The 57671-nt window shown below is 40.5% G+C and carries 47 protein-coding genes, 1 tRNA gene, 1 rRNA gene and 5 pseudogenes (1 of these 54 running past the window's edge); 27 read left to right on the top strand and 27 right to left on the bottom strand.

Going from position 1 to position 57671, the window contains the following annotated elements:
* The 3 genes from recF to dnaA all read right to left on the bottom strand — a co-directional run.
* Positions 1 to 836, bottom strand: the 5' portion of a protein-coding gene (gene recF, locus F907_RS17530; RefSeq protein WP_016650992.1) for a DNA replication/repair protein RecF. Its footprint begins 247 nt before the window's first position; the window shows 836 of its 1083 coding nt (coding positions 1–836); the start codon lies at positions 834 to 836; the stop codon falls past the left edge of the window.
* 28 nt (positions 837 to 864) lie between these two features.
* Positions 865 to 2013: a DNA polymerase III subunit beta gene (gene dnaN, locus F907_RS17535; RefSeq protein ID WP_005244797.1), complete on the bottom strand. Its 1149-nt coding sequence runs from the start codon at positions 2011 to 2013 to the stop codon at positions 865 to 867.
* 90 nt (positions 2014 to 2103) lie between these two features.
* A complete protein-coding gene (dnaA, locus tag F907_RS17540; protein WP_016650991.1) occupies positions 2104 to 3498 on the bottom strand; it encodes a chromosomal replication initiator protein DnaA in 1395 nt (464 codons plus the stop codon).
* A gap of 669 nt (positions 3499 to 4167) precedes the next feature.
* Here dnaA and rpmH point away from each other — a divergent pair.
* The 6 genes from rpmH (at position 4168) to F907_RS17570 (ending at position 9412) form a co-directional block, all read left to right on the top strand.
* Positions 4168 to 4302 (top strand): 50S ribosomal protein L34, encoded by a 135-nt coding sequence (gene rpmH / locus F907_RS17545; protein WP_000831329.1) that lies wholly within the window; start codon positions 4168 to 4170, stop codon positions 4300 to 4302.
* 27 nt (positions 4303 to 4329) lie between these two features.
* Entirely contained in the window at positions 4330 to 4725 is a 396-nt protein-coding gene (gene rnpA / locus F907_RS17550; RefSeq protein WP_005277660.1) for a ribonuclease P protein component, read from the top strand.
* Between the two features lie 9 nt (positions 4726 to 4734).
* Positions 4735 to 5055, top strand: coding sequence for a membrane protein insertion efficiency factor YidD (gene yidD / locus F907_RS17555; protein ID WP_004660550.1), 321 nt, complete (start codon positions 4735 to 4737; stop codon positions 5053 to 5055).
* 5 nt (positions 5056 to 5060) lie between these two features.
* On the top strand, positions 5061 to 6818 hold the full coding sequence (gene yidC / locus F907_RS17560) for a membrane protein insertase YidC (protein ID WP_016650990.1): 1758 nt from the start codon (positions 5061 to 5063) through the stop codon (positions 6816 to 6818).
* A 114-nt stretch (positions 6819 to 6932) separates the two neighbouring features.
* Positions 6933 to 8288, top strand: a complete 1356-nt coding sequence (mnmE, locus tag F907_RS17565; RefSeq protein WP_032861611.1) for a tRNA uridine-5-carboxymethylaminomethyl(34) synthesis GTPase MnmE — start codon at positions 6933 to 6935, stop codon at positions 8286 to 8288.
* A gap of 455 nt (positions 8289 to 8743) precedes the next feature.
* Positions 8744 to 9412, top strand: coding sequence for an isochorismatase family protein (locus F907_RS17570; RefSeq protein ID WP_016650988.1), 669 nt, complete (start codon positions 8744 to 8746; stop codon positions 9410 to 9412).
* Positions 9413 to 9566: 154 nt separating this feature from the next.
* Here F907_RS17570 and F907_RS17575 read toward each other — a convergent pair whose 3' ends face one another.
* Positions 9567 to 10748: a PilT/PilU family type 4a pilus ATPase gene (locus tag F907_RS17575; protein ID WP_016650987.1), complete on the bottom strand. Its 1182-nt coding sequence runs from the start codon at positions 10746 to 10748 to the stop codon at positions 9567 to 9569.
* Between the two features lie 436 nt (positions 10749 to 11184).
* Between F907_RS17575 and F907_RS17580 the strand changes: the two genes are divergently transcribed.
* A complete protein-coding gene (locus F907_RS17580; protein WP_032861600.1) occupies positions 11185 to 11883 on the top strand; it encodes a DsbC family protein in 699 nt (232 codons plus the stop codon).
* 57 nt (positions 11884 to 11940) lie between these two features.
* Here the strand turns inward: F907_RS17580 and F907_RS17585 are convergent, their stop codons facing one another.
* From F907_RS17585 to guaD, 3 genes are all read right to left on the bottom strand, one after another.
* Complete coding sequence (locus F907_RS17585; RefSeq protein ID WP_005244788.1) at positions 11941 to 12192, bottom strand: GlsB/YeaQ/YmgE family stress response membrane protein; 252 nt, start codon at positions 12190 to 12192, stop codon at positions 11941 to 11943.
* A gap of 252 nt (positions 12193 to 12444) precedes the next feature.
* Positions 12445 to 12972 (bottom strand): hypoxanthine phosphoribosyltransferase, encoded by a 528-nt coding sequence (gene hpt / locus F907_RS17590; protein WP_005244785.1) that lies wholly within the window; start codon positions 12970 to 12972, stop codon positions 12445 to 12447.
* Positions 12973 to 13196: 224 nt separating this feature from the next.
* Positions 13197 to 14513, bottom strand: coding sequence for a guanine deaminase (gene guaD / locus F907_RS17595; protein ID WP_016650985.1), 1317 nt, complete (start codon positions 14511 to 14513; stop codon positions 13197 to 13199).
* 172 nt (positions 14514 to 14685) lie between these two features.
* Here guaD and F907_RS18240 point away from each other — a divergent pair.
* Positions 14686 to 14856 (top strand): annotated as a pseudogene (locus tag F907_RS18240) (nucleotidyltransferase family protein); the annotation flags it as partial.
* 60 nt (positions 14857 to 14916) lie between these two features.
* On the opposite strand, the gene F907_RS17600 reads toward F907_RS18240, so the two are convergent.
* Complete coding sequence (locus F907_RS17600) at positions 14917 to 15873, bottom strand: TerC family protein (RefSeq protein ID WP_016650984.1); 957 nt, start codon at positions 15871 to 15873, stop codon at positions 14917 to 14919.
* Positions 15874 to 16265: 392 nt separating this feature from the next.
* Between F907_RS17600 and F907_RS17605 the strand changes: the two genes are divergently transcribed.
* Positions 16266 to 17465: a low temperature requirement protein A gene (locus F907_RS17605; protein WP_016650983.1), complete on the top strand. Its 1200-nt coding sequence runs from the start codon at positions 16266 to 16268 to the stop codon at positions 17463 to 17465.
* 58 nt (positions 17466 to 17523) lie between these two features.
* Here F907_RS17605 and F907_RS17610 read toward each other — a convergent pair whose 3' ends face one another.
* Positions 17524 to 18441: a LysR family transcriptional regulator gene (locus F907_RS17610; RefSeq protein WP_016650982.1), complete on the bottom strand. Its 918-nt coding sequence runs from the start codon at positions 18439 to 18441 to the stop codon at positions 17524 to 17526.
* Between the two features lie 105 nt (positions 18442 to 18546).
* Between F907_RS17610 and F907_RS17615 the strand changes: the two genes are divergently transcribed.
* The 4 genes from F907_RS17615 to F907_RS17630 are packed head-to-tail and all read left to right on the top strand — an operon-like array spanning position 18547 to position 22369.
* Positions 18547 to 19776, top strand: coding sequence for an acyl-CoA dehydrogenase family protein (locus F907_RS17615; RefSeq protein ID WP_162616956.1), 1230 nt, complete (start codon positions 18547 to 18549; stop codon positions 19774 to 19776).
* A 16-nt stretch (positions 19777 to 19792) separates the two neighbouring features.
* The gene (locus F907_RS17620; protein WP_016650980.1) at positions 19793 to 20914 is read left to right on the top strand and encodes a phosphotransferase family protein; all 1122 of its coding nucleotides are present in this window, start codon (positions 19793 to 19795) and stop codon (positions 20912 to 20914) included.
* Positions 20911 to 21609 (top strand): histidine phosphatase family protein, encoded by a 699-nt coding sequence (locus tag F907_RS17625; protein WP_016650979.1) that lies wholly within the window; start codon positions 20911 to 20913, stop codon positions 21607 to 21609. Before F907_RS17620 ends, F907_RS17625 begins: the two co-directional genes overlap by 4 nt.
* 16 nt (positions 21610 to 21625) lie before the next feature.
* Positions 21626 to 22369 (top strand): SDR family oxidoreductase, encoded by a 744-nt coding sequence (locus F907_RS17630; protein ID WP_016650978.1) that lies wholly within the window; start codon positions 21626 to 21628, stop codon positions 22367 to 22369.
* A gap of 322 nt (positions 22370 to 22691) precedes the next feature.
* Here the strand turns inward: F907_RS17630 and mpl are convergent, their stop codons facing one another.
* The gene (mpl, locus tag F907_RS17635; RefSeq protein WP_016650977.1) at positions 22692 to 24053 is read right to left on the bottom strand and encodes a UDP-N-acetylmuramate:L-alanyl-gamma-D-glutamyl-meso-diaminopimelate ligase; all 1362 of its coding nucleotides are present in this window, start codon (positions 24051 to 24053) and stop codon (positions 22692 to 22694) included.
* A 209-nt stretch (positions 24054 to 24262) separates the two neighbouring features.
* Here mpl and F907_RS17640 point away from each other — a divergent pair, with 209 nt between their 5' ends.
* Positions 24263 to 24625, top strand: a complete 363-nt coding sequence (locus F907_RS17640; protein ID WP_162616957.1) for a DMT family protein — start codon at positions 24263 to 24265, stop codon at positions 24623 to 24625.
* A 64-nt stretch (positions 24626 to 24689) separates the two neighbouring features.
* On the opposite strand, the gene F907_RS17645 is transcribed toward F907_RS17640, so the two are convergent.
* The gene (locus F907_RS17645; protein WP_016650975.1) at positions 24690 to 25148 is read right to left on the bottom strand and encodes a hypothetical protein; all 459 of its coding nucleotides are present in this window, start codon (positions 25146 to 25148) and stop codon (positions 24690 to 24692) included.
* Positions 25149 to 25377: 229 nt separating this feature from the next.
* Between F907_RS17645 and purE the strand changes: the two genes are divergently transcribed.
* The 3 genes from purE to F907_RS17660 all read left to right on the top strand — a co-directional run bounded on the left by purE (position 25378) and on the right by F907_RS17660 (position 28912).
* Entirely contained in the window at positions 25378 to 25893 is a 516-nt protein-coding gene (gene purE, locus F907_RS17650; protein ID WP_016650974.1) for a 5-(carboxyamino)imidazole ribonucleotide mutase, read from the top strand.
* 11 nt (positions 25894 to 25904) lie between these two features.
* The gene (locus F907_RS17655) at positions 25905 to 27026 is read left to right on the top strand and encodes a 5-(carboxyamino)imidazole ribonucleotide synthase (protein ID WP_016650973.1); all 1122 of its coding nucleotides are present in this window, start codon (positions 25905 to 25907) and stop codon (positions 27024 to 27026) included.
* Between the two features lie 590 nt (positions 27027 to 27616).
* A complete protein-coding gene (locus F907_RS17660) occupies positions 27617 to 28912 on the top strand; it encodes a lytic murein transglycosylase (RefSeq protein WP_016650972.1) in 1296 nt (431 codons plus the stop codon).
* 63 nt (positions 28913 to 28975) lie between these two features.
* Here the strand turns inward: F907_RS17660 and F907_RS17665 are convergent, their stop codons facing one another.
* The 5 genes from F907_RS17665 to F907_RS17685 form a co-directional block, all read right to left on the bottom strand.
* Positions 28976 to 29359 carry a hypothetical protein gene (locus tag F907_RS17665; RefSeq protein WP_162616955.1) on the bottom strand — a complete coding sequence of 128 codons (384 nt, stop codon included), beginning with the start codon at positions 29357 to 29359 and terminating at the stop codon, positions 28976 to 28978.
* A 118-nt stretch (positions 29360 to 29477) separates the two neighbouring features.
* Positions 29478 to 30386: a matrixin family metalloprotease gene (locus tag F907_RS17670; RefSeq protein WP_016650971.1), complete on the bottom strand. Its 909-nt coding sequence runs from the start codon at positions 30384 to 30386 to the stop codon at positions 29478 to 29480.
* A gap of 384 nt (positions 30387 to 30770) precedes the next feature.
* A complete protein-coding gene (locus F907_RS17675; protein WP_016650970.1) occupies positions 30771 to 31682 on the bottom strand; it encodes a matrixin family metalloprotease in 912 nt (303 codons plus the stop codon).
* A 381-nt stretch (positions 31683 to 32063) separates the two neighbouring features.
* On the bottom strand, positions 32064 to 32972 hold the full coding sequence (locus F907_RS17680) for a matrixin family metalloprotease (RefSeq protein ID WP_016650969.1): 909 nt from the start codon (positions 32970 to 32972) through the stop codon (positions 32064 to 32066).
* Positions 32969 to 33385, bottom strand: a complete 417-nt coding sequence (locus F907_RS17685) for a hypothetical protein (protein ID WP_016650968.1) — start codon at positions 33383 to 33385, stop codon at positions 32969 to 32971. The genes F907_RS17680 and F907_RS17685 overlap by 4 nt, the downstream gene beginning before the upstream one ends.
* Before the next feature lie 201 nt (positions 33386 to 33586).
* On the opposite strand from F907_RS17685, the gene F907_RS17690 reads away from it, so the two are divergent.
* Positions 33587 to 34462, top strand: coding sequence for an MBL fold metallo-hydrolase (locus tag F907_RS17690; protein WP_016650967.1), 876 nt, complete (start codon positions 33587 to 33589; stop codon positions 34460 to 34462).
* Between the two features lie 55 nt (positions 34463 to 34517).
* Here F907_RS17690 and dnaK read toward each other — a convergent pair whose 3' ends face one another.
* From dnaK to F907_RS17705, 3 genes and pseudogenes are all read right to left on the bottom strand, one after another.
* Positions 34518 to 36461, bottom strand: a complete 1944-nt coding sequence (gene dnaK / locus F907_RS17695) for a molecular chaperone DnaK (RefSeq protein ID WP_016650966.1) — start codon at positions 36459 to 36461, stop codon at positions 34518 to 34520.
* A 151-nt stretch (positions 36462 to 36612) separates the two neighbouring features.
* On the bottom strand, positions 36613 to 37158 hold the full coding sequence (gene grpE / locus F907_RS17700; protein WP_005277721.1) for a nucleotide exchange factor GrpE: 546 nt from the start codon (positions 37156 to 37158) through the stop codon (positions 36613 to 36615).
* Between the two features lie 146 nt (positions 37159 to 37304).
* Positions 37305 to 38212 (bottom strand): annotated as a pseudogene (locus F907_RS17705) (LysR family transcriptional regulator).
* Between the two features lie 107 nt (positions 38213 to 38319).
* Here F907_RS17705 and F907_RS17710 point away from each other — a divergent pair.
* Positions 38320 to 38568, top strand: a pseudogene (locus F907_RS17710) (MBL fold metallo-hydrolase); the annotation flags it as partial.
* 123 nt (positions 38569 to 38691) lie between these two features.
* Here the strand turns inward: F907_RS17710 and istB are convergent.
* The 3 genes from istB to F907_RS17725 all read right to left on the bottom strand — a co-directional run bounded on the left by istB (position 38692) and on the right by F907_RS17725 (position 41320).
* The gene (gene istB, locus F907_RS17715) at positions 38692 to 39429 is read right to left on the bottom strand and encodes an IS21-like element helper ATPase IstB (protein ID WP_016650964.1); all 738 of its coding nucleotides are present in this window, start codon (positions 39427 to 39429) and stop codon (positions 38692 to 38694) included.
* Positions 39422 to 40987, bottom strand: a complete 1566-nt coding sequence (gene istA, locus F907_RS17720) for an IS21 family transposase (RefSeq protein ID WP_016650963.1) — start codon at positions 40985 to 40987, stop codon at positions 39422 to 39424. Before istA ends, istB begins: the two co-directional genes overlap by 8 nt.
* Before the next feature lie 141 nt (positions 40988 to 41128).
* Entirely contained in the window at positions 41129 to 41320 is a 192-nt protein-coding gene (locus F907_RS17725) for an Arc family DNA-binding protein (protein WP_016650962.1), read from the bottom strand.
* An 80-nt stretch (positions 41321 to 41400) separates the two neighbouring features.
* On the opposite strand from F907_RS17725, the gene F907_RS17730 reads away from it, so the two are divergent.
* Positions 41401 to 42333, top strand: a complete 933-nt coding sequence (locus tag F907_RS17730) for an Arc family DNA-binding protein (RefSeq protein ID WP_016650961.1) — start codon at positions 41401 to 41403, stop codon at positions 42331 to 42333.
* A gap of 184 nt (positions 42334 to 42517) precedes the next feature.
* Here the strand turns inward: F907_RS17730 and F907_RS17735 are convergent, their stop codons facing one another.
* From F907_RS17735 to F907_RS17750, 4 genes are read right to left on the bottom strand one after another with little or no spacing between them, the layout of a single operon-like run.
* Positions 42518 to 44971, bottom strand: coding sequence for an AAA family ATPase (locus tag F907_RS17735; RefSeq protein ID WP_016650960.1), 2454 nt, complete (start codon positions 44969 to 44971; stop codon positions 42518 to 42520).
* Between the two features lie 38 nt (positions 44972 to 45009).
* Positions 45010 to 48450 (bottom strand): DEAD/DEAH box helicase family protein, encoded by a 3441-nt coding sequence (locus F907_RS17740; RefSeq protein ID WP_016650959.1) that lies wholly within the window; start codon positions 48448 to 48450, stop codon positions 45010 to 45012.
* Between the two features lie 29 nt (positions 48451 to 48479).
* The gene (locus F907_RS17745; protein ID WP_016650958.1) at positions 48480 to 49538 is read right to left on the bottom strand and encodes a restriction endonuclease subunit S; all 1059 of its coding nucleotides are present in this window, start codon (positions 49536 to 49538) and stop codon (positions 48480 to 48482) included.
* Entirely contained in the window at positions 49538 to 51019 is a 1482-nt protein-coding gene (locus tag F907_RS17750) for a type I restriction-modification system subunit M (RefSeq protein WP_016650957.1), read from the bottom strand. Before F907_RS17750 ends, F907_RS17745 begins: the two co-directional genes overlap by 1 nt.
* Positions 51020 to 51182: 163 nt before the next feature.
* Between F907_RS17750 and F907_RS17755 the strand changes: the two genes are divergently transcribed.
* Entirely contained in the window at positions 51183 to 51725 is a 543-nt protein-coding gene (locus F907_RS17755; protein WP_016650956.1) for a hypothetical protein, read from the top strand.
* A gap of 3 nt (positions 51726 to 51728) precedes the next feature.
* On the opposite strand, the pseudogene F907_RS19145 reads toward F907_RS17755, so the two are convergent.
* A pseudogene (locus F907_RS19145) lies at positions 51729 to 51886 on the bottom strand (helix-turn-helix domain-containing protein).
* A gap of 295 nt (positions 51887 to 52181) precedes the next feature.
* Here F907_RS19145 and F907_RS17760 point away from each other — a divergent pair.
* The 6 genes and pseudogenes from F907_RS17760 to F907_RS17785 form a co-directional block, all read left to right on the top strand.
* Positions 52182 to 52808: pseudogene (locus F907_RS17760) on the top strand (MBL fold metallo-hydrolase); the annotation flags it as partial.
* Positions 52809 to 53188: 380 nt separating this feature from the next.
* A complete protein-coding gene (locus F907_RS17765) occupies positions 53189 to 53428 on the top strand; it encodes a hypothetical protein (RefSeq protein WP_005277727.1) in 240 nt (79 codons plus the stop codon).
* A gap of 361 nt (positions 53429 to 53789) precedes the next feature.
* Positions 53790 to 54860: an alpha/beta hydrolase gene (locus F907_RS17770; RefSeq protein ID WP_181950784.1), complete on the top strand. Its 1071-nt coding sequence runs from the start codon at positions 53790 to 53792 to the stop codon at positions 54858 to 54860.
* Positions 54861 to 55006: 146 nt separating this feature from the next.
* Entirely contained in the window at positions 55007 to 55564 is a 558-nt protein-coding gene (locus F907_RS17775) for a peptidylprolyl isomerase (RefSeq protein ID WP_016650953.1), read from the top strand.
* Positions 55565 to 55986: 422 nt separating this feature from the next.
* Positions 55987 to 57524: ribosomal RNA gene (locus F907_RS17780) — 16S ribosomal RNA — on the top strand.
* A 59-nt stretch (positions 57525 to 57583) separates the two neighbouring features.
* A tRNA-Ile gene (locus F907_RS17785) sits at positions 57584 to 57660 on the top strand.
* Positions 57661 to 57671 lie beyond the last annotated feature (11 nt).

Raw genomic sequence — 57671 nt, 5'->3', positions numbered from 1 at the left:
AATGCCATGATTAACAACTTTTTTTGGCCCCGAGAAAGTACATCATCAGCATTGCCAAACGGTGTTTTTAGACGTAAATCTGCCCGATGCGGACCATACTCCGTATAACGTCGATCACAGTCTTTTTGATGCTGCTGAACCAAGTCCTGCAGCAACCCCTGTTCAGTATGAAAGCCGGCGTTGTATTCCAGCTCGATCTCAATATTGGGCAGGAGTTGTTGTAAATCCTCTTTAAAGAACTGATTCCACTGTTCGACGATGGCCACCCGTTGCGAGTGCAAAATTTCGCCATAATCACTGAGCATTTTGTTCCACGGCTCTAAATCAGCCAGACTTGGATAACGCCGTGTTTTTAGCAAACTATTGCGCTGCTTTAAGGCACGTGAATAATACTGCCAAGCAAAATAAAACTCAGGTTCCACGTGGAACATCAGCCAATCCAGTAATTGCCGTCTAGGTTTCGCCCCATGATCGATAATATCGGTACTTTGCGGGTCAATATGCTGTAAGGGCAATAATTTTGCCAACTGCCCCTGGGTAGCAATAGTATCGCCATTGACCTTGATCAGTTGCTCACCCGAAGCCAGCTTTTGCATGCCAATACGCTCACTGGCCGATTGTGCAAACACAATCGCATCCCCTGCCTCATACTGGATGTAATGTTTAGGAATATGCGTACGAAATGAACGTCCTGTGGCCAATAAATGGATGGATTCTAGAATTGAGGTTTTTCCAGAGCCATTGGCCCCGTAAAAAATATTAAACGGTTGCAACTCATGGAGTGCAACCGCCTTTAAATTACGTACACGTTCGATATTTAAACGCGTGATTTGCATACTTAAAAACTCAAATCATCAATCCCAATTAAACACGCATCGGCATCACGACATAAGTTTGATCTGGATGTGCTGGATCTTGCACCAATACCGATTGATTGGCTTCAGTCATGCTCATTTTTACATCATCACCATCCAGTACACTCAATACATCGAGAATATATTGTGCATTGAATGACATTTCTAGTGGTGCATCTTGATATTGGATTGCCAAATCTTCAACCGCCTCATCTTGTTCAGGGTTGTTGGCACGCAATTGCAATGAATCCTGATTAAAATTCAAGAACACACCACGTAATTTTTCATTACTCAAGATCGCAACACGTTGTAGTGACTGTTTAAACACGTCATGCGCAATAAAGACATGTTTATCTCCCCCTTTCGGGATCACACGGCGATAATCCGGGAATTTACCATCAATCAATTTAGTCGTGAAACGAACCGTAATCTCGCCTTGCTCTTTATCACGGCTTGGGGTGTTAATGGTCACATTTAATAATTCACGGCCAATCAGCAAGGTCAGTTGTTCATCTTCAATACTCAGTAAGCGCTGCAATTCACCCACGGCTTTACGTGGCACAATCGCTTGAATCGGTGCCGATGCATTTGATGAAGCCAACACTTCACATAAAGCGAGACGGTGCCCATCCGTTGTTACGGTACGCAATTGATTTTGATCAATTTCTAGCAAGGTGCCTGTCAGGTAAAAACGGACATCCTGTACCGCCATCGCAAAGGCTGTTTTCTCAAATAACCGCTTTAATTCACGTTGTGTCACCTGTACTTGCGTACCTTGGCTATTTTCAGTGGTAAGTAATGGATAATCTTCTGCTGGCAGCGTCCCCAGTACAAAGCGGCTGTTCCCCGATTTTAAAATACAACGCTGATCTTCTGTAATTTGTAAGTCAATCAAGGCTGCTGTCGGAAGAGATTTACAAATTTCGACCAGTTTACGTGCAGGAACCGTGGTTTCCCCCGCTTCCAAACAAGCACCTTCAGCTAACGTGGTACTTGCAACCAATTCGACTTCTAAATCAGAACCTGTAATGGTTAAGGCCTGTTGCGTGGTTTGAATTTTGACATTTGAAAGAATATTCAAGGTATGACGGCGCTCGACAGCCCCCACCACATGGGATAAAACATTGACTAAACTTTCTTTAGCGATTTTCAAACGCACGATTTTATTCCTCTTACAACAGAAGCCGATATGAATGTTAGCAGTGTACTATGCTGCACTTAAAAGCAGTTTGCAACTCTGAAAAATAGATTAACTTTGTAACAGACGAAGTAAGTTTTTATAGTCTTCATTAAAAATAGGGTCTTCTTCCCGCAAACTGACTACTTTTTCACAAGCATGCATCACGGTACTATGGTCTCGACCACCAAACGCCATCCCAATTTCAGGAAAGCTATCCCCTGTTAATTCACGCGCCAGCCCCATGGCGAGCTGACGTGGACGCGCATAAATACGGGTACGTTTTGGTCCAATCAATTCTTTTAGTGGAATACGAAAATATTCACTCACCACCCGTTGGATATTTTCTACACTGATGGTACGTGCACGAATCGCCAGAACGTCTTTCAAAGACTCCCGCACCACATCCAAATCAATGACTGTGCCTTTGAAACGTGAAATCGCTACAACTTTATTCAACGCCCCTTCAAGTTCGCGTACGTTTGCAACGACTTGTTGAGCAATAAATAAAGCACAGTTTCGCGGTAAATCTACACCACTATTTTCTGCTTTTTTCAGCAAAATTTCGATACGGGTTTCAATATCAGGTGGTTCAACGCCGACCGATAAGCCCCATGAAAAACGAGAGACTAAACGTGGATCGAGTTCGGTGAGTTCTTTTGGATAACGATCCGACGTTAAGATAATTTGCTTAGATTCATCCAGTAAAGCATTGAAAGTATAGAAAAATTCAACAAGACTCGCTTCTTTTCCCGCCAGCAAGTGAATATCATCGACCAAGAGCAAATCTAAAGAACGACAATTTTTCTTAAATTCTTCAACCTTACCTTTCTGTAAAGAACTGACAAAGTCCTGCACAAAACTTTCAGAGGTCATATACATCACACGCGCATTCGGTTTGGCTTGCAACAAAGCATTGCCCACCGCTTGCATTAAGTGTGTTTTACCCAAACCTGTTGGACCATATAGAAATAAAGGATTGTGCTGAGATGCCCCCAATTGGGTTAAGACTTTACGACACGTTTCAGCGGCCATTTGGTTGGAACGGCCTTCAACAAATAAAGAGAAGGTAAATAGCGGATTGAGTTGTCTTTTCTTTGGTATTTTTGTGACATTTTGACTGGGTTGTACCAAATCGGATTCTTTTTTCACCTTTACTGGCGCAGCAACAGGCGTGCTCAGCGCAGCTGTTGTGGTCGCTGGTTGCTCATTAGAAGACAAAATTGTCCCCGGGCGTGAATCCACCAGAATTTCAACCTGACGAACTCGGCCTTCAGAGAGTTGTTCAGCAAGAATAGCAATCAGTTCTAAATGGTTATCTTGAATATAGCGTGTCCAATAAGGGTTTGGTGCGTATAAACGCATCACACCATCAACCTCTTCGGCAACTAAAGGACGAATCCACATCGCAAAGACGTTATCAGAGAGCTCTTGTCGCAAGCGAGTTAAGCAGTCTGTCCAGAGCATGTGCATCCCCTATTCCATCCATTTTTAAATTCAAAAAATAAAAATCACCACACCCATCTTTCGAAGGGGTCGCCATTCTAACCAAGTTATCCACATCTGTCAGGCAAATTTATGAGACTTTTGCTGAAAAAGAAAGCATTCGTTTATAAATTCAAATTTAAAACCACTTGTGTATAACTTTTTGCACAAGCTGTGGATAGTTTCAACCCTAAAGTTATCCACAATTTATAAAATTGATAAAAACATGGTTATCCACACCATAACTATATGTTTATTTATAAAAAAACATCACTTTCCACAGAATAAATCCACACTAATAAGAATAAATTTAAATTTTAAAATTTGAATTTACTTATAGGGTTTAAGCAAATTGTGGATAACTGAGCATATCGAAATTTAAATTCAAAATCCAAGAATTAAATTTAAATTAGAAGTTGGATTGTTGATAAGCTTGTCTGTAAGCTGTGAATATAGCTGAATGTTGATATAATATAAATAGATAGCTTGTGTATATTTTTTGTTTTCGATTAAACAGAATATTTAAGTGCAGTTTTATTGCTTCAAAACAGAACAAACAAAATGTATATTTTTTGATTTTCCATTGACAGCGTAAACATTGCACAATAAAATCGCGGACCTTTATAGAAAGATCATTTTGGGAGTTTCGATATGAAACGTACTTTCCAACCATCTGAATTAAAGCGTAAACGCGTTCATGGTTTCCGCGCTCGTATGGCTACTAAAGCAGGTCGTCAAGTTTTAGCTCGTCGTCGTGCAAAAGGTCGTCATAGCTTAACTGTTTAATACTGTTAAGCTGACCAGATTTGGGTGATGACACTTTACAGTTTCGGCACAGAATCTCGTATTCGTTGTGCCGCTGATTATAAAAGTGTATTTGATGGTGCGCTTTTTAAAGTGCATCAGCCCCATTTCCTTTTTTTAGCAAAATTAACCGAACAGCCTCAAAGCCGTTTGGGTATTGTCGTTGCTAAAAAGAAAGTACGCCGTGCGCATGAACGAAATCGAATCAAGCGTCTTGCTCGGGAGAGTTTCCGTTTACATCAAGCGCAATTTAATGCTGATATCGATATTGTGGTGATGCCTAAAGTAGGTATAGAAGCAATCGCAAATCAAGAATTACATCAACAATTAGATTTTGCTTGGCAAAAATTACAACGTTTAGCAAAGAAGCATTCCAAAGTCGTTGTGACATCCCTCCAGAATTAGAGATCTCCAATGGTACGTTTACTGCATTGGTTGATAAGATGTTACCAAATCGCAATTAGTCCATTATTGGGGCCTCGTTGTCGCTATATTCCTACCTGCTCACAATATGCAATTGAAGCATTGCAAACGCATGGTGCGGTCAAGGGAGTATGGTTATCGACTAAGCGAATTTGCCGTTGTCATCCTTGGGGCGGTTCAGGCTATGATCCAGTTCCTCGCAAAGCACTTCGTTTTATTTCGTTTCATCAAATAGATTCTCAAATGCATCACGTTGCTGTACCCTTTCGTGATCGTTTATTCAAGCAAAATCTCTCTAACCATTTGGGATAATAGATATGCAACAATGGGCCAGATTTGCAATTCTTGGAGCCATGTTTGTTACCGCATATTTGCTTATTTTGGCTTGGCAAAAAGACTATGGTCATGCTGCACCAGCACCGCAACAACAAGCGGCGGTTGTCACTGCACATGATGTATCTGCAGATTTGCCAAATGCTCAAAATGCAACAGCGGCTTCAGACGTGCCACAAGCAAATGTGACTGCATCACAAGCTACAGAAACGCCTTCTGTAAGTCAGCAACTGATTTCAGTGCAAACTGATCTCTATCATCTTTGGATTAATCCCAAAGGTGGTGATATCGTTCGTATTGAATTGTTAAGCCATGATGAAAGCAAAGACAGCGATAAACCGTTTGTTATGCTGGAAAGTGATGCGAAACGTACTTACGTCGCTCAATCTGGTTTAATTGGTTTAAATGGACCTGATAGTAGCCGTGGCGGACGCCCAATGTATGATGTTGAAAAAACAGCCTATACATTGGCAGATGCAAAAAGCATCGCATCAAAAGATGGCAAGACACAGCAAGTGTTGACTGTGCCATTGGTATTTAAAACACCTGAAGGTGTGGAAGTGATCAAATCGTTCACCTTCACGCAAGGTGATTACCCAATTACAGTAAAACACCAAGTCATTAACCGTAGTCAGCAAAACTGGCAAGGTCAAATGTTTGGTCAGTTAAAACGTGATAATTCGGATGATCCTGGTAAATCTTCTCAAGGTATTTTTACACTTGGAACTTACCTGGGAGGCGCTTGGGGTACACCAGATGCGCACTATAACAAGTTAAAATTCAGCAATTTTAATGACGAAAAATTAAATGTTGATGCCAAAGGCGGCTGGGTTGCCATGGTTCAGCACTATTTCGTTAGTGCATGGATTCCGGGTAATTTAAAACTTACTCAAGCGGACGGTCAGCCTTATACGGCTAAATTAGAATCGCGTCAGTCTGCGGACCACATGAATATCATGGGTTTTACCTCTCCAGTGATCAATGTACCGGCGGGTACGTCAATGGAAGTGGATGCAAAACTGTATTCTGGTCCTAAAATTCAATCTGAACTCAAAGACTTAGCAGCTGGATTAAACCAAACTGTAGATTACGGTTGGTTATGGCCAATTGCGAAGTTATTGTTCTTAGGTTTGCAATTCTTCCATAATCTAGTGGGGAACTGGGGTTGGTCAATTATTTTATTGACGATCTTGGTAAAAGCCATTTTATGGCCACTTTCTTCAAAAAGTTATCGCTCAATGGCGAAAATGCGTGTGATTGCACCCGAAATGCAACGCATGAAAGAAGAGTTTGGCGAAGACCGTATGCGTTTCTCGCAAGAAATGATGGCGTTGTACAAGCGTGAACAAGTCAATCCATTGTCTGGTTGCTTGCCATTGCTGTTGCAAATGCCGATTTTCTTAGCCTTGTATTGGGTATTGATGGAATCGGTTGAACTCCGTCATGCACCTTGGTTAGGCTGGATTCAAGATTTATCTGCGATGGATCCATGGTTTATCTTGCCGTTGATCATGGGTGTCACCATGTTCGTTCAGCAAATGTTGAACCCACAACCGACTGATCCAATGCAGGCCAAAGTGTTCCGTATCATGCCAATCATGTTTACGGTATTCATGTTGTTCTTCCCTGCCGGTTTGGTGCTTTACTGGATCGTCAACAACAGTATTACCATTTTACAACAATGGTTTATTAACAAAGGTGTCGAAAAAGACCGTCTCAACAAGGTTGAGCCGAGCGCTTAAGTTCGAACTTTTACTGAATAAATCCGCTTAAGATGGTAATCTTAGGCGGATTTTTCTTTGTCTGTATTGAGTGGTTGGATCCAACAACCCTTGCGTTTTTTAGGTGAATTTAACATGCAACATCAAACCACAATTGCTGCGATTGCTACCCCTTTAGGTCGTGGTGGTGTGGGGGTGATTCGACTCTCTGGACCGAAAGCCTATGCCATTGCAGAGCAACTGACCCAGAAACAGCTGCCTGCTGCACGTATGGCGGGCTTCCGCCAGTTTTGTGATGCCGATGGTTCCGTGATGGATGAAGGCATTGTGTTATGTTTCCCGAATCCGCATTCCTTTACCGGCGAAGATGTGGTGGAACTGCAAGGCCATGGTGGCCCAGTCATTCAGAATGCGCTGTTAGCACGTTTACTTGATTTGGGCGCAACTGCGGCAAAGGCCGGTGAGTTTTCCATGCGTGCCTTTGAAAATGGCAAGATGGACTTGGTACAAGCCGAAGCGATTGCGGATTTGATTGATGCGACTTCACAAGCTGCAGCACGTTCCGCGGTCCGCTCTTTGCAAGGTGCATTTTCAACCAAAATTAATACCGTTTTAGAAAAACTGATTCACTTACGCTTACATGTTGAAGCCGCAATTGATTTTCCAGAAGAAGAAATCGATTTTCTAGCTGATGGCAAGATTTTAGCTTTACTCGATGATGTACAAGACTCGGTTCAAGCGGTACAGCAGTCTGCGCGCCAAGGACAGTTATTACGTGAAGGTTTACAGGTGGTGATTGCGGGTAAGCCAAATGCAGGAAAATCCAGTCTGTTAAACGCATTGGCGGGGCATGAACGTGCCATTGTGACTGATATTGCAGGCACCACCCGTGATGTGCTACATGAAAAGATCAGTCTAAATGGCTTACCGATTACCTTAACCGATACCGCTGGACTACGTGAAACAGGCGATATCGTTGAACAGGAAGGGATTCGTCGTGCCATCAAGGAAATTGAACAGGCCGATTTGTTACTGTTGGTGTATGACTTGAATCAAGGCGATGAACCTTTACAGCTTGCACATGAATATTTTGCCGATCATTTAGAGCCAAAGCGCTTGTTATTGATTGGCAATAAATGTGATTTAACGGGTCAGGCTGCGACCTTGAGTGATTATCAAGGTTTCCGTCATATCAGTGTCTCAGCCAAACAAGAGATGGGGGTTCAGGCGCTCATAGATGCGATTACAGCGCATGCAGGCTTCCAACCCGAGGAAGACACCTTTATCGCCAGAACACGTCATTTAGACGCAATGAAGCGTACTCAGCGCTATTTATCCGAAGCACGTGAGCAACTTGTGGTCTTTAATGCAGGTGAACTGGTGGCTGAGTCATTGCGTTTAGCGCAGAATGCACTGGGTGAAATCACTGGTGATTTCAGTGCCGATGACTTGCTGGGTAAGATTTTTGGTTCGTTTTGTATTGGTAAATAATTGATTTTATTTTTTAATAATTTAAAAAATTGAAAAGATGAGAGAAAGCACATGGTCGGGGAACAGAGTGCTTTTTTATCTCCATTCCGCTTTTAATCAACGTACATTGCGCAAGCTGATTTTAAATTGCTTGATCGTAAGGCTGTGTCAGATCGAACAGATCCCTTTATTTTGCTCATTACTCTCAGTTTTATTGAATTTTCTACCTATTATTTGCCCTGTTTTTGATGCTATTGAGCCAAAAGAGCGGAAAGAAAAAGGCGTTACAAGATAAAACATTGTTAAACTTTATTAAATTAATTGTTTTTATTAACTTATAAATAAGGCGAGTAAAATGCTCTTAAAATAAGCGATAATGTATTGATGGAATAAAAAAGCATATCGTGGTCTCGCCTCAAAACTTCCATTTTTTTGCTGGAAGATAATTAATATTAATAAGTTCAGAGGTGTTATTCATGGCAGCAACGAATGGAATGCTCGACCCAAATGATTCAGTGATTTTACTGATTGATCATCAAAGCGGATTATTTAATACGGTACGCGATATACCCGTGCCAGATCTACGTCACTATGCAACAGCAATTGCAAAAACTGCAACGCTGTTAAACATTCCTGTGATCACCACTGCCTCGGTACCTGATGGTCCAAATGGCCCATTAATACCTGAAATACATCAGTGTGCTCCCCATGCAATCTATGTCCCTCGAACAGGACAAATTAATGCTTGGGATAACCCACGATTTGTCGAGGAAGTGAAAAAAACAGGCAGAAATACATTGATCATTGCTGGTACGCTTACCAGTGTCTGTATGGCATTTCCTGCTGTGAGTGCGCGTGTAGAAGGCTATAATGTGTATTGTGTAGTAGATGCATCTGGGAACTGGAGTAAAATGGCCACAGAAACAACTCTCGCGCGTATTACCCAAGCTGGTGCAATTCCAACCGATACTTTTGCGATTGTAGCGGAGTTAATGCGAACATGGAATCGTCCAGAAGGTTCCCGTTTTGCTGAAATTATTTCAGAGCATATCTGCCCTGAATATAAGTGTTTGATAGAAAGTTATGCTAAGGCTCAGGCTGTTGTGAAAGATGGCCCTGAGACCTTGTTAGACCAATATCAATAATTCATTTTTTTATGAAGCCCATCTGAAGGTTGGGCTTGAAATTGAAGTTGCCGATTGGTAGAGCATTTTGAGCTCAGCTTGTATTCCTTATTTTTAAGGAAGATCGTAAAGATGAAACCGCTTCGGTCGATCGTGACCCAAGCGGTTTTTTTAATCAGCTTTGTTGTTCTTCTTCGTCGGGCTTTTGTTCTTGTACCACATTTAACGCTGTCATCATTGCAGCAGGTGCACCTTCTTGGCGTGAAGCTTTTAGCTTGATCTGTAAACGTAGTTCATTGACTGAATCGGCATTGCGTAAGGCTTCATCGTAGCTGATTGCGCCTTCGTTATACAGCTCAAATAAGGCCTGATCGAAGGTCTGCATGCCCAGCTCACGCGATTTGCTCATAAGCTCTTTCAGTGCGTGAAATTGACCTTTGAGAATGTTGTCAGCAATCAATGGGGTGTTTAGCAAAATTTCAATTGCAGCACGACGGCCCTTACCATCTTGGGTACGGACTAAACGTTGCGAAATAATCCCTTTCATGTTGGATGAAAGATCCATCAGCAACTGATTGCGACGTTCTTCTGGAAAGAAGTTAATAATTCGATCCAAGGCTTGGTTGGCATTGTTGGCGTGCAAGGTACCTAAGCAGAGATGCCCTGTTTCAGCAAAGGCAATCGCGTGTTCCATGGTCTCGGTGTCACGAATTTCGCCAATCAGAATGACATCGGGTGCCTGCCGCAAGGTATTTTTCAAGGCATGATGCCAGGAATGGCAATCGACCCCGACTTCACGATGGGTAATCATGGATTTTTTATGCTTATGCACATATTCCACTGGATCTTCAACGGTAATGATATGGCCTGCTGAATTTTCATTGCGGTGGTCAATCATGGCAGCCAGAGAGGTTGATTTTCCAGAACCTGTTCCACCCACAACCAAGACCAGACCACGTTTTTCCATAATCACATGTTTCAATGATTCTGGTAGTTTAAGTTTCTGAAAGTTTGGGATTTCTGAGGTAATGGTCCGGATCACCATACCGATTTGTAGCTGCTGTTTAAACACATTGACGCGGAAACGTGAAACATTTGGGACATTGATTGCAAAGTTGCATTCCCATTCGGTTTCAAATTCTTGGCGTTGTTTTTCATTCATCAAACTATAGGCAAATAGCTTGGTCTTATCTGCTGTGAGTGCTTGTTGTCCTAAGGGACGCATTAAGCCTTGCAGTTTAATGCTGGGCGGAAAATCGGCAGTGATAAATAAGTCTGACCCCTCATACTCTACAACTTTGCTGAGCATGTGAAACATAAAGGTTTTGGCTTCTTCTAATAGTTCCGCGTTATACATTGATCTACCTAAATTTAAAATGAAACGAGGTCCATTTCTGTAATACGTTGATATTTTCCCGGTAAGGGAAACATATTTTTGTTTCTTGAAAATGAATGCTGATAGGGAGGTGAATTTTACTCAATTTAAATAAAGTTTGTCCCTTCATTCTCACCGTATTGGGATGCAGTGTAAATTATTTCAAAAAGCTTGGCTGAGATCTAGCTAATTTTTAAAATTATTTAATAATTATCAATGTGATGAGTTTGATTTTTGGGTTTTTATTAAAAGGAGGAACTGCGTGATGCGTGCTCACCCATTGGGAGAATCCAGGCGAATGTTCCACGTGAAACATCGCGAGAATTGGTTGGGTTTTGGTTGTTGCTCAGTAAGCTGCTCTGTCGGTGTCAGCCAGACTGATTACAATAGCCGTTGATTTTTGAGTTGAGTGTTCATGATGTTAAAAAAAATTGGGATGTTTTCGTTGCTGAGTTGTATTTCTGCCATCAGTTTAGCCAATGTCGATAGCTTAAAAAGCAATTTAAATAAGCAGTATCCCAATATTCAGGTAACCAATATTCAGCCTACTGAAATGACGGGTTTATACAGCGCCAGTTTGGATAATCAGATCATTTACCTGGATGAAAGCGCGCAGCATATGTTTGTCGGTTCAATGGTTCGTTTAAAGGATCAAAAGAACCTCACCAAGGATTTAGTCATCCAGCAAAACTCGGTGGACTGGAAACAACTGCCTTTAAAGGATGCGATTAAAACGGTTAAAGGCAATGGTAAGCGTGAATTGGCGGTGTTTTCCGACCCCAACTGTTTTTATTGCAAAAAATTAGAAGCAGAACTGGATAAACTGACCGATGTGACGATTTATACCTTTATTTATGCATTAAAACCACAATCCATCGCAGTTTCAAAATCGGTATGGTGTGATGCTAATCAGGCCTATGCATGGAAAAACTTGTTGCAAAAGAATGTGCAACCCAAGGAAAAAAACTGTGCCAATCCGATTGAACGTAACCTCGAACTGGGACGTAAACTGGGCGTAGATGGAACACCAACGTTGATCTTTGGTAATGGTCTGAAAATGGTCGGTGGACGTAGTGCTGAAGAAATCCAGATGATCTGGAAAGAGCTAGGACTATAACCCATAAAAAAGCCCAATTCCTGCTAATCAGTGAATTGGGCTTTTTTTGTCTGTAACTTAGCTTTTTTTGGTGACCAGATTATAGATAAATAGAATAATGATGGCACCGACAACGGAAGCAATGAAACCTGCCGCCGAGTTTTCAGCATATAAGCCAAGTAAACGACCGCCGTAGGTGGCAAGTAATGAACCTGCAATACCTAATAGGGTTGTTACAATAAAGCCTGCTTTGTCATCTCCAGGATGGATCGCACGAGCAATTAAACCAGCAAAAAAACCAACTACAATTGCCACAATTAGAGACCACATTGTCTTTTCTCCTTGTTTTAACAACGGTATTTCTTATTATCCTGCTTGATTGGGAGGTGCTTTGTCTGTAGTGGATTACTGAGTTATGTCGTATTTTTGTGCACGGTTTATCAGTTTTTAGTGATTGAAGATCAATAAAAAAGCTGCTGATTTGCACCTGCGTTCAAAGCTTACGCTGCGTTGTTCACAGCGTAAGCTGAAGCTTATCATTGAGGCCATTTCTGTGTGTGAAATGCCAATACACGCGATGGCTTAAAGGCCGATTTCACCGATGAATGGTAAATGGCGATATTTCTGATCAAAGTCGAGTCCATAACCGACGATAAAGCGGTCTTCGACTTCAAAACCGAGGAATTTAACATCCAAAGGAATTTCACGGCGTGAGGGTTTACTGACCAAAGTACAGAGTTCAATTGAATTGGGATTACGGGTTTTAAGCATTTCAACTACTTTGCTTAAGGTATTTCCAGAGTCAATAATATCTTCAACCACGAGTACATCTTTACCGTGAATTTCACCATCCAAGTCTTTTAGGATTTTGACATCACGTGATGAAACAGTACCACCAGCATAACTAGAGACTGTCATAAAATCGAGTTCGTGTGGTTTTTCAATTGAGCGGCATAGGTCTGCCATGAAAATGACTGAACCACGTAATAGGCCGATCAGTACCAGTTCTTTATCACTTTGAGCATAGTGTGCATTGATCTTTTCACCTAGTTCTTTGACTTTGGCTTGAATCTCTTCACTTGAAATCATAATGCGCATTGCAATGGTCATCGGTAGATTCCTAAAACTTAAAAACGGGAAAATAAAAAAGGTGTTGACCTGCAACACCTCGAAATCTTGAGCTAATCTGCCAATTTTAAAACAAAATCACCGTTCATGCACCTTTTGATGATGAAGAATATGTTTCATTTTGAGCAGATGCACGGTCACGTTTTAATAGAACCGCACATCCAATGGCCAATATGACCCACCCAAGTCTTTGTTTATTTGAACGTTTAGCTTTGGCTATAGGCTTTTTGTCCATAGATATAGGTTGCCTCAATATTTCGGTCATCGCCCATGGTGAATAAGGCAAATAAACTGTCATCAACCGATTTTGAACGTGATTGACGTAATTGTTGTAACGCGGTTGCTTTGAGATTGAGCACCACGAAATCGGCCTCTTTACCGATATTGAAGTTACCGAGTTTGTCGTCCAAATCGAGGGCTTTTGCACCGCCTAAAGTTGCATGATACAGCGATTCAAAGGCAGACAGTTTATCGCCTTGCAGCTGCTGTACCTTGTAGGCTTCATTGACAGTTTGCAATAAGCTAAATGAGGTCCCTGCCCCAACGTCGGTACCAAGCCCCACTTTCACTTGTTGTTCCCAGGTCTTGTTCAATGGAAATAAACCGCTGCCCAAGAACAGGTTTGAGGTTGGACAGAAGGCAATTGCAGAGTCAGTTTCGTGCATACATTTCCACTCGGCATCTTCTAAATGCACACAGTGCGCGAATACCGAGCGTTGACCGGTTAGACCATAATGATGATAGACATCGAGATAGCCTTTTTGCTCAGGGAACAAATCTTTCACCCATGCGATTTCATCTTTGTTTTCGCTTAAATGGGTATGCACATAGACGTCAGGGAATTGAGCTTTGAGCTGGCCTGCTTTTTCGAGTTGTTCATGCGTCGAGGTCGGCGCAAAGCGTGGTGTAATCGCATACAGTGCGCGACCCTGACCATGCCACTTTTCGATTAATGCCTTAGAATCGTTATAGGCGCTGTCTGCGGTATCACACAGTGCTTCTGGTGCATGACGATCCATCATGACTTTGCCCGCGATTAAACGCATCTGGTGCTGTTGTGCGGCCTCAAACAAGGCATCGACCGATTCAGGATGTACCGTACAAAACACCAAGGCTGTCGTGGTGCCATTTTTAAGCAGTTCATTGACAAAAAACTTGGCAATGTCTTGTGCGTAAGCTTTGTCTTTAAACTGGATTTCGGTTGGGAAGGTATAAGTATTTAACCAACTGAGTAATTGTTCACCGTAGGCACCGACCATTTCAGTTTGTGGGAAATGGATATGGGTATCGATCATGCCCGGAATGATCAATTGTTCTGGATAATGTTGAATCTCAACGTTTGCAGGAAGTTGGTCTTGAGCGTCATTCCACGTACCAAACCAGCGAATTTTGCCTTGTTCAGTGATTATTACACCATCTTCGATATAACGGACTTGATCGGCAATTTCAGCTGCTTGGGAAACGGTTTTTTGAATATCTAAGAAGCGACCACGAATTACCGTGATTGGAGTAGCCAAAGTCATAACAACCTACAATTTTACTTTTTTCGGTTGATTGTACCTGATTTTGCCAAAGTTACTGGATTATTCGTCTAATTCGTAGGCTTAAAAGGTATATAAATGTGACTCATGATTTGAATCGATTGAGCTCGGGAACAGAGAAAGGTTTGCCTTATCCGCAGCAGAGATAGAACAAGCAATTGCAGTCCGCTTAAATCGCTCAGGAGAACTGGAACTGATTGCACCCTTTGGTCTGGATTTATTTGCACTCAACTTGCGTTGGAATCCTGCATTGGTCAGCGATGACACCTTTAAACAACGGATTGAATCCAAACAGTGGTTACAGCAATGGCCTCAATTACAATGAGTTGATGATGCTCAAATAAAAAAGGGCCTTCATTGAAGACCCTTTGGAGATGCTTTGTGTTTATTGTTTTTGGCGTTGGTTATGACGTAACGAGAGATACGCGGTGATGCTCAAGACCAGTACGATAAAGCCGAGTGAAATCCAGATTGGCATGTGGAATACATCGAGCAATAACATTTTTGCACCAATGAATAATAAGATGATGCCTAAACCATACGGTAAGTAATGCATTTTGCTTGCAGCACCTGCCAATAAGAAGAACATCGCACGTAAGCCCAAAATCGCCATTAAGTTTGCGGTTAACACAATGAACGGGTCACTGGTCACGGCGAAAATCGCAGGAATAGAATCCACCGCAAAAATCACATCAGATGCTTCTACCAAGATTAACACCAAGAATAAAGGCGTTGCCCATAACACACCGTTCTGGCGAACGAAGAACTTATTGCCCTCTAACTGTGGGGTAATCCGCATGTGTTTGCGTAACCACTTCAGGATTTTGATATCTTCTATATTGGTTTCTTCTTCGTCCTGCCCTTTTAGGAACTTAAAGCCTGTGTAGACCAGGAACGCACCGAAGATATACAGCACCCAAGAGAACTCTTGTACAAACCAAGCACCAATAAAGATAAAGATGGTTCTTAAAATGATTGCACCAAGTACGCCGTAAAGCAGGATTTTACGCTGGAATGCAGGAGGAATCGCAAACGCTGCGAAAATCATCAGCCAGACAAAGACGTTGTCAATTGCCAGCGACTTTTCCAGTAAATAACCTGCAAAGTATTCCATGGTTTTTTGGTTGGCGATGGTTGCACCTACGGTTTGTTGTAAGTACAGCCACAAACCACCACCAAAAATCATGGCAACGGTGACCCAGGCAATACTCCAGTAAGCCGCTTGCCTGATGGGAACATCTTGGTTCTGTTTTTGTTTAAAGCCTAAAAAGTCGACCAGTAGCATAATGGTCACGATTGCGAAGAAAGCAACGTATAGCCATAAATTACCGATAGTTTCCATCACAACTCCCTATCTGGCAAATGGACATAAAAAAACCTTGACCAGTTGCCAGATGAATTAAATAAAACATCTGTTTCAACATGATCAAGGTCTTGCCTACATCACGATAACTTGTGATGCTCAGAGTCCGACTTTTTGCAAAGTGTAATGACGATACTCTGACACCTAAATCGTTAAAAGCCACGATCTAGGCTTGGAGGAGGCTACTCCCCTTGTCAAATTCTGTTATGGATGATGACATCCAAAGTTAGGTATAGAATTACATAAATAATCGATTTAAGCAAACCTTCAATGCATAAAATTTAAGCATTTTTATACGCTAGCCGATAGGTAAATTAATACAGATGAATTAAGTTAGAACTAAAGGCTGAATATTGTTCTGAGAAGAAGAGATGAGTACCGAAAAAAATCAAAACAAAACACGAAAATTATTTACTCCCCGCGACCCTGATGAAGCCCATCGTGCAGCGACGCCATTAGAACTTTTATTTGATCTGATTTTTGTGGTTGCGATTGCAACCGCAGGACAACAGCTCCATCACGCGATCATTGAAGGTCATTTATGGCACGCGTTACCGACCTATTGTATGGTGTTTTTTGCCTTGTGGTGGGCATGGATGAATTTCACTTGGTTTGCCTCTGCCTATGACAATGATGACACGCTGTACCGTTGTTTGACCTTTGTACAGATTGTTGGATCCTTGGTGATGGCGGCAGGTATTCCCGCGGTTTTTCAACAGCACAATTTTGATGTGATTATCATTGGCTACGTGATTATGCGTTTGGCCTTGGTGACACAATGGATCCGTGTGGCAAAACATGATCCTGAACGAAGGGTAACCGCCTATCGCTATGCCATTGGCATTGTCTTGGTGCAGTTGGGATGGTTAATTGGCAATTTCAGTGCCATTCATATGACGCCTGTGTTATTCCTGATTTTGGTATTGGCTGAATTAGCTGTACCGCTGTATGCAGAAAAGTATGCGGTAACGCCTTGGCACCCACATCATATTGTTGAGCGTTATGCATTACTCACCATCATTGTGTTGGGAGAGTCGATTATTGGGAGTTTTGCTGCTACTCAGGAAGCCTTTGCCAATCATGACGTGAACTTCAAAGAAATCTTTTTAGTGATTGGTGGCTTATTGATGATGTTTGCCATGTGGTGGGTCTACTTTGATCGCAGTCATCATCACCATCAACGTCATGGGGTGCAGCCTTTTTTATGGGGGTACGGCCATTTTTTTATCTTTATCAGTATTGCGGTCTTAGGTGCAGCTTTAGCCGCCGCGGTCGATATTTCAACACATCATGCTCACATTTCTAGTCAAATGATGGGATGGATGATTGCGATCTGCTTGGTGGTTTATAACACCTATATTTGGCTATTTTATGAGACCTCCTATTTGTCGGGATGGGGACGGTGGCTCTATCCAATGACGATTTTGATCCTTTTCTCGATTCCCTTTTTCTTTGCCGATATTGGCTATATGATTTTTGCGATGGCGGTGGTTTATATCCTCCGTCTCATGCTTTCCAAAGCGTACTTGATCAATTGCCATGATCAGCAACAGCTGGCATCAAACAAATAATCAAAGCTCTCAATATGGAGATGAGCAGACAGGCGAATGCGCAATGCATTCACCTGTTCTAATTAAAAATTTTCAAAATTTCTGTGCGTAAAAATTGGTGGCGTGGGTTATGTGTGACGTGTTCATGCCAATACATGCCCATGTTGATTTTAGGCAATTCAATCGGCAGTGCGTGGATCTTTAAATGCTTCGCATAATGCAGATTTTTCAGAATACTTTGTGGAATCGTTAACACCGCATTGGGGTATTGGGCCAAAACTTGAAGTGCGGTTGAATAATGTTGGCAACGCAGGAAAATTTGCCGAGACAGTTGTTGCCGATTCAGATAAATATCTTCCAGCAATAAGCCCGTGCGTCGTGATGACACACCAATATGCGGTGAGGATAGATACTGAGACAAATTCATCTCAGGTTGTTGGGTACACACCACAAAATGGTCATCAATCAGATTTTCAAACTGCAGATGTGCCTGCTGGGGTTGTACCAGATCAATGACAAAATCGATTTGTTGTGCTGAGAGATCGGCCAGCATATTTTTACGATCCAGCTTGGAACTCAAGAACTGAATGTCCAGATTCAATTGGGCAAAATGATGCACCAATTGTGGAAAAATAATCGGTTCGATTTCATCATGAATGGCAATTTTTAGGCTGTGCAGCATACTCGGCACAAAATCATGCTGCGGTACGGCAATCTGTTGAATGCTCAGCAATGCGCTCTGAATCGGCTGATAAATTTGCTCGGCATAAGGCGTGGGCAGCATTTTTTGCCCGCTGCGTACAAATAACTCGTCTCCAAGTTGTGTGCGCAAACGCTGCAAGGCATGACTGACCGCAGATTGGCTGATACATAACAATTGCGCAGCTTTGGAAATGCTCTTTTGTTCAAAAATTGCAATAAACAGCGGATATAAATTGATATCAATACGATGAAAGTGAGCCACTTCCAGTGGGCTAGTATTATGAATCTGATTCATAGTTTTGCATAAAATAAAATCATTTCATTCATAATAAATTTTCGCTTATGGTGATGTAAAGCAGCGAATCAATATTCGCCATATTTTAGATTGAGGGAAATGATGATGTTTGCATTATCTGAACGCGCACAGGATTTTATTGCACGAACGCAAGCCTTTATTCAACAAGAAATAGAACCGATTGAAAAAGCCTTCTGGGATGACGTCCATCATCTGAATGTCGATGGCGACTGGACCCAATGGCAATGGCCTGCCCAACTGGAACAATTAAAAACTAAGGCCAAAGCAGCGGGCTTATGGAACATGTTTTTGCCTGATGCAGAGCTGGGTGCAGGTCTGTCGGTACAGGAATATGCGCATATTGCGGAACTGACAGGACGCAGTCTGCTCGCCCCAACGGTTTTTAACTGTAATGCGCCTGATAGTGGCAATATGGAAGTGTTATGGCGCTATGGCAGTGAGCAGCAAAAACAACAATGGTTGCAACCCTTACTCGCGGGCGAAATCCGTTCAGTGTTCTGCATGACTGAACCCGCAGTCGCTTCCAGTGATGCCACCAATATGCAAGCCACGGCGGTGATTGAGGGCGATGAGATCGTCTTGAATGGACGCAAATGGTGGTCATCGGGCTTGGGCGATCCCAATGCCAAAGTGATTATTTTCATGGCCTATACCCCCGATCCAAGCAAAGACCGTCATCATCAGCATTCGATGGTATTGGTGCCAATCGACAGCCAAGGGGTAACGATTGAACGGATGTTGCCAGTCTTTGGTGATTACGATGCCCCGCATGGACATGGGCAAGTCAATTTCGACCAGGTTCGTGTACCCATCAGTAACTTTATTGGCGGTGCAGGACAAGGATTTGAAATTGCGCAAGGGCGTTTAGGGCCTGGGCGGATTCACCATTGTATGCGTTGTATTGGCGCAGCTGAAAAAGCATTGGAGCTGATGATTGATCGAGGCATGTCACGCAAAGCTTTTGGTAAAGAAATCCTGAAATTAGGTGGCAATTTAGAACGCGTCGCAGATGCGCGGGTGCAGATCGATCAAGCGCGATTATTAACGCTGTATGCCGCTTATAAGATGGATACACAGGGCAATATGGCGGCATTGACGGAAATCTCTGCGATTAAAGTGGTGGCGCCAAGCGTATTGCAACATGTGGTCGATATGGCAATCCAGATTCACGGTGGTGAAGGTGTTTCACGCGATACCCCACTGACTGCATTTTTTAATCAAGCGCGTAGTTTACGTTTGGCCGATGGACCTGATGAAGTCCATAAAGGCATGATTGCCAAACTCGAACTGAAAAAACGTGGCTATGCTCGTTGAGAGGGAAAATACAACAATGACAATGATTGATATCGGTGGACAGGTTCGCCATGGTGAAGAACTGGATATTGCAGCGGTTGAAAACTGGTTAAAAATCCAAGGTGTGGATCTGCAAGGACAGGCACAAGTGACCCAATATTCAGGGGGGGCATCGAATTGGACTTATCGGTTGCAGTATGACAATGCCGACTTGATCTTGCGTCGCCCACCGAAAGGCACCAAAGCCAAATCAGCGCATGATATGGCGCGTGAATACAATGTGCAGAAGCATCTTGCACCGTTTTACCCTGTGCTGCCTGAAATGATTGCATTGTGTCAGGATGACAGCGTCATCGGTTGTGATTTTTATGTGATGAAGCGGATTGAGGGCATTATTCCGCGTGCCAATTTACCCAAAGAATTACAGCTGGATGAGTCACAGATACAGCAACTTTGCCTGAATGTCTTAGATAAGTTGATTGAGCTGCACCAAGTGCCTTATCAAGGCACTGAACTGGAAAAACTGGGTAAAGGCGAAGGCTATTGCCGCCGTCAGGTTGAGGGATGGGATGCACGTTATAGCAAAGCCCTGACACCGAATGTGCCTGATTTTGCCTTTGTGCGTGAATGGCTGCAACAACATATCCCTGCCGATACAAAAACCTGCGTGATTCATAATGACTGGCGTTTTGATAATGTCATTTTAGATCCACAACAACCAACTCAAGTGATTGGCGTACTGGACTGGGAAATGGCGACACTCGGCGATCCTTTGATGGATCTGGGTAGTGCCCTCGCCTACTGGATTCAAGAGGATGATGATGCCCTGATGAAATCCAGCCGTCGTCAACCGACCAATTTAAAAGGTATGCTGACACGGCAACAGGTGGTGGATTACTATCTGGAAAAGACCGGTTTACAGCCTGCCAATTGGGCTTTTTATGAAGTGTTTGGCTTGTTCCGTTTGGCGGTGATTGCTCAACAGATTTATTATCGTTATTACCATCAGCAAACCGATAATCCAGCCTTTAAAGATTTCTGGATCATGATTCATGCCTTACATATTCGGGCTTTAAAACTGATTGCACAAAACAATCCGCAAGCACGAGCATTAATTGCTGAATATGGTGCAAAACTACAGGATATTTTAAAACGATGACCACAATTTATTTGGTACGACATGGGCAGGCATCTTTTGGTGCAGCAAGTTATGACCAGCTTTCAGCCAAAGGTAAACAGCAGGCACAGGTCGTTGGTGATTTTTTTAAACAGACCCTGAAGCAAACACCATTGGTTGTGGCAGGTTCGATGCAACGTCATCAGCAAACAGCGCAATTGGCTTTATCACAAAGTTTTCAGGATGCACCGATACAAACAGAATCGGCTTGGAATGAGTTTGATCATCAGCATGTGTTTGCCCAATACGAACCACGTTTTAATCAACCTGAATTGCTGAAACAGGATGTCGATTTGGTGGATAATCCTCGGGCTTATCTGGCCAAAATTTTCGATGGAGCCATCGACCGCTGGATTGGCGAGCAATATGACCATGAATATCATGAGACCTGGTTAGGCTTTCAAGCGCGTGTAGAAGGTGCTTTGCACGGATTGTGTCAGCAGATTGATGCCACGCAACCCCGTCAGGCCGTGGTATTTAGTTCTGGCGGTGTGATTTCTGTAGCGGTCGGTCAGGTATTGGGGCTAAATGCCAAACAGATTTTTGCACTGAATTGGTCGATTGCCAATGCCAGTATCACCACACTGCGCTGGTCAGATGATCGTTTGCAATTACTCAGTTTTAATGAGCATCATTATTTAAAAGCGCGTGATGCTGAACTTTTAACATGGATTTAAAAAATAGGTGGCAGGCATGGCAAAAACGATTTTAATTACAGGGGCAAGTTCGGGCTTAGGCGCAGGTATGGCGCGTGAGTTTGCGGCTAAAGGCTACAATCTGGCACTTTGCGCACGACGTTTAGAGCGTTTAGAAGCCTTACAACAACAGCTGCAAAAGCAGTTTTCAATACAGGTCAAGATTAAAACCCTAGATGTAACTCATTACGATGATGTATTCACGGTTTTTCATGCTTTTCAGCAGGAGTTTGGCAGCATTGACCGAATTATCGTGAATGCTGGTGTTGGCGATGGTCGCCGTATTGGTAAGGGCCATTTTGATGTGAATCGCGCTACGGCAGAAACCAATTTTATTTCGGCACTGGCACAATGTGAAGCAGCGGTTGAAATCTTTAGAGCGCAAAATAAGGGCCATTTGGTGGTGATTTCGTCCATGAGTGCGATGCGTGGTTTACCGAAGCATTTATCGACCTATGCCGCCAGTAAAGCCGCTGTGGCGCATTTGGCGGAAGGGATTCGTGCCGAGTTGTTGGATACACCAATTAAAGTTTCAACGATTTTCCCAGGTTATATTCGCACTGAGCTGAATGAAGGTGCGAAAAAACTACCTTTTGAAGTCGATGAGAAGACTGGAAGCAAGGCTTTGGTCAAAGCGATTGAGAAGGAACCTGTGAAAGCCTATGTACCGCAGTGGCCGTGGTTGCCAATGGGGATTGCAATGAAGATTTTGCCGTTAAAATTGGTGAATAAATTGAGTTGATTGCAATTTAAAATGGATTGGACAAATATGTTTATTCGGCATGGATGCTGCCTGTCGCGATCTGAATTAATATAACTTCGAGGAAATGTGATACTCGGAAACGTCATCTGCAACCTGCGTAGTTTAAGTAAGAGACTGTTTCTGCGATATATGTTGATCAATGCAAGAAGAGGACAGGTTTTGCAGATGACAATGGTTTTGCCTACTTTTCCCGAAAGAAAAGTAGGGCGAGCCGCAGGCTGATCCAGAAATTAGATAAGAACTTGCAAGACTCCGTTGAGACAATAGTTTTTCAATAAGTTAGAGAAAGTGTTGAGGTTAATTACGACAACGCCCTAATTAACTTTTGGTGTAAACCACCAAAACCACCATTGGACATGATCACCACTGCATCACCCTCACCTGCTTCATTGACCACACGAGCAATGATCTCATCTAAAGAGCGGCTGACTTCAGCCTTGTTTGCTGATGCTGCAATCACAGGTTGGAGATCCCAATCCAAACCTTCTGGCTGATACCAAATCACTTCATCGGCCAAACGTGCGGAATGTGCTAAACCATCTTTATGGCTACCCATACGCATGGTGTTAGAACGGGGTTCAATGATCGCCCACAACTTACGTTCACCTAAGCGTTTACGTGCGCCGTCGAGTGTGGTTTCAATCGCAGTTGGATGATGGGCAAAGTCATCATAGACTTCGATGCCACGCACCGTACCTAATAGCTCCATACGACGTTTAACCCCGCCGAAGTTAGATAAGGCTTCACAGGCTTGCGCAAGGCTGACACCGACGTGCTGTGCCGCTGCAATCGTTGCCAAAGCATTGGCCACACTATGCTGCCCTGTCATATTCCATTTCACTTCACCGACCACTTTGCCGTGCTCAAGTACTTTAAAGTGACTGCCATCGACACTGATCAATTCAGCAGATAAAGCGGCTTGATCATTTGGCTCAAGGCTGGTGCGAAGCACAGGTGTCCAGCAGCCCTGCTCTAATACTTCATCAATATTGGTTTCAGTAATCGGTGCAATAATACGACCTTCACTTGGAATGGTACGTACTAAATGATGGAACTGTTTCTGAATCGCAGCCAAGTCATCAAAAATATCGGCGTGGTCAAATTCAAGGTTATTAAGAATCGCGGTTTTTGGGTGGTAGTGTACAAATTTAGAACGTTTGTCGAAGAAAGCAGAATCATATTCATCCGCTTCTACACAGAAATATTGACCGCCACCTAGACGTGCACTTTCACTAAAACCAAGTGGTACGCCACCGATCAAAAAGCCTGGATTTAAGCCCGCTTGGTCTAATACCCACGCCAACATGGTGGTGGTGGTGGTTTTACCGTGTGTACCCGCAACACCAAGTACATGTTTGCCTTGTAATACATGGTCTGCCAAGAATTGTGGACCAGAAATATAAGGTAGACCTTCATTCAGCATATATTCGATCGCATCAATGCCACGTTTCATGGCATTGCCGACGATAACAAGATCTGGATGAGGTTGTAAATGGCTGCGGTCATAGCCCTGCATGAGCTCGATTCCCGCATTTTCCAGTTGAGTCGACATCGGTGGATAAACATTGGCATCTGAACCTGTGACTTTATGTCCTAAATCTCGTGCGAGTAGAGCCAAAGACCCCATAAATGTGCCACAAATACCCAAAATATGCAGATGCATAACGCGCCTTCTCCACTCTTTTCATACAGCACTGATATCGTATGTATGATTGTCATTATCAATAAAAATCAAACGCAACGATAACAAGGCTTGCATGGAAAAGATAGTCAAAATTCGTTGTTGTTGTTTACTTATAATGATGCGGATGGATGCTCATATTTTAATGTTTTGAGCTCCGTACCATTCCCTCTTGTTTAACCCAGATTTGGATAAAAAGAACGATGTTGAGCCCTACTCTTTTAGCGTTATGTTTGTTGATCATTTCCAACTGTTTTATGACCTTGGCATGGTATGGGCATCTGAAAATTCTGCACGATGCACCAATCTGGCAAGCGATCTTGTTTAGCTGGTGTATTGCCTTGCTGGAATACAGTTTTATGATCCCTGCCACCAAACTACTTAACCAGCATGGCTGGAGTTTGGGAGAAATGAAAATCACTCAGGAGGTAGTCACTTTATTGGTGTTTGTCCCCTTTATGATTTTTGTTTTTAAACAGCCATTTAAGCTAGATTATATCTGGGCGATGCTGTGTTTGATGGGCTGTGTTTATTTTGTTTTTAGAAGTCAGTAAATCACAATGGCTCGGATCAAACATGGTCTGAAGCCCTTCACCATTGTGAGATGCGCATTCAGCTCTATTTGGCTGGGTGCTTACAGGCATTTTTTAAAATTTTGCTAAACTTTTGATCTCTTGCCGAAGGATTTTCATATTCAAAGCCATAGTCACTGTCCATTGTTGTTGTGGATAATGCACCATTGGGTTCAAAATTAGACAAGGCATAGCTATAGGTCTCATCGTCACAGTACACACGATACTGTGTAATTGAATAAAGCGTACCGACCTCAGTCGGGTTCATATAATACCCTGTCATCAATACGGGTTCTCTTTCATCGGTATGTGATGAACCCGTGACAATGAATTTCTCATAGGCTTTACCCGTGAGTGCGTCACTGTTAATTTCGCCATTATAGCCCTGTGCTTTATTTAACGATTTAAAGGTTTTTTGAAACTCATCGAGATTTAAATTCACTAAAGCGGCATTGCTGTGTACCGTGAAAAGTGTGATTGCCAATAGGCCTAGCCGTTTTTTCATTATTAATGCTCTTGTTGATTTTTAAGCTCCCCTATTATTATTGAAATATAACGCTATGTCATTGTTAGCACACTTTATTTCATTTTTTCCTAAAAAATATAGTTGCAGTCGTTCAGTTAAATTTTCGTGAGATGAAAAATCAGTCTATAATAATGGCGTTCTGAATCCTCTAAAGCTTGGCTCTCGTCGAGATTTATCTTCTTTAATTTTTGTCTCTGGAACATTAGCAATGAATGCGGCCGCAGCACAAGACGCTCAACCACTTGTTGGAATTATCATGGGTTCTCAATCAGATTGGGCAACTCTCGAACATACTGCCAATATGCTTAAACAGCTTGGTGTCCCATTTGAAGCGGAAGTTGTTTCTGCACACCGTACCCCAGACCGTTTATTTGAATATGCTGAAACTGCACGTGATCGTGGTCTTCAAGTGATTATTGCAGGTGCTGGTGGTGCAGCACATTTACCAGGAATGTGTGCAGCGAAAACTGATTTACCTGTGCTTGGTGTACCGGTGAAATCTTCAATTTTAAATGGTGTTGATTCATTGCTTTCGATTGTACAAATGCCAGCAGGTATTGCGGTGGGTACATTGGCGATTGGTCAAGCAGGTGCAATTAATGCGGCGATTATGGCGGCGCAAATCCTTGGCTTAACCCGTGCAGACATTGCAAAAAATGTAGCGGACTTCCGTACCGCACAAACCGAAAAAGTGTCGAATAATAATATCCCTGGTAAAGTGTAACGGGGCTGAACATGAATAAAACCATCGGTATTTTTGGTGGCGGACAGCTTGGACGCATGATGGCGCAAGCGGCTTTGCCACTGAATATTCAATGTACTTTTTTTGAAGCGGAAACGGATTGTCCTGCTGCGATTCTAGGTCCAGTATTTTCCAGCCAGAACCCGCAAGGCTTGCAAGATTTTATTGCCAGTGCGGATGTATTTAGCCTTGAATTTGAAAATACGCCTGTCGCAGATGTGGATGTTTTGACGCAAAGCAAAACCTTGTACCCGCCTCGTCTTGCTTTGGCGACGGCACAAAATCGCTTGGCAGAAAAGAGCTTGTTTGATGAACTCGGTATTCCAGTTGCACCGTATCGTGCTGTGGATAGCCTTGGCAGTTTAAAACAGGCCGTAACAGATCTGGGTTTACCCATCGTCTTGAAAACTGTAACAGGTGGTTATGATGGTAAAGGCCAATTCGTATTACGTACAGAAGATCAAATCGAAACGGCTTGGGCTGAATTGGGTCCTGCGAAAAGCTTGATCGCAGAAAGTTTTGTCAAATTCAGCCGAGAAGTCTCGATCATTGCGGTGCGTGGTCAAAATGGTGATGTGAAAACTTGGGCATTGGCCGAAAATCATCACCATAACGGTATTCTGTCGCATTCGATTGTGCCTGCGCCAAATAGCGTTGATTTGCAGCCTGTGGCACAAGACTATATTACCCGTTTGTTGAACCACTTAAATTATGTGGGTGTGCTGACGCTTGAATTGTTTGTGACAGAACAAGGTTTATATGCCAATGAAATGGCATGTCGAGTGCATAATTCAGGTCATTGGTCGATTGAAGGCGCGATTTGTTCGCAATTTGAAAACCATATTCGTGCAGTTGCAGGTTTGCCATTGGGTTCAACTGAAGTAATTCGCCCGACAGTGATGATCAATATTATTGGTCAACATCCAAAATCTGAACAGGTTTTGGCACTGAATGGTGCACATTTACACCTTTATAATAAGTCTGAACGTGCAGGTCGTAAGTTGGGTCATATTACCTTGATGCCGAATAATGCGGATGATTTAACTGGATTATGTCGTCAATTGGCGGAAATTCTACCTATTCCATTGGCATTAACCGCAGATATGATGTTCTAAACTTATCCACAATGCTTAAAAAGCGGTCTTTGGACCGCTTTTTTATTGGCAACGTATTTTGAATTTAAACTTTTAAATTTAAAAAATGGATTTTACTATTGTGGATAACTTTGGTGTTGATGTTTTGAATTTAAAAAAGCAGGGTTGGGTTTGAATTTAAATGATGTGGTGTTGGTTTTGTTTTAAATTTAAAAATAATCACATGGTTTAAATTTAAAATTGTGCATGTTTTTGCTGTTTTAAATTTAAATATACAGCCTGTGGGGATCTATTTTTTCTGTTTAAGTGCTTAAAAATCGCATGATTAGTCGGTATTTTTGATGTTGGCTCTGGTTTTCTTTAGTTTTAAATTTAAAAGTGGATAACTTTTTTGAATTTAAAATTAGGGTTGAGGGTGTTGGTGGTTTTGAATTTAAATTGCACTTGTTGATAACTTTTAAATTTAAAATGCGCTGCAATTATGAATTTAAAAACTGTGTTTTAAATTTAAAACCATAAAATGAATTCAAAGTTACGTTTCCAAACTATACATCTTTATATAGCGTGTTAAGGTGAAGAGGAAATTTAAATTCAAAATTTTTGGTTCAGTCATGAAACGTCATTTTTCTTTTTTTCTAGGCACTGCCTTATTTACTTTTTTCAATCAGGCGCATGCCGAGTTGGTGATTAATGGTGCAGCAGTTTCAGCACCAACCACAACAGCACCTGTAAGCAGTAATTATACGCCAAATACCAACTTTCAAGGCTGTATTGCAAATTTACGCTCTCAAGCGATTGCATCAGGGGTGTCTGGTGCTAGTTATGATCGTTATACCCAAAATTTAACCCCAGATTATTCGGTGATTGATAAATTAAATTATCAGCCTGAATTTTCGACACCAATCTGGGATTATTTGTCTGGCCTTGTGGATAACGAACGCGTGCAGGCAGGGCAGCAAAAACTGACTCAACACCGTGCGGTATTGAACCGGGTCGAACAGGCCTATGGTGTCCCTGCGGAAACAGTAGTGGCAGTATGGGGTGTGGAAAGTAATTATGGTGATATTTCAGGTAAATATCCTTTATTACAGGCACTCGGTACGTTAAGTTGTGAAGGGCGCCGTCAAAGTTATTTTCGTGGAGAGTTCTTTGCCACCATGCGGATTTTGCAACGTGGCGATTTAACCCAAGATCAATTGTATGGTTCATGGGCAGGTGCTTTTGGTCATACTCAATTTATGCCATCAACTTATGAGCGTCTGGCCGTTGATTTTGATGGTGATGGCCGCCGTGATCTGGTCTCAAGTACGACGGATGCACTGGCTTCGACAGCTAATTTCTTGAAACGTGCCGGCTGGCAAACAGGTATGCCATGGGGCTTTGAGGTGAAAATTCCACAAGGCATGTCAATCTCAGGTGAAAGTCGCCGTAATAAAAAGCCACTGAATAGCTGGGTTGCGCAAGGTGTAACCCGTGCGGACGGAACGGCTTTAATTCAGGGCAATTTATCAGGCAGTACTCCAGCGGGATTGATTTCGCCAGCAGGTGCCAATGGCCCACTATTCTTGGTGTTTAAAAACTTTGATGCAATTTATAGTTATAACGCAGCTGAAAGTTATGGTTTAGCCATTGCCCATTTATCTGACCGCTTACGCGGCGGCACACCATTTTTAATGGCTTGGCCAACCGATGACCCTGGCACATCACGTGCTGAACGTCGTGAAATTCAACAGTTCTTAGTTCAGCGTGGTTATGATATTGGTGCTGTTGATGGCTTGATCGGTGATAAGAGCCGTCAGGCCATTCGCCAAGAACAAAGCCGACTCGGCTTAAGTCAGACAGGACGAGCAGGGCAGCAGATTCTACGTGCATTCCGTCAGGAACAGGCAAAACAAATGATGCAGTAAAGCGTTGTAATACATATAAAATAAAAAGGTCTGCTCAATGCAGACCTTTTTTATCTCTCTGTTTTACGGTGCAGCGTCTAATTTAACCGCTTCTAAAATATCAAAAATCACTGCAGTTACATCTTGGCTTAAATCTCGATCATTAAAGATTTCATAGGCGGTGATAGTGACATCGGTATCACTTGGGAGCTGCTTTTGTTCTTCTTCAATCAAGTGTTCAATCGGTAATAAGGTCTGTTTCACTGCTAAATGCAGAATCTCGTCATACGCCACGTTTTCATCTTCAAGTTCGACTTCTTGCTCATTGAAATAGGGAATCAAAATAGAGTGCAGATATGGGCTAATATCTTGAATATCTAAGAGTTCGATATCACGAGTCTGCTCAATCGTACTGATGTGGTCGTTCACTTCAATTAAGATATGATAATAACTCATGCTGATCTCCATTAAGGCTAAGATGATGTTTTAACACCACAATAACATGAATAAATCAAAACAATCGACCCATTCTTGTTATTGCTTAGCACATCATCTTAACGCAACCTATTATGGCGATTGATCTGTTCTAGTTGGCTAAGCCAAGTAGCTTTAGATCGGTATCCGTCAGCTGAAAATCTTTGGCATCCTGATCTTTAATACGTGGATACATTAAAGACTTCGGATCGCGGGTATGTTTGAGACCCAAGGCATGGCCAAACTCATGGGCTAAAGTTAAACGTAGGTCGTCGATTGAAGAAAACTCATAAATAAAAATCTGTTTTCCATCAAATTGACCTTTATGCAGGACCTCAGGCTTGAAGGTTTCATTAAACTCAGCAACAGATGCAGCCAACTCTTGATAGACCTGTTGAGATTTTTCTGCTTTCAACTGATTTTGCTGAACTTTATGGTTGTATTCTGCAATCTTGGCTTGCAGTTTTACCGCTTGTTGTTGCAAATCACGTTGCTGCTTTTGCAGACTTGCAAATAAGGTTTTATTTGAACTATCTGCTTTATATTGTGCTAAACCCAATTGATATTGCTGCGCCTGATTTTCATAAGCTTGCTTTTGCTGCTCCAATTGAGCACTGCTTTCTGCCAAATCAGCATTCACTTTCTGCAATTTCTCATTGTGATTGAGCCAGTTTTGCTGTTCCTGTTCGAGTTGACCGAGGCTTTCAGCACGTTTCATGCTGCGAAGCTGACGTTGGTCAAACACCAGATTAATTACAAACTCGGCTTCAGGATCATACACAAAATATTTTTGACCTGTATTATTTTCCCAAATCGCTGCTGCTTGTTTGCTGAGTTCGACCATCTGTTGTTGATCGATGTTTAAGCGCGGGTCAAGCTTGGCAATTCGATAACGTAGCGGTTGTTCAGTGCTGTAGCGAACCTGAGACGACGCTGAAGCCGACGAGGGAATTTTAGCCAAAGCCGAGACTGGGGCCAATACAGTAAAGCATGTGGCCAAAAGGAGAGATAAAAGACGCATAATAGGAGATAAAACTTGAAAGAGGTCACATTTTAGCCAAAAAAATCAGTAGTCAAATTGATGAAAGTAGATGCGATGTATGAGTTTTAACGATATTTCTAGAAAATGAATAAAAATACATTTGTAGACATATAACGCTAAAATCGCGATAAAAAAACGATATTTGTTTATTAAATGATCAAAAATAAAGTGAGAACAATTATTTATTTTTTATTTCCAAGCGCACTAAATTTTTAAAACTTTAACTAGGTTCTTAAAAAAGGGATTTTTTTATCAGCAGTAAATACTTTTTATTTCACGTAATTTATTTATCTGTTTGTACAAAAACTATACTTAAAGTCTAGTTGATGTTAATTCGTGTAACGTATTTATGCTTTTAGGGTGCTAATAAATGGCTTTAACCAGATCTTTATCTGAATCTGTCAGTGCGAACTGTTGAAGATTTTGCTTTTGGATCACTGGGTACATCAGTGAGGTTGGGTCATTGGTATGTTCCAGCCCAAGTGCGTGACCAAATTCATGGGCGAGGGTAAAACGCAGGTCATTGATCGAGGAAAACTCATAAATGAAGATTTGCTTGCCGTTAAAATGGCCTTTATGAAACAGATGAGGTTGGAAAACCTGATTAAACTGATTTGCTGATGCGACCAGTTGTTGATTATTTTGATTGAGACTTTGAATCCGTTGATTTAGCTGTTGAGTGCGTTGATTGTGTTCCTGAACTTCATGTTGTAGCGCTAAAGATTGTTGCTGTAAAGCTTGTTGTCTTTGTGAAAATTGCTGTGCCAAGTCTTTTGAACTCGAACGGCTTTGGTTAAAACGCTGTACTTCTGCATTATATTGCTGGAATTGGGCTGCGAGTTGTGCCTGTTTACTGGCAATTAAAGCAGTACTTTTTTGGATTTCATCTTTTACTTGTTTTAATTGCTGATTCTGAGTTTCCCATTGTTGCTGTTGTTGTTTGAGTTGATCTAGACCCTGTAAGCGGTCAGTACTGCGCTGTTGACGCTCATCAAAGACCAAGTTGATGCTGAACTCGGCTTGCGGATCGTAAATAAAATTTTGTTGTCCTGTTTCCTGTTCCCAGAGTCTGGCGGCTTGCTGGGTTAAGTCGAGGACTTGTTGCTGGTTTAAATTAAAACGTGGGTCGATATCTGCGATGCGATAACGCACGACTTTTTTGATCGGTTGGTGTTGATGGACATCAATCGAATTGAGATTCGTCTGTGCATTACTCAGTTGAGGTGCAATCATGCTGATACAAGCAATGAAAAATGCGAGATAATGAGCTTGCATTGTGAAATCCCCAAAATAAAAACTTATTTTTGATCATTATTTTGTGGTCGTCAAAATGCTATCTGCTTAATAAATAGAGTGAAAAAGTGTGATTTTTTTCTAATAAATAAAAAAATGAATCGAATGATTTACACAATAAAAAAAAGTGATTTTTGTTGTTTTTTTGAGCATAACTCAAAAAATATCAATGGCCTAAATTAGTTAGAGTCAGAATTTTCTCAAAAAGCAGCAAGAAAACCGCCTATTGTTAACTTTTGTAAGTTTTTTCTAAAACAGTCGCGTTTTTAACCTTTAAGTGCAAAATTGCTGCTTTGTGACATTTATTGTCTAGCAAATTTTGAGTCACTTTTTAGAGCTCTTCGATTTTGGCATGAGCGAAAACTATCTGGTCAGCAACAGCGCACGATCGGCTTGAGTCAGGCGAAAGTGAGTGGCATTTTGTTCTTTCATGACGGGATACATCAGTGCTTGTGGATCATCAGTGTGCTGTAGTCCCAAGGCATGGCCGAATTCATGTGCGAGGGTAAGGCGTAAATCATCTTCAGATTCGAATTCATAAATCAAGATCTGTTTACCGTTAAATAAGCCTTTATGAAATAAATGGGGTTTAAAGCGTTGTTTAAATTGGCTGACAGAGCTGGTTAACTGCTGATCCAAAGCATTCAATTCATCTACTTGCTGATTGAGTTGAGCGATTCTTTGATTATATTGATCAATTTCTTGCTGTAGTAACTTCACATTTTGCTCTAAATCCCGCTGCCGTTGTTGAAAATAGTCAGGGTTGGCATAAGAGGCAGGATGTTGCCGTGCATTGTGTTGCTCTTGATTATAGTATTGAATTTGTTGATTCAACTGTTGTTGCTTTAAATCTAAAAGTTGTTTGCTACTCAGAATTTCCTGCTCAATCAGATCCAATTGCTGTTTTTTATCTTGCCAATGTTGTTGATTGGACTGTAGTTGGCTGAGATGTTCTCGACGTTGTTCACTTTCGATTTGACGTTCATCATAAATCAGGTGGATGGCGAGTTGGGCATTGGGATCATAGACAAAATAATCTTGCCCCGTGCCATCTTTCCAGATTTGAGTCGCTTGTTGGCTGATGCTTTTGACTTGCTCAATGCTGAGTTTAAAACGTGGGTCAACTTCGGCAATCCGATAGCGTAAACGAGTATCTAAGGGACTACTGATACGATCTGCCAAAGAATTAAATTTAAGTTGAGGATGTTGGTGAGTTTGATAAGCAGACCAGATCAGAAACAGCACCAAGCTCATGATGAAGGTCAATTTCATTCGTTATTTTTGGAAAACAGAGGTTGATATAGGCTGGGCACCACTAAAACTCCCCAGATCAGCGTAGAGAGAATATTGCCTAGCTCATAAAAAATGGCGCCAAAACCAGAGATGAATGTCGAAGAATAGCTGGGTAATAGATAAATAAGTAACAGGGGGAAAAAACTATAGACGTAAAGCTTTCTTGCCCATTGTTTAAATAAGAATAAACCAACTAATATCACCACAAAAACAATCGCCAGAGAGCCTGTAATAAGGAGTTCCCAGTTCTGTGGTTCTGTTACTAATAATTTATTAATTGCGATGGTTGTTTCATTGTAAGCATCGAATATCGAGCTGATAAAAATACAGATTAGTGAAAAAATAAAGATTAATCTAAATTGGGTTTTGCTGATAACGGGATCGGTTTTCATCTTCTCTCTAAGTATCATTCTTTTAGTGCTTTGGATTATACCGAAATATAATTTCATGTATATCAAACTAATCCTGCAGTATTAGGCATGATACTGCCAATCTCAGTTTTGGGATTCAGCTTGAGATTGACGCATATAACTGCCATATTGAAGACAAAATGATCGATTCTGATAATTACAATAAAATGCAAAGGAACATGCATGCTGAAATATCTACTCAAAGTGCCTGAAGCCACATGGGCGGCAGTTTCACCTGCACCCGCAAAGGCAGAAAATCTAAAAATTAAATATTTGGGCACAGCAGGCTTTATTTTGTCTGATGCCAGTCGAACTTTAGTGCTTGATCCTTTTGTGAGTCGTCCCAGTCTTTGGCAGACCTTTACTCAACCTTTATTGAGCGATCCAGCTGTGGTTAAACGCTATATCCCTGATGCTGATGAGGTACTGATAGGGCATGCGCACTATGACCATATTCTGGATGCACCAGAGCTCTGCAAACAAACAGGGGCTCGTCTCATTGGTTCGGAAGCCAGTTTGATGTACGGGCGTTCTGCAGGCTTGCCTGAGCAACAGATGCAGGCGACACAGGGTAGGGAAGTGATTGAGTGCGGGAAATGGCAAATCATTGGCTTGCCTTCAATCCATGGTAAAGCTTTGTTTGGTCGTGTTCCATTACCGGGAGATATGATTGAACCACCACCGTATCCACCGAAATTTCATCAGTTACGGCATGGTTTGGTCTTAAACTGGTGGATTGACACAGGTCAACTGCGCATTGTTCACATCGATTCGGCCGATTTTATTGAACAGGAATTGCAGGGCAAACAGGCTGATATCGTGTGCCTGTGTGCGATTGGACGTAAATATCGCCCGGACTATGTCAAAGATGTAGTCCGACTACTCAAGCCGAAATATATTATTCCATGTCATTGGGATAGCATGGTGACGCCGATTGATGCACCACCGCAGTTATTACCTGGGGTGAATATTGCTGAGTTTCTGGATGAAATTAAAGCGTGTGGCGTGATACCTTTGTTTATGCCAATTTTGGGCGAACTTTATTTTGAACAAAAATGATTCATCTTAAAATATAAAAAACCGCGCTTTCGCGCGGTCTTTTTAAAGAGACAAATTATTTTTTGTCATCTTTTACTTCTGTGAACTCAGCATCTACAACGCCATCATCCGCTTTCTGTTGTTGACCTGCATCACCACCTTGGAATGCATTTGGATCAAAACCTTCTGCGCCGCCAGCACCTTGTGCTTGTTCATAAGCACGTTGAGTGATTGGCATCAAGATGTTTTGTAAAGCTTCAGTTTTCGCTTTGATGTCTTCAACTTCATTTTCTTTGGTTGCTGCTTCAAGCTCAGAAACCGCAGTGCTGATTGCAGTTTTTTCATCTTCAGTGACTTTGTCACCCAGATCTTTCACTGCTTTGTTTGAGCTAGAGATTAACGCATCAGCTTCGTTACGCGCTTTGGCTAACTCTTCAAACTTACGGTCTTCTTCAGCATTCGCTTCAGCATCTTTAATCATTGCTTCGATTTCAGCATCAGACAAACCTGAGTTTGCTTTAATCTGGATCGATTGCTCTTTACCAGTGCTCTTATCTTTCGCAGATACTTTCAAGATACCATCCGCGTTGATGTCGAACGATACTTCAATTTGCGGTACACCACGTGGAGCAGGTGGGATATCGCCTAACTGGAAGTTACCCAACAATTTGTTTTGCTGAGCCATTTTACGTTCGCCTTGGAACACTGAAATGTCTACAGCAGGTTGGTTATCAGCAGCAGTAGAGAATACTTGAGATTTCTTCGCAGGAATCGTCGTGTTTTTCTCAATAATCGCTGTTAATACGCCACCCATGGTTTCGATACCAAGTGTTAACGGTGTTACGTCTAATAAAAGTACGTCAGTTTTGTCACCAGACAATACTGCACCTTGAATCGCAGCACCAATCGCAACCGCTTCGTCCGGGTTCACGTCTTTACGTGGCTCTTTACCGAAGAATTCTTGTACTTTTTGTTGTACAAGTGGCATACGAGACTGACCACCCACTAAAATTACGTCAGAGATGTCAGAAGTCGAAAGACCTGCATCTTTAAGTGCAATACGGCAAGGCTCAATGGTACGAGCAAGTAAGTCAGCAACCAAACCTTCAAGTTTTGCACGTGTTACGTTGATCACTAAGTGTTTAGGACCAGTCGCATCAGCCGTGATGTATGGAAGGTTGATTTCAGTCGCGTTCGATGAAGAAAGCTCGATTTTTGCTTTTTCAGCAGCTTCTTTCAAACGTTGTAACGCAAGTGGATCATTTTTCAAGTTCACACTTTGTTCTTTCTTGAATTCTTCAACCAAGAATTCAATTAATGCGTTATCAAAGTCTTCACCACCAAGGAAAGTATCACCGTTTGTTGATAACACTTCGATTTGCTGGTCGCCATCAAGGTCAGCGATTTCAATGATTGATACGTCGAATGTACCACCACCTAAGTCGTAAACCGCGATTTTACGATCGCCTTCTTTTTTGTCCATACCGAACGCAAGTGCAGCAGCAGTTGGTTCGTTGATGATACGTTTAACATCAAGACCTGCAATTTTACCTGCATCTTTAGTCGCTTGACGTTGTGCATCGTTAAAGTAAGCAGGAACAGTGATGACTGCTTCAGTAACGGTTTCACCCAAGTAGTCTTCTGCAGTTTTCTTCATCTTTTTCAAGATTTCAGCAGAGATTTGTTGTGGTGCTAATTTCTTATCGTTTACTTCAACCCAAGCATCGCCATTGTCTGCTTTGATGATTTTGTAAGGGACAAGACCGATATCTTTTTGTACTGCTTGATCTTCATAACGACGACCGATTAAACGCTTGATTGCGAATAATGTGTTTTTTGGGTTGGTTACCGCTTGGCGTTTCGCGCTTTGACCAACAAGGATCTCGCCATCTTTATATGCAATGATCGATGGAGTTGTACGTGCGCCTTCAGCGTTTTCGATTACTTTTACTTTATCGCCTTCAAGTACAGCAACACATGAGTTGGTAGTACCTAAGTCAATACCAATAATTTTTGCCATTGATTGTGTTCCTCTAAAATTTTGTTGCAATGTTTTGCTTGTTATTCGATATGAGAGTTAATCGGTATTTTTCAAGCATTTTTATGAAAAAAAATCAAAAAACTCTCATTTTTTTGCATTTTTGAGCAAATAAGTGCTTTGCTCGTGCGGATTATTGACCCACCATTACCATTGCTGGGCGAAGTAGGCGACCATTTAAGGTATAACCCTTCTGTAAAACAGTCCCGATTTCATTGGCTTTGGCATTTGGATCGATACCAACCGCTTGGTGTAAGTCCGCATTGAAGCCATTTTGAGTATCTGCTTCCACTACGCCAAATTTTTCCAGCGTGCTAAGAAGTGATTTCAAAGTCAGCTTAACACCCTCAAGCACAGGGGTTTGTTCTTCACCCGCAGCTTGAATCGCACGTTCAAGGTTGTCGACCGAATCCAGTAATTCTTTGGCGAATTTTTCCAGCACGGTATCTTTGTGCTTTTCAGATTCACGTTGGATACGCTCAACACTTTTCTGCGCTTCATAAACAGCATTGGCAGTACGTGCTTTTTCTAGTTTCAAGCTTTCTTCAAGTTTGGTGATTTGCGCTTGTAAATCTTCAACGCTAAGCTCGTTTGCTTGCTCTACACCTTCAGCTTGAGTTTGTTCAGTCTGTTGCTCATTTTGAATGTCTTGAGCTTGCTCATTGTGCTCATTAGCCATTGATGATCTCCGTTGAAAAAGGTTCTTAAACATGTACAGTCCTTTTTGGCGTGAATGCTCATAGGGTTAAACCCGAACTGCCACATCTTGGTCATTCATAGATAGGGATGAAGTATGGGCAAGGCGACAAAATTCAAGCGTTCAGGTCAATTTAAATCTTTTAATTTTGCTGATTTAAGTAAAAATTTAAGTTTTCGATGACAAAAGCAATAAATTCTTGGGTAATTTTCGGTAAGTGTTGCCTAGAAGCATAGACTAAGGACAAAGTCAGGTCGGGTGCAGAAAAATCTGTAAACACCTGTTGCAAATGCTGCTGTGCAATGTCTTTACGTACCAGTAAAGTGGGCAACATGGCAATGCCTTGCGCCTTGAGGCACATTTGATAAAGCGCAATCACATCATTGCTTTTAAACGTAACATTTAAAGGATAGTTTTGCGGTTGCTGATCTGTATCAAACAAGGTCCAATATTGATTATGAGTATGATGTGCAATGCATTCATGTTGAATCAGTTGACTGGGATGTAACAGGGGTGTGTGGTCTTGTAAGTAATGGGGATGTGCACAAAAGATAGATTCAATTTGACAGACAGGCCGCGCAATCAAACCATCTGCAACTTTTTGGGTAATACGTAGCGCCAGATCGACATGAGCATCCATCAGGTCGACGGTATTTTCAGTGAGATAGACATCAAATTGAATATGGGGGTAACGTTTTTTAAACTGTTTAATACATTCATTTACGCCGAGCTGAAACAGAAACAGGCCACAGGTAAAACGAATCGTGCCACTGTGCTGTTCAGGCGCGGCTAAACCTTCAAGCAACTGTTGCTGCTGTAAAATATTCTCACAATAGACCAAGGCTTTTTCACCCGCAGGGGTCAATGAAACTTTTCGGGTATTGCGTTGAAACAGACGAGTTGAAAAAGTTTGTTCGAGATGTTCTAAATAACGTGACACCATGGCTTTAGAATAGTCAAGGTGTTCGGCCGCTTTGCTGAGATTGCCTTGCTGCGCGATACAGACAAAGACTTGGATGGCTTTTAAGGTATCCATGTTTATTATCATTGTTGCAAGATATGCAATATTTTATCTTAATTTAGGGTGTTTATTCAGCAATAATTGCAATTTAAAGTATTCCTTATCAGATTGGAGACGATAAGATGAATACCAAACCTTATATCATTGCTTTATCTACTTTAGCGGCGACATCAACTGCTTTTGCACAAGACTTAAAAATCCAAAACTTTCTGGCTCAACCTGAGCACTTCGGTGTGACTTCAACATTAATTGAAGGCGATAAAGAAGTGTTATTGGTGAATGCCCAATTTTCTAAATCAGAAGCATTACGTATTGCAGCAGATATCTTAGACAGTGGTAAAACCTTAAAAACCATTTTGCAAAATACTGGATAAAACGACCACCCATTCCTGTTCGTACCATACCAGTCATTCCTATTCGTGCTATACCACAGCAATCAAAATAATAGGGAGAATAGTGTAGACCATTACTCCCTTAACTGAATAAAGTTGCCCTTATTGGGCGTAGATTTTCTCCCGATAGGAACGACCAGAAATTTCTAATTCGTATGAACGGTGTAAAATGCGATCCATCACTGCATCTGCAATCGTTGGATCTTGGAATTGTTCAAACCACAATCTTTTGGGTACTTGACTAGTAATGAGCAAGCCACCATTTTGTGATTGCTTATCAATGATTTCCAAAAACGATGGAGCTAAAGACTGATTAAAACCACCTAGCCCAAAATCGTCAATAATAAGTAATTTCGCAGAACATACCTTTTTCTTAAAATCTTTGATTTCACCTAATGTGATTGCGCTGCTAATTTCATCGAATAGACTTATTGCATTAAAATACATGACACTATAGCTATGATGACAAGCTTCGACCCCCAAAGCACAGGCTAACCATGATTTCCCTACACCTGTCGCACCAGAGATGATCAGTCCTCTACATTCACTGATCCACTCACAATTTGCATAACGGGCAATATCTGCCTTTTTGATCTTCCGTTCAGATGCATAGTCAATATGCTCTAATCTTGCACTTGGGTAACGAAATTTTGCAATTGAAAAAAGTCTTTCAATACGTCGGTTTGTGCGATCATTTAATTCTGCTTCAAGGCAAAAATCTAGAAACTCCTCAAAACTTTTACCTTGAGCAAGCATTTGATCTAAAAAAATCTCTGCTGTACGTAAGAAGCCTTTGAGTTTAAGCTGCTCTAATTTGTCTTTCACGGATTGTTTAAGCATGAGCAGCTCCAGAATTGCGGAAATAGTAATCTGCACCGCGAAGGTTATGGTGTGGTGTGGGTATATGACTTAATGCATCGGATAAAGGTTGTTGCTGTATTTGATAAGCACTGTTTGCAATAATGCGTTGCAGCCGATCCAAGGCATAAATTTGTCGTTGTGTTGCAAAATCACAAGCATCTTCAAGACAATGGGATTTTTGATTATCCACAACCCATTTCCTCAGTTTGTTCAGTGATTTAATATTTCTAGCGAGATCGCCTTTTTGATTTAAAATATGGCATACATACTGTGAAGTATTTGGACCAGCCCGATTTGCCCAATAAATAATTTCATCTTTTGATAAACCTTTTTGAGTGAGGTGTGCCGGTGACATATGTTCATCAAGACAAATATCTTGACGAATACCGTGACTAATTGCATGCTCCGCAATTTTTTCACGTTCATAAAAAACATGTATTGCTGATTGGGTAACTTTGAGATCGACATGCAAATGTATATAGGTATAAGGAACTGAATATTGATTACCTTCATACTCAACTCGATAAAATTCACTCACTCTTACATGCCTTTTCCATGAACAAAGTTCATAAGGATAAATTGGTAATGGTGATATATCTTTGCTATCCAACGCCAAAAATTGCTCATAACGACTAATGGTAAAACGTCGAGTTGTTTTTCGATTAATAACATCCATCTTTTCCTGAATGGCTTGGTTTAATTCTTCAATCGAAAAGAATTTTTGATTTCGTAAGGAAGCAAGTACTGCACGTTGTACAATCTGAACACTAACTTCAGCTAGACCTTTATCTTTTGGATGACGAGGACGAGTTGGAATAATTGCAAAATCATAATGTGCAGCAAAGTCTTCAAAATCCTTTTGAAAAACTAAACCAGTCTTATTGTTCTTAATGACTGCTGATTTGAGATTGTCTGTGATCACAGTTGCAGGAACACCACCGATATGATCAAAAGTTTTGATAAAACATTCGAGCCAATGTTCCACCCTTTGACTTGGCACAGCATAAGCAAATGTATACGCAGAAGCCCCTAGAACCCCCACAAATACTTGAGCATAGCTTTTTGATCCATCTATTGGAGATGTAATTTCCATTGTTCTACCACAGAAATCAACAAGCAATGCTTCACCACTTTTAAATGTTTGGCGCATTGAGGCATGTTTTTTATTCCGAAAATGATTAAATACATGGCAAAAACGAGAATATGAAAGACCGTTTTTATATTGAGCAATATATTCTTGCCAAAGTAGTTCCAATGTCATATCCCGCTTTTTAAGCTCTTGATTGATATATTCAAAATCAGGATAGATTTTTCGTGTTGGATAAGTTGGAGTACGTGAAATCTCAAAATAATCCAACAACTCCAGATTAGTAAATAAATTAAGCTCACTATTATCAATCGGGAAAAGTGTTAATTTATCAAAAATGGTTTTTACAGAACTGCGGTTAGCCCGAGCCTGTATCGCTATTGACCTTTGGCTATACCCAAGATTAAGTAGTCGAACAATTTGTCTAATTTTATCTGTTTCAATACGCATAGGAATGGACCTCTTTGGTTTAAAAGAGGCAGAAAGCACCGTGTGAACATTGATAAATCAATCGATGTTCAATACAATGAAGTTGTCTTGACGGCAAAATTAAGACAACTTTAGAGACTCATGTACCCGCATGAGTCTCTATTATTTCTGCCGTATTTGGTTATCTTTCATCTGTTGTACATTGCTAGGAATTTGCAAAAATTGCTTTAAAATAAAGTTAATTTGAGCATTCATTGATCTTTGTTGTGCAATGGATTCCTGTTGTAATTGTTTCCGTAGTGATGCTGGGATACGAATCTTAAGTTGAGCGGTTTCATTAATATTTGAGTTCACATCGACCTCACTGAACCAATATGGTTCATTGATGTTACATCATTGTGGTTTAGTGTCAATGCGTGGAGTTTAACTTTTTTATGAGTCTATTACCTGATTCACAGATAAAATTGAGATTACCTACTGAATTAAAACAAAAAATTGAAAATGAAGCTCAAAATACAAAACGCTCCATGAATGCTGAAATTTTGGCACGCCTTGAAAATAGTTTTAATTTTAAAAAAATTGATTTAGATGGCGATACCGTACTTAATCCTTATCAACTCCTTGACCGGAAGAGGGAACTATCAGCTCGCTTAATTAAAGCAATAGAATGGCTAAATTCATCACAAATTGAAGAAATTAAATATTCTTTAATTGCCGAACGACTTGGATATGAAACAGCCGAAATATTTTTAGATTGGATTCAAGGAAAACAAGAGCCAACTTTTACTGAACTTAGAAAAATTGCAGATTTCTTAGGTGTTAATCAAGACTGGTTAGTACATGGGTATGGGCATCCAACACCGCATTCTTTTTTTGAAGCAATAGGGAATCCAGAAATCGATATACCTAAATTATTTTTAACTACAGGGAAAACAGATCAAGAAATTTTCTTATCAGGAATAAAAAAAATTCATTTTGTACGTAGTCTTTCAGATGAAGGTGAATTATTAATTATTCGTGAACAAAAAAATGGATTTGTAGAAGTATTAGAAACACGAGCTCATATTTCAACTTCTATTGGTGAAGGTGGTCGAATCACATTACAAAGTTTTGCTCGATTATGGAAAGCACTTTACGATAGCTCACACCGTAGTTTGATCGATAGTTATTTAATAAACTCTTCTAAATTCAATCAAATTAGAGAATTTGATATTCATCCATTATCCATTATTCGTAAAACACAAACTTCTTTTTGGTGGGAGGAAATTTGGAAAAAGACTACGAATAAAAATATACGAGAAATGTATATTGAACTTTGGGCTGACTGGGATTCTACATCAGCTTTGGCAAGTGAAGGTATTAAATAAAACAGGGAGCGATTAAAATCTGGATCTGTTAGATCAGGTTTGAACTAGTACAGCTTATACATTGTTTCACATTTTACAGATACTTCAAATTTAGCAAACCATGATAGAATCTAATTATTATTGATGGCCTACCAGTTATTCTTTCTCCTAGTAGACCATACAACTGAATTCCTAATTAGTATACTTAATTTTCTTCACGGATATCTTTAGTACTTTGCACCAAAGCATTATATTGAGTTAAGTCGTTTACTTTTAATCTTTCCAGTATAAACTTTGCAGCACTAATCATTTCTTGAGAAGAAATTGGTTTCATTGTTCTATCAAATATTTCTTCTGCATGGGAGTATTCATTTGCAATCCTATCAATAAGTTTAAAATGATTAAGATTATTTTCTGAATCGAAGAAATTTTCCCTAAATTCTGATTTATTTTGATCAGAGGGATACTTGAAATAACTATAGACTTCAAAAAATTTTCTCATATTATTACTAAAATTGTAAATTTGGTCTGGAGTTAATTCAGTTGTTACTTGTGCACAGTTCCATATTTGTGAAAATAAATAGTTAAACTCAGTATTATATTTTCTTAAATAATTTGGGAGAACATCTAATTTGCTGATATTATTTTCTTTATTAATAAGATAAAAGGATAGATCTTCATTATCATTTTTCTTTATTGAAGTGCAAGATGGATCACTGCAACTCTTAATATGTGTCCTCTTTTTCGGAATAGTTAATTTTCGTAGATATTTAAAAAATTCTAAGTTGTGGGTCGATATAAATAATTGCTTATATGATTTTTCTTTACATATAATATTTTCTATTAGACTATAAATATAGAAAATATTATTGGAATCCAAGCTCGATATAGGATCATCAATATAAATGATCACATCTGATAATTTCTCTATATTTTTCAAATTGTATACCAAAGCGATAAAATAACAAAAAGCCACCAATGTACATTCGCCTTCGCTTAAATTATAAGCCTCCTGTCCATTTCTTACTATTTTAAATCGACCTTGTTGACCTTCCGCTTCTATAGGAATTAAAGATAAACTTTCATGACCGAAAAAACTATTAAGAAATTTATTAACTAATTCACTTGCTGCACTTATAGTACTTTTCTGAGCATTTAGTTTTTTTATTTCCTCTTGAATATTAACCTGATAGGTTTGAATTTCTGAAACTCTTTCAGAGTTTTCTTGTTCAAATGGAATCAGCTTTCTAACACTTTCCTCCAAATCAATTATTTTACTATTTTTTTTGTGCCATTCAAATTCAATTAGGTACTCAACAATACGCTCTTCAAGTACTTCAGATTTTAATTTATCTTGTTCTCTACCTATATTTTTTGAAAACTGATCATTCTTATTGCATATATCGAGTACTTGGATATAAGAATCTATTAAAGCCTTAAAGCTTCCCTCTAAAGGAACAAAGTCAAAAATTAGTTCAAGACTAAGATTAACGAGTTTTTCATCTAATTTTAACTCTAATAAAGATAGGTTTTCTGAAAAATCAAAAGCTTTGGATTTAATATTTTCAAGCAACCGTAAATATTCACTTTTAAAACTATCATAGAAGTATGCATCTGGTTCTACAAATCCCTCTATAAGACCAGATAAAGCTTTAGATATTTTCTTCTGGCTTTCAATAAGCCCAATCATTTCATTTCTGAGATTTTCCTCTTTCAAATTCGAAAAAATCTTATATCTTTCTAATACTGATTTTTTTAGCTCACCACCACAGAACTCACAAGTTTCTTTATTATGTTCTTCGTGTAAATGATATCCTTGAAGAGCCCATTCCTTAAAAAACTCATTAATTTCTTTAGTAATATTTTTTTCAACTACTTCTTTTAACTTTATTTTGCATTTATCAATATGCTTAGTTACCGCTTCTTGTATTTCTATTTCCTTGTTTTTGATATTGATTTCAGGCTTTTGGGAAACCTTCATATCATTAAATTTTTTCTGGAGCTCTTCTTCTGTGAATTTTTTTACTAGATTTTGGTTTAACTCTAATATTTTCTCAATGTCACTAACTAGATTTGGACGTTGATATGTACGAGCAGTACTTAAACCTATAGCCTCAAGATCCCTAGCCTTGTTAGTTAGACTTCTATTTATTTTTGTTGTTAATTCTGTTTTTTCTTCATGAATTTTCTTTTTATCTTGATCTATCTGATCTAATACTATATTTATACCTTCTTTAGTTACCTCCAAAATTTCTGATGAAGAGTTTAATTCATTTATTTTATTATCTATTAATATTTGATCTTGCCCAACTATAACAGCATCAAAGCTTTTTATACTACCTGTTTCATGATTATTAAATACTAGGAAAGATAAATTTTCATTTATAAAATCTTTATTAAACACCAATAATTCTTTAGAATTTTCTTTATAATTACTAGAATCTATAATTTCATTTTCAAATACTGTTTTAAAAATGGGATTTAAATAGTTTTCTGGATCATTTTTATTTTTTAATAGTGCGAAAATCCTTGATAAAGTTGTTTTCCCAGAGTAGTTTGCTCCATAGATGATATTCATTTTTTTAAAATAATTCTTTTCGGCTAATCCATTGAAATTCTGGTAGCTTCCAAAATTTTCTATTTCTATATTTTTTAACATAATTTGCCCCTTAATATTTCGTTTAAATTCTTTATTAATTAAGCCACCGCTTCATTAAACGCTTCAACAACCTCAAATATGTTGTCAGCATCTGCATCACCAAACACACCATCAATCCCTTCAAAATGGATCTGATTAAACGGTGGTTCATATAACTGTGCTGCTTCTAACACACCATTTTGTGTCAAATGCTCAATCAGCATTTCCACAAATCGAATCTGTTTTTCATTATAGGTTGAGCCTTGTAAATACTTAGAAAAAGCTTCTTGTACTGCCTGACGATCTAGACCGACCAAGGAACGAATAAAAAGAGGCAGTGATTTTTCTGTCCCAAAACATTCTTCAAATTTATCTCGGCTTTCTACTTCTTGCGCTTCAAAGACAAAGCGTTCAAGCTCGCTTAAGTCAGTCGGTGTAAGAGCCAAACCACGCTTAAGTTTGGCAATGGTAATATGGTTTTCATTGGCTTTAATAAAGCTTTCGACACGCTTACTGTACTGGGCTAGGTTTACGCCACTTGAAACGACTGGTATATCGACTGCTTGCATATCTCCAATTTCATCATCAAGCATAGAATACACAATAGTCGATGTGGATTTTTCAATCAGTTTCACCAAGCCACGAATACGTTTACGCATCGCTTCGAGCATTGGCAAGGTAATACCTTTCCAATATTCCACGGTTTGAATATCTTGAATCAGCGCAATCTGTTCTGCAACAACAGGAATATTTTCTTTGCTTTCCAGCTTAGAAGCAATTTCAATCACTTTATTGGCATAACTCTGAATCGCTGTATTGTTCTTTTCCAATACTGCCAACTCAAGGTTGTAGCAAAGCATATCAAACAATTTAGCTTCTAAAGTTTCAGGCTCAAGTTGGTTTGGTAATTTAGAAATGTGTTCTCGTAATGTTCCTATCGCAAGGTCATCCAAGTTGTTCCAAGCATCATCATTTTTGAAATGTTCAACATGCTCAAGTTCAGATTTCACAATGAAATTCTCATTGTTCATAGACTTCACTTCAGTCTGTAAACTCTGACGCATATCTTGCTGTACAGCTTTTAATTCTTCGGTGGCATCGTCCTTCGCATTCAGTAAACTCAGGATATTTAAACGTGCTTTAAATAAACGTTGTCCTAATGGTTCTGTGGTCGCAACAGGCGCACCATCAGGGTTTTCATTGAAGTATTCAAAGTTAGAACAATAGTCGAAAATAAAGAATTCTTTTTTATCTTTTTCAGGGCTAAATAATTCTTTGCAGAGGCGTGTACCACGCCCAATCATCTGCATAAATTTCACTTTAGAGCGCACAGCTTTAAAGAACACCAGATTGACCACTTCAGGCACATCTATACCTGTATCGAGCATATCCACTGAAATCGCAATCTGTGGCTCAGCTAAGTCTTTCTTGCTAAAGTCATCAATTAAGCTTTGTGGATACTTAGTGGCATGGGTAATGACACGGGCAAACTTGCCATCATATTGCGGATAGTTTTCATTGAAGCGATCAGCAATAAACTGGGCATGTTTTTGATTGACGGCAAAGATAATGGTTTTACCAAGACGATCACCGCCTTCGGTCTTAATACCATTTTCCATCAAGTGCTTGAGCATTAAATCAATCGTGCCTGTATTAAACAGCTCTTTATTGATTTTGGATGCTGAAACTTCCTCAGGTGCTTCTTCATCTCCCCAATTTAGACTATCCCAGTGTTGTTTTTCTTCTTCTGAGAGTTCGTCATATTTCACGCCTTCACGCATAAATTTAAGCGGAACAGAATAGGCTTTTGGCGGTACGAGATAACCATCGGCAATGGCTTGATCAAGATCATAGTAATCAGTTGGGACACCGCTTTCTAAGCCAAACAGTGCGTATGTATCACGATCCACTTCATCCCGCGGTGTCGCAGTTAAACCAACAAGCAAACTATCGAAGTATTTAAAAATCTCGCCAAATTTTTGATAAACGCTGCGGTGTGCTTCATCAATAATAATCAGGTCAAACATGCCAGTGCCGAATTGGCGTGTACCATCGGCATTTTTTTCGTCAATCAAGCCGATCATGGTTTGATAGGTCGAGAAATAGACTCGACCCACTTGGTTCTTATCTTCAAGTAAATTGACGAATGAGGCATCTTTTAAATTGGCTTTAAAGGCATTGTGCGCTTGATTGACCAATGAAGTGCGGTCTGCAAGGAATAATGCTTTTTGCACTACATTGGCTTTCATCAGCACATCGACCAGTGCAATGGCAGTACGTGTTTTACCTGTGCCTGTTGCCATAATCAGTAAGCCTGCACGTTCTTTACGTTGATAGGCTGCAAGCATGGCTTTGATGGCACGAGTTTGGTAGTAACGCTCGACAATGTCCGCATTGATCGGGAAGCTGCTTAAATCAGGGTTGTTTTTACGTCTTTCGATCAAGCGTTTGAGTTCTGCCTGCGTATAAAAGCCATGAACTAAACGTGGTGGGCCACCTTGCACATCATTCCAGATTCGTGTTTTATAGCCATTGGTATAGAAAATAACAGGGCGTTGTCCTGTTTGTTGCTCTAAACAGTCTGCATAGAGCTTGACTTGTTGTTGTCCAATATCAGGGTCAGTCGATGTGCGTTTTGCTTCAACCACAGCCAAAGGCAAGCCATTGGCATCATACAGTACATAATCCACTGCACCTTTACCCGTTGGGCTTGGCATACCTGTTACAGCAACTTCCTCTCGAACCGATGTACCTATTTCCCAGCCTGCTTCTTCAAGCATGAGGTCAATTTTAAGTTTTCGGGTTTCGTCTTCTTTATAGTCGGTAGGGTCTTCGATTTTGCTGTTGGCAATTTTGGCTTGTTCAACGTCTGCACGTTTTTGTGCAAGTTCAGCATCTATATTTGCAAGTAATTTTTCACGCTCTTCTAAACTTGCGGACAGTTCAAAAAGTTTTTGCTCACGTTCCCGTAAAGCTTTATGTTGTTCAGCAAACTGTTTTTCTTTAGCTTCTGTTTCTTTTTGCAGTTGTTCTTGGTTGGCGGTGATTTGCTGAGTATTGTCAGCATTTGGTATTAGTTTTGGGTTAAATAAAATCGACTGAGAGCGGTCTTTTGATGGTGAGCCATAGTTCCGTTCAAACCAAACATACATCAGGAATAAATGGCTGATGTGTTTTACGGTTTCTTCTGTAGTAAGTTGTTTGAACTTTTTCCCATGTACGGCACTGTTGCCGACCATGCGGATATTGTCCATTTTGTCCCAAATATAGGGCGGAATTAGGTCTTTGAATTTGAGGTCGTTGAGTAAGTTATGTAGTGAAGCATCGTAAGGCTGAGTGAGTTTTTTGTCGTATTGATACAGCCACAGTACAAGACTTTCAAGCGAGCTTCGAGCAGCAGCAAGTGCAAATTGAGGGGAAATATACACGAGCTTTTCGGCTTCTTTGGCAGTCGCTGCCAAGCTTTTAAATTCAGGTTCTAAAAACGAGAAGTTGCTCATGTATATACCCTCAAATTTTAAATTAAATTTTATAAAGTACCGTTAAATGCTTGGTTTTGTAATGAGCTAAAAAGATTTAAATCTTTTAGTTCCATTTTACTTTTTAATATACGTGTTTGATCACATATATTTGAAAAACATAATTGTTTATCCAACGGAGGAGTTGGTATGTCTATATTCAACAAATCAGACTTAGTTAAACTAGGAATGGTTACTGTTTTATTGAGTTGCTCAAAATTAAAAAAATGACAGAACCAAAATAAATAATCTGCATTTAATACATCTTTATTTGGCACTAAACCAAAGGCAGTATCAACATTCCAAAAATTTTCAAACATCAAAATTGGTTTATTGATATTTCCTTTTCTACCAATAATGACAGACTTCGCTGGAGTAAGCCATTCATTAGCATACCCCATGACTCCGCCACTACCACATATTGGGAAAATTCCATTTTGATCAAGAACAGCTTTTTGATTTTTCCCATTAATAATTTTTAGAGCATCTCTCCATTTAAGTACCTCCCACCCTTTAGAATTACTCACAGGATCGCCAAACATATCAATAAAAGTGGCTTGTAAAAGCTGATCTAACTTTTCAATCGCTTGCTGACGTTTTTGGCGTAGCTCATCCGCTTGATCTAAAATAGACGCAATTCGACGTTGCTCTGCAAGTGGTGGGAGTGGGATTTGAATATTATTAATATCTTTCACAGAAAGATGCTTAACAGTTACAAACGGAGTTCTATCTTCAATATCTTTAAGTGCTTTTGGCAAAAATCGGATTAAATAATTTTGATCTAATCTTTCATCAATACTTTGAATTTTGCAGACTCGTTGATTCAATAGTGCTTTACCACTATTCCATAATGCGAGGTTGAATTCTCCATCCATACCAATTAAAGCATCGCCTTTTTGAATCAAATATTCTGCTTTATATTCGCCATCATAATATGTATCTGAATAACCACGTACAACGTCACGGATACGAATTAGAGGTAAACCTTTTTTATCGGTATTAAATAAATTAGATTTAAAAGCAAAGCCACTTGTAATTTTTACAAGTGTTCCAAGTTGCACTTTTTCCATTATTTCAGCAACTCCTTAAGCGTAGCCATTCCTTTTAAAATATCCTGCTCAAGCTCTTCTAAATCCGCCAAAATTTTACTTGGTGCTTCATATTCCACTTGCTCATATACCACTTCTTTATAACGGTTAATCGACAAATCATAACCATTGGCAGCAATATCGGCTTTATCCACCATAAAGCTTTGCTCTGTGGTTTTACGACCTTTTTCACCCTCTAAGTTTTTAAAACGCGCAATAATGTCAGGAATGTTGTTATTTTCATGCTTAGATGCATCTAGCTCATTACGCTTATCATCCAACGAATAACCATCTGCCTGCATGTCATAGAACCAAACTTTGTCCGTCCCGCCCGACATGGTTTTGGTGAAAATCATAATGGCTGTCGAAACACCTGCATACGGCTTAAACACACCAGATGGCATCGAGATAATCGCTTCAAGCTTTTGCTCTTCCACAATCTTTTGACGCAAATCTTTATGTGCTTTTGAAGAACCAAATAACACGCCATCAGGCACAATCACCGCAGCACGACCACCTGTTTTTAACAAACGTAAGAACAAGGCTAAAAACAGTAATTCAGTCTTTTTAGTTTTGACTACGGCTTGAATATTCTTGGCACAGCTTTCATTGTCCAAACTTCCTGCAAATGGAGGATTGGCTAAAATCAAACTATATTTTTCAGCAATATGAGAATGCGCTTCATTTAAAGAATCACGGTTTTCAATACTTGGGTTTTCTACACCGTGCAGCATCATGTTCATCGAACCAATACGAAGCATGGTGCTATCAAAGTCATAACCAAAAAAAGTTTCTTCACTAAAGCGTTTAGCTGCTTCAGGATTGGCAAAAATCTCAGTGCTGTGATGATCGTTTAAATATTCACTTGCCGCTACGAGAAAGCCTGCTGTACCACACGCAGGGTCACAGATGGTATCGGTTGGTTTTGGTTGCATCAGCTCCACAATCATCTTGATGATATGGCGAGGTGTACGGAACTGACCATTTTGACCTGCTGAAGCAATCTTACCGAGCATGTACTCGTAAATATCGCCCTTGGTGTCTTTATCATCCATTGGCACATCAGCAACCAAATCCACCACTTTGGTAAGTAGCGCAGGCGTAGGAATGGTAAAACGTGCATCCTTCATGTGATGGCTATAGGTGGTTTCGTCTTCAACACCTAAGTTTTTAATGAAAGGAAAAACTTCATTGGCAACGGTGTTATATAAAGTTGCAGCATCACCCAAAGTCACAAACTTCGACCAACGAAGATGATCTTGTTCAGGCGTAAAAATTGGATGTTCTACAGCAGTTTTTAAGCGGTTAGCTTTCTTTTCTTTGGTGATCTGAATTTCATCGAGTCGGCGAATAAACAGCAAATAGGTCATTTGCTCCATGACTTCTAAAGGATTGGAAATACCGCCACTCCAAAATGCATTCCAAATCTGGTCAATTTTGCTTTTAATTTCGCCTGTAATCACGCTGATGACTCTCAAATTTCTTTGAGGGTATTGTCTTAAAATTTAGTTAAAAAAGCGAATAGATCTGATCGGGAAACGACATAATTTGTCTCCTATATTCACAGATGCAAGAAATTCATCTAGATTAGAAATTAAATAAACTATTCGCTAAAGAGGAAGGAGCATGAAAAGTGAGGAATATAAACGCAACAAAGACAAATTTCAGAAAATTTTGAGAACTGTAAGTGAAATATCCAAATCAGAACTAGCTCCATTTTTGGATCATAAAAAATTCTTACATTCCACGCTATTTCATCAAATAGCAGTCTTTGCTGCGATGCATTATAAAGAACACAGTGATAGCACGCTTATTATGCAAGTTTTGGATTTCACAAAATTGAAAGGGACCGAATATCTAAAAGCAGTAAGATGGTTTGAATACAGAACTGGTACATGCTTTTTTATCGAAGATAACAAATTAAAGAAGAGTAAGAGTAATACTCTTTTAGACGAGAATTATCAAATGTTTGGGGATTTTCTAAAAACTTACAAAGGGCCATTACCTGTAATTAAATCACAAAAAGCAGAGATTGAAGAAGACTATATAGAAAAATACAAAAAATACTCTAAAGAACCCCGTGACGAATTTGATTTGATAGAGAACACGTCTATGAAAATTGGTGGTCGGACTGTATTTGGAGGATATGGTACTGGAAAAAAACGCTAAAAATTAGGGCAATAATTCTTTCATGTCTACTTCTAGTGCGGTGGCGATTTCATACAGCTTTTCAACAGTAAGGTTTACTTCGCCACGTTCAATACAATACGCCCCATATAGCTCCGATCAATTCCACATTGAAGTGCAAGAGATTCTTGAGTGATTTTCAATTCAGTTCATTGAAGATATCCTAAGCTAGGTACAACAGAAATAGGAGCGTTAGATTATGAAACCTATCATAGGTTGAATGAACTTTATTTTTTATGCTACTTCACTCTGGTATGTCTGATCTATTTGTGAAGTCTAGACTTTTGAATAGATATTCGGATTAGTCTAGTCAATATTAGTGTTTAGCTTTAAATAAGTTCTATCCTTTATTATTTTAATTAAAGTAGTATGGTGCGAACAGGAATGACTGGTATGGTACGAACAGGAATGACTGGTATGTTTATGCAGGAATATGCAACCATTTTTGTCAGCTATGGTGATCCAGACTTCTATTTTGGTTTAGATGTGTTTAAACAGTACTTCCCAAATGTGAAAATTATTGCAACGCCTGAAACAGTGAAACATATTCAAGATACGCAAGCGCTGAAAGTTGCCTATTGGGGACCTAAAATGGGCGCCAATGCACCGAGCAAAATTATTGTTCCGCAAGCATATACTGCAAAAACTTTAAAATTAGAAAATGAAAATATCGAAATTAAAGGCAAAAAAGAGCTCACTTATCTGTGGATTCCAAGTGCTAAAGCGGTAGTCGGTGGTATTCCGGTATCCTCAGGGATTCATCTTTGGACTGCGGATACTCCGACAGCTAAAGATCGTGCAGAAGTGGTACAGGCTTTAGAAAGTATTAAAGCCTTGAATCCGCAAGTGGTGGTGCCGGCACATATGAAGGTAGGTGCCGCGGAAGGTCTGGATGCGGTAAATTTCTCGATTGACTATTTAAAGCAATATGAGAAAGCCGTTAAGCTAACCAAAAACTCAGCTGAACTTAGCCAAATGATGCGAAAACAATATCCTGCACTAGGTGAGTCGGGTAGTTTGGACCTAGGTGCTAAAGTGGTTAAAGGCGAGATGAAATGGCCTTAAAACCGTATATCTAGCTCAAACAACCGTGATGAAAAGTCACGGTTTTTTTATGCCTGCTACATTTATTTTTAATCAAAATTACGCAATTGTAATCTTTTAAGCAGCTTATGCAGTATTTCTATGAATTATAAAAAAATAAGATAAGCACCATTTAACAGCGCAAATAAAGCTGAGATCACTTCGATCATAAGACCTTAGCAATTGTTCAGGTTTTTAAAAATATGTGAAAGTTAAGGATTGTTGATTTAAGAAAAATTGCAAAACAATGCGGCTTACATAACAAACTGCAACTAATCCGCATCACGTCCAAGAAAAAAATTGTGAATCATAGGCATCGCAAAGACAACTTTGCTTTTTGTCATAATGAAAGGAAATACGAAATGAAAAAGTTAGCATTGATTTCTGCAGTTGTAGCAGGTGTTGCATTAACAGCTGTAGGTTGTTCAACTCAAGGTGGTTTAGATGCCTCTGGCTCAGCTCAAACCACAAGCGCAAGCCCAACGGGAGTACAAGGTGGCGTTGGTGTACATGGTGGATCATCCGTTGATGTTCAACCTGGTGGTGCTTCTGCTGATGTGTCGGGTTCAGTCTCTGGTTCAGCGGGTACGACTGCGCAATAATTTTTAAGGATGAAGTTGGCTTCGCATAAGATTGAACACACGATGCCGCATGCAATCTTACCGATGTACTGCTATACATTACGCGAAGTTGACTTGATTCATAAAAATGACACTTTTGAAGTGCTATAAAACTAGGGTGAATTGATTGGCTCTAGTTTTATGGTTTTAACAAGCAAGTTTTAAAACATTGTTTAACTGGCATAAAAAGTAGGTGTAAATAAGCATTATGGTTAATGACTTTTTGATAATAGCCCTTTAGCGTACGACATATTTTTCAAATCTTGAACTTGATCTAAGACTTTAGAAAAGCATATAGTCGAAGACAACAAGAATTATGGACAGAGCGAAGAAGGGGACAGAAGTGACAGCATTACCTCAAAAAATTCAAACAATTTTAGACAAAGGGCAAGGCCCTGCTGCACGAGCGCTTGATAAGCTCCCTAAAATCATACAAGAGTCTCTGGCCAAGCTTCTCGCTTATCCACATCAATACCCAGATTTAGATTCTTTTACTAAATGTTTGATGGCCGTCCAAATTAAACAGGGCCAGATAGGCTTTATTGGTGAAGATCCCATTGAGTCTCGTCGTCAGTTTGATACGCAGATGTTGGCGATTATCAATAAGCCGACTTCAGTTGAATCGGTTGAAGATATCCGCCTTCCACTGCAAAGTGGGACCGTCTTTGCCAGACATTATCATCCTGCACCCAACAAAAAGTTACCGATGATTGTGTTCTATCATGGTGGTGGTTTTGTCGTAGGCGGTCTGGATACCCATGATGAAGCCTGTCGCCTGATTGCCAAGTATGCAAAAGTACAGGTGCTCAGTATTGATTATCCACTCGCACCAGAAGCATCACCACAGTTATTGATCAAATCCTGTGAAGATGCCTTGGCATGGGTATATCAAAACCGCCGTCAGCTCAAAATTTATAAGAACCGTATTGCTGTTGCAGGGGATAGTGCAGGGGGCAATATCAGTACGGTGGTTGCGCAGCACTCCGTAGGTAAAGCCTATGCACCACAAGCACAGCTATTGATTTATCCAGCAGTTGATTTCAAAAGCCGCCATCCCTCTTTTTATGCTTATGGCGAAGGATTGGTACTGACCAGTAAAGATGTGGATTATGTGACGGACTATTATGCTGCACAGCACGATGTTGCACTCGATGATCCATTGATCTCACCGACTTATGGCAGCCTTAGAAAACTGGCACCTGCTTATGTGATTACTGCTGGGCATGACTTACTGCATGATGAGGGTGCAATCTATAGTCATAAACTCAGACAAAACGGGGTTAAAGTCCAATATGTTGACTATCCCGATCAAACCCATGGCTTTATTAATCTGACACCAATCTCAAGTAAGGCAAAACGCAATACCATTGAAGTAGCGAAAAACTTTAGAAAGTTCTGGGATAAACATAGTTAATTATCTACAGGCCAAATCCTCAAACCGATGTTTCACGTGAAACATCGGTTTTCTTTATGAAAGATAACAAATAGAAATAGCAAAATTGAATTTGCAAAACTAAGATGAGTATTCACAACAAATCTATGTTCAAGCCGAGAAAAGCAATGATGAAAAAGTTGTTCATGACAACAGGTTTAATTTTGGCAAGCAGCCATTTATTTGCAAATACCATGGTTGATATGAAAACCAGTATGGGCAACATCGAAATCGAACTTTTTGATGATAAAGCACCTGTGTCTGCAAAAAACTTTGAAAGCTATGTAAAAAGCAACTTCTATACAGGCACGATCTTCCATCGCGTGATTCCTGGCTTTATGGTACAAGGCGGTGGTTTAGATGCCAATATGATTGAGAAGGCAACCAAAGCACCAATCGTGAATGAGTCGGGCAATGGCTTGAAGAACATGCGCGGTACTTTAGCAATGGCGCGTACCAGTAACCCGAACTCAGCAAGCAGCCAGTTCTTTATTAATGTGGCGGACAATAGCTTTTTAAATAAATCAGCAATGGATGCGGGTTATGCTGTATTTGGTAAAGTGACCAAAGGGATGGATATTGTCGATAAGATCGTCAATGTACCCACAGGTAACTATGGAATGCATCAAAATGTACCAAAACAACCGATTAAAATTATTAGTGTTCAGATAAAGAACAACAAGTAAAAAACAAAGCAGAAATATTTTAAATATATTTCTGCTTTAATTTTATATGCTTACAAGAATTATGCTGCTTTGTTGAACATGTTGGTGTGTAAAAAAAGAACACTCGATAAAACAAGGGTTTAAAAAAGCTTGCACCCTAAAAAAAATCTCCTATAATGCACTCATCCCGACGCGATGAAGCAAAAATAACTTAGCTTTACTGGTTAAGTTGTTAAATATTTATTGCGTTGATTTGCCACTGACGAGGTGGTGAAAAGATCATTAAGAGAATAGAAGAACAACTTGTGTGGATTTTTACTGGTTGATCAATCGAAAATATTTCATTGATTGAAGAGTAGAAATTTCTCGAAGTTTATTTGAGCGAATTTTTAGTCAGAAAATTGATGAGCCAAGATTTGTAGCCATAAGCTACTAATGATTTTAAACTGAAGAGTTTGATCATGGCTCAGATTGAACGCTGGCGGCAGGCTTAACACATGCAAGTCGAGCGGGGAAGGGTAGCTTGCTACCTAACCTAGCGGCGGACGGGTGAGTAATGCTTAGGAATCTGCCATTTAGTGGGGGACAACATTCCGAAAGGAATGCTAATACCGCATACGTCCTACGGGAGAAAGCAGGGGATCTTCGGACCTTGCGCTAAATGATGAGCCTAAGTCGGATTAGCTAGTTGGTGGGGTAAAGGCCTACCAAGGCGACGATCTGTAGCGGGTCTGAGAGGATGATCCGCCACACTGGGACTGAGACACGGCCCAGACTCCTACGGGAGGCAGCAGTGGGGAATATTGGACAATGGGCGAAAGCCTGATCCAGCCATGCCGCGTGTGTGAAGAAGGCCTTTTGGTTGTAAAGCACTTTAAGCGAGGAGGAGGCTACCTAGATTAATACTCTAGGATAGTGGACGTTACTCGCAGAATAAGCACCGGCTAACTCTGTGCCAGCAGCCGCGGTAATACAGAGGGTGCGAGCGTTAATCGGATTTACTGGGCGTAAAGCGTGCGTAGGCGGCTTTTTAAGTCGGATGTGAAATCCCCGAGCTTAACTTGGGAATTGCATTCGATACTGGGAAGCTAGAGTATGGGAGAGGATGGTAGAATTCCAGGTGTAGCGGTGAAATGCGTAGAGATCTGGAGGAATACCGATGGCGAAGGCAGCCATCTGGCCTAATACTGACGCTGAGGTACGAAAGCATGGGGAGCAAACAGGATTAGATACCCTGGTAGTCCATGCCGTAAACGATGTCTACTAGCCGTTGGGGCCTTTGAGGCTTTAGTGGCGCAGCTAACGCGATAAGTAGACCGCCTGGGGAGTACGGTCGCAAGACTAAAACTCAAATGAATTGACGGGGGCCCGCACAAGCGGTGGAGCATGTGGTTTAATTCGATGCAACGCGAAGAACCTTACCTGGTCTTGACATAGTAAGAACTTTCCAGAGATGGATTGGTGCCTTCGGGAACTTACATACAGGTGCTGCATGGCTGTCGTCAGCTCGTGTCGTGAGATGTTGGGTTAAGTCCCGCAACGAGCGCAACCCTTTTCCTTATTTGCCAGCGGGTTAAGCCGGGAACTTTAAGGATACTGCCAGTGACAAACTGGAGGAAGGCGGGGACGACGTCAAGTCATCATGGCCCTTACGACCAGGGCTACACACGTGCTACAATGGTCGGTACAAAGGGTTGCTACCTAGCGATAGGATGCTAATCTCAAAAAGCCGATCGTAGTCCGGATTGGAGTCTGCAACTCGACTCCATGAAGTCGGAATCGCTAGTAATCGCGGATCAGAATGCCGCGGTGAATACGTTCCCGGGCCTTGTACACACCGCCCGTCACACCATGGGAGTTTGTTGCACCAGAAGTAGGTAGTCTAACCGTAAGGAGGACGCTTACCACGGTGTGGCCGATGACTGGGGTGAAGTCGTAACAAGGTAGCCGTAGGGGAACCTGCGGCTGGATCACCTCCTTAACGAAAGATTGGTGACTGGTAAGAATCCACAACAAGTTGTTCTTCGAAGATGTATCTGAGGGTCTGTAGCTCAGTTGGTTAGAGCACACGCTTGATAAGCGTGGGGTCACAAGTTCAAGTCTTGTCAGACCCACCAAATCTGATTGC

The sequence above is a fragment of the Acinetobacter colistiniresistens genome (assembly GCF_000413935.1).
Classification (GTDB): Bacteria; Pseudomonadota; Gammaproteobacteria; order Pseudomonadales; family Moraxellaceae; genus Acinetobacter; species Acinetobacter colistiniresistens.
Note: the sequence above shows the minus strand (reverse complement) of the source record. Positions and strands in the feature narration are given on the sequence as shown.

What these genes read in the sequence shown, in the direction of transcription:
- dnaA (WP_016650991.1), bottom strand. Translation starts at nt 3,498, where the DNA reads ATGCTCTGGACAGACTGCTTAACTCGCTTGCGACAAGAGCTCTCTGAT.
- rpmH (WP_000831329.1), top strand. Translation starts at nt 4,168, where the DNA reads ATGAAACGTACTTTCCAACCATCTGAATTAAAGCGTAAACGCGTTCAT.
- rnpA (WP_005277660.1), top strand. Translation starts at nt 4,330, where the DNA reads ATGACACTTTACAGTTTCGGCACAGAATCTCGTATTCGTTGTGCCGCT.
- yidD (WP_004660550.1), top strand. Translation starts at nt 4,735, where the DNA reads ATGGTACGTTTACTGCATTGGTTGATAAGATGTTACCAAATCGCAATT.
- yidC (WP_016650990.1), top strand. Translation starts at nt 5,061, where the DNA reads ATGCAACAATGGGCCAGATTTGCAATTCTTGGAGCCATGTTTGTTACC.
- mnmE (WP_032861611.1), top strand. Translation starts at nt 6,933, where the DNA reads ATGCAACATCAAACCACAATTGCTGCGATTGCTACCCCTTTAGGTCGT.
- F907_RS17570 (WP_016650988.1), top strand. Translation starts at nt 8,744, where the DNA reads ATGGCAGCAACGAATGGAATGCTCGACCCAAATGATTCAGTGATTTTA.
- F907_RS17575 (WP_016650987.1), bottom strand. Translation starts at nt 10,748, where the DNA reads ATGTATAACGCGGAACTATTAGAAGAAGCCAAAACCTTTATGTTTCAC.
- F907_RS17580 (WP_032861600.1), top strand. Translation starts at nt 11,185, where the DNA reads ATGTTAAAAAAAATTGGGATGTTTTCGTTGCTGAGTTGTATTTCTGCC.
- F907_RS17585 (WP_005244788.1), bottom strand. Translation starts at nt 12,192, where the DNA reads ATGTGGTCTCTAATTGTGGCAATTGTAGTTGGTTTTTTTGCTGGTTTA.
- hpt (WP_005244785.1), bottom strand. Translation starts at nt 12,972, where the DNA reads ATGACCATTGCAATGCGCATTATGATTTCAAGTGAAGAGATTCAAGCC.
- guaD (WP_016650985.1), bottom strand. Translation starts at nt 14,513, where the DNA reads ATGACTTTGGCTACTCCAATCACGGTAATTCGTGGTCGCTTCTTAGAT.
- F907_RS17600 (WP_016650984.1), bottom strand. Translation starts at nt 15,873, where the DNA reads ATGGAAACTATCGGTAATTTATGGCTATACGTTGCTTTCTTCGCAATC.
- F907_RS17605 (WP_016650983.1), top strand. Translation starts at nt 16,266, where the DNA reads ATGAGTACCGAAAAAAATCAAAACAAAACACGAAAATTATTTACTCCC.
- F907_RS17610 (WP_016650982.1), bottom strand. Translation starts at nt 18,441, where the DNA reads ATGAATCAGATTCATAATACTAGCCCACTGGAAGTGGCTCACTTTCAT.
- F907_RS17615 (WP_162616956.1), top strand. Translation starts at nt 18,547, where the DNA reads ATGTTTGCATTATCTGAACGCGCACAGGATTTTATTGCACGAACGCAA.
- F907_RS17620 (WP_016650980.1), top strand. Translation starts at nt 19,793, where the DNA reads ATGACAATGATTGATATCGGTGGACAGGTTCGCCATGGTGAAGAACTG.
- F907_RS17625 (WP_016650979.1), top strand. Translation starts at nt 20,911, where the DNA reads ATGACCACAATTTATTTGGTACGACATGGGCAGGCATCTTTTGGTGCA.
- F907_RS17630 (WP_016650978.1), top strand. Translation starts at nt 21,626, where the DNA reads ATGGCAAAAACGATTTTAATTACAGGGGCAAGTTCGGGCTTAGGCGCA.
- mpl (WP_016650977.1), bottom strand. Translation starts at nt 24,053, where the DNA reads ATGCATCTGCATATTTTGGGTATTTGTGGCACATTTATGGGGTCTTTG.
- F907_RS17645 (WP_016650975.1), bottom strand. Translation starts at nt 25,148, where the DNA reads ATGAAAAAACGGCTAGGCCTATTGGCAATCACACTTTTCACGGTACAC.
- purE (WP_016650974.1), top strand. Translation starts at nt 25,378, where the DNA reads ATGAATGCGGCCGCAGCACAAGACGCTCAACCACTTGTTGGAATTATC.
- F907_RS17655 (WP_016650973.1), top strand. Translation starts at nt 25,905, where the DNA reads ATGAATAAAACCATCGGTATTTTTGGTGGCGGACAGCTTGGACGCATG.
- F907_RS17660 (WP_016650972.1), top strand. Translation starts at nt 27,617, where the DNA reads ATGAAACGTCATTTTTCTTTTTTTCTAGGCACTGCCTTATTTACTTTT.
- F907_RS17665 (WP_162616955.1), bottom strand. Translation starts at nt 29,359, where the DNA reads ATGGAGATCAGCATGAGTTATTATCATATCTTAATTGAAGTGAACGAC.
- F907_RS17670 (WP_016650971.1), bottom strand. Translation starts at nt 30,386, where the DNA reads ATGCGTCTTTTATCTCTCCTTTTGGCCACATGCTTTACTGTATTGGCC.
- F907_RS17675 (WP_016650970.1), bottom strand. Translation starts at nt 31,682, where the DNA reads ATGCAAGCTCATTATCTCGCATTTTTCATTGCTTGTATCAGCATGATT.
- F907_RS17680 (WP_016650969.1), bottom strand. Translation starts at nt 32,972, where the DNA reads ATGAAATTGACCTTCATCATGAGCTTGGTGCTGTTTCTGATCTGGTCT.
- F907_RS17685 (WP_016650968.1), bottom strand. Translation starts at nt 33,385, where the DNA reads ATGAAAACCGATCCCGTTATCAGCAAAACCCAATTTAGATTAATCTTT.
- F907_RS17690 (WP_016650967.1), top strand. Translation starts at nt 33,587, where the DNA reads ATGCTGAAATATCTACTCAAAGTGCCTGAAGCCACATGGGCGGCAGTT.
- dnaK (WP_016650966.1), bottom strand. Translation starts at nt 36,461, where the DNA reads ATGGCAAAAATTATTGGTATTGACTTAGGTACTACCAACTCATGTGTT.
- grpE (WP_005277721.1), bottom strand. Translation starts at nt 37,158, where the DNA reads ATGGCTAATGAGCACAATGAGCAAGCTCAAGACATTCAAAATGAGCAA.
- istB (WP_016650964.1), bottom strand. Translation starts at nt 39,429, where the DNA reads ATGCTTAAACAATCCGTGAAAGACAAATTAGAGCAGCTTAAACTCAAA.
- istA (WP_016650963.1), bottom strand. Translation starts at nt 40,987, where the DNA reads ATGCGTATTGAAACAGATAAAATTAGACAAATTGTTCGACTACTTAAT.
- F907_RS17730 (WP_016650961.1), top strand. Translation starts at nt 41,401, where the DNA reads ATGAGTCTATTACCTGATTCACAGATAAAATTGAGATTACCTACTGAA.
- F907_RS17735 (WP_016650960.1), bottom strand. Translation starts at nt 44,971, where the DNA reads ATGTTAAAAAATATAGAAATAGAAAATTTTGGAAGCTACCAGAATTTC.
- F907_RS17740 (WP_016650959.1), bottom strand. Translation starts at nt 48,450, where the DNA reads ATGAGCAACTTCTCGTTTTTAGAACCTGAATTTAAAAGCTTGGCAGCG.
- F907_RS17745 (WP_016650958.1), bottom strand. Translation starts at nt 49,538, where the DNA reads ATGGAAAAAGTGCAACTTGGAACACTTGTAAAAATTACAAGTGGCTTT.
- F907_RS17755 (WP_016650956.1), top strand. Translation starts at nt 51,183, where the DNA reads ATGAAAAGTGAGGAATATAAACGCAACAAAGACAAATTTCAGAAAATT.
- F907_RS17765 (WP_005277727.1), top strand. Translation starts at nt 53,189, where the DNA reads ATGAAAAAGTTAGCATTGATTTCTGCAGTTGTAGCAGGTGTTGCATTA.
- F907_RS17775 (WP_016650953.1), top strand. Translation starts at nt 55,007, where the DNA reads ATGATGAAAAAGTTGTTCATGACAACAGGTTTAATTTTGGCAAGCAGC.